A 57186-nucleotide genomic window follows, 5' to 3' on the forward strand; every position below is an offset into this window, starting at 1 on the left:
GTAAGCAAGCGGAAAGTAGACCCTCTTTCGAGCGCCACCCGCCGCGGTGTGCTTCAAGTCATCGCCCACCTGGGCCGCGTTGAATTGACCTGACGAATATGTCAAGGACCGGTTCCACAGGCGATTGTGATGGGCGCAAACATTGCGTAGGTAGTTGAGGTCACGGAGCCAGCGCCCCAACAGTGGACCGCCCTTCACGCCCAAGTCTGCCGCGATCTCGTTCTGATCAGTCTGCCTCATCAGACGGTAAAGAGACGAGAGCCCACCGAAGTCCAGGAATTCAACGGCGGCCCAAACTGGCAGCGGCCCATCATATTTGGCGGTGTGGTGAACCACGTAGTCTTCGTTCTTGGCAGCCGACAACAATGACTTGTATTTTACGGACCACTCAGTGAACGCATCCTCCGCGTCACTACGAGGAGAAGAGGGTGCACTGCACTGCTTCGAGTCGAGGGCCGCTCGGTTCACGTGCCCAAACACATCGCGTAGACCGAGCACGTACGCAAGCCTTGTACGCATGCCGACTTCAACCGTTTCGAGCGCGTCAAGCGTCTTGAGGCGAAGCTTTCGGTCGAAGCGCCACAGTTGCTCAATCTCTGCGAGAGTGGTGCCGCTTCGTATCTCTTCAGAACGGTAGTGAACGGGACTAACCAACTGCCGTTCGGACTCTGGGAGAAGTTCACGGAAGGGGTAGATATACGCAGACAGGCGGTAGTAGCCCACCGACTTGACCAAATCCAGGGCGGCGTCATCACCCTCGCACACGATTCCACGCGTCTGCATCTGCGCGAGCTGCGCCGCATAGGTCAGATGCGGCTTATCGTATGGCGCCATCACCCCACCGATCAAAGGAAAACCGACCCTTGATAGCCCAAGGGGCTAACAGCGGGGTCGGTGTTTATACGCCTAGGCTAGCGCAGAACCGTCATCCAGAAAAATCACAACACGATAACACCACCGTGGGATAACTAGTCGAGCCCCTGGCCTGCGGAAACTGCGTCATTTTTCGTTCACGCACCAGCGCCTTGACGGACCGCAACACCTCCGCAAGGCGGGAAACACACCCGCCGCAAGTCCCCAACCCGTACACACGCGAACGCCCTATGCCTACCGGCCGTTTGACGTGGGAGGAGGGGGTACCACCCCACCCCAGGGGGTTACAACAGGCCGGGGTGTTTGTACGGGGGTCGTTTGCGTGAGCGTCGGGCCCTCCCGTAGGCGGTTTCCGCCTTCGTCTTCTCGCGGTGGCAGTCACGGCATAGTGTTTGCAGGTTGTCGGCGTCGTCCGTGCCGCCCCGGGCGACGTTGCGGATGTGGTCCACTTCGTTGCCGTCCTCCCCGCAGTAGGCGCATGTGTGGTGGTCGCGGCGTCTGATTTGCTCCGCGAGCTGTTTCGGCGCTCCGCGGGTGCCGTCGGTCCAGGTCATGGGTCGCGCTCCTCGGGTCGTGTTGTCGGGGCCTTGGTTCGGGGTGATGCCTGATGCCATTGACCGCGGTTTGTTGGCGGTATTGCGCGAATGGAAACGAAATGGATTCGTGTTCGTTCGTGTGTTGGTTGGAGTGCACCCAACCATGTGTGTTGTGTGTGGGGTGTGCACCACATGCGGTGCGTGTACGTGCCGTGTATGTCCCCGTGCGGGGCCCGCCCAACGCGTTCGCACGTACGACGTTGGGCGGGCCGTTCCACCTACCCGCAGAAAGGGCCAACAAGCGACGGGTAGGAAGATTTGGGTTAGGCCTCCGGGTCCACCACGGGCTCCGGTACCTCGAACTTGGCGATACGGTCCGGGTGCACCACGTTGAACCCGGTACGCCACGTGGCCCGGATGGCAATGGAGTCGCTGCTGAACAGGGCCTGATCGCTCGTGGACACGAGCACGTCACCGACTGCGGACACAACGGCCGTCTTGTCCAGAACCACGCCGGTACCGGCCGTGAGTGCACTCGACACCGAGACGGGCAGCGACAGGAGGCGGCGCTCCGAATCGTCGGTGCCGGCCCCCAGGAGGGACTGGTTCGAGCCGGCGCCGAACTTCATGCGGCGCAGCCGGGCCCACGTCTGCGGGGCAACGATGATGTGCGAGGCGTTTCCACCTGCAGCCTCGATGGCCGCGATTACGTCAATGAGGGCGTCGAGGTTTCCCTCTACGTCGTCCCCCTCCGAAATGTCCGTGCGGTTGAACAATCCGGCGTGCGGGATTGTTGCGGGGGCCGTCGGTGCCACCTGCGCGAGGAACAGGTGGTTTGCGGCCTTCACGATGGCCCTCTGCACTGATGTGCTGATGAGGCCCGACGCGTTCTCCTGGTTCCACTGTTCCCGCGAGGTCTGCACCAGCTGGGCCAGCTTCACCGTGGTAACAACGGTTTCCGCGAGTGTCGGCTCGGCGGCCGTGATTGCCGCACCCTCCGCGACAACGCCCGCGTCGTCGTCGTCAATGTGGATGACACGCAACGACGGTTCGTCACCGAGGACACGTCCGGCCACCGTCGAGTGGGTGAGGATGAGTGCGCCGGGGACGGCATCGACGGGCGCAACCGCGGTTACGTCGGGGTGAAATCCCTTGGCGCTGTTGTTTGTGGTCTGAACCATGTTCAACACCACCCTTTCTAGGTACTTCGGTAGACACGCGAAACGGCCACCGATGAATGGTTTGGAGTGATTCATCGGTGGCCGCTGGCTGAACCGAGGTGCCCCGCAGGGGCGGCGTGGCTGCTTCGGCGGGGTCAACCCATTTCCGAAACGGTCCCCACCAGATTACCGGCGGTGACCGACAGCAACGCCTATCCGAATGCCGCGGACCACGCGTCGGGCGATGCGTCGCCGTTCTCGTGGAGGCCCTGGTGGGGTGTCGGTGTGGGTGATCTGACCAATCCGAGGTGAGTTGCCGCGGCGTTGGAGGCGTCGATGACCTTCGCCGGATCCACCGCGCCCTCGTCGTTGAGAAGATCCGCGAGTTGGGTGCCGGCGGCCCACAGGGCGGAGGGGCGTACACGGCCAGGGCCTTGTGCGACGAGCTCGACCAACGCGGTTTGCGCGGCCGCCGTTGCTTCCTGGGCGGCGGCGAGCTCGGCTTCGGTGTCGCGGAGGCGGATTCGGTACTTAGCCGCCTCGCTGTTCGGGGTTTCGCCCGTAGCGTCGCCGGGGTTCGATTCTGGGGTATCGGTGCCCGAAACCTCCCGTGCGTCCGTCTCCGTGGCGTCTAGGGGGCTGTTTGGGGTGTCATGTTCGGTATTCGGCACTGGTTTCTCCTAATCGAGGGTCAAATGACGTTCAGGTTGGGCAAGTCGACGGGTTCGAGGCCGACGCGTTCGAGTTCGGCGCGGGTGCACGTGAGCCGGTAACTGCCGGTGCCCGTGCGCGCTTCGGTCACACCGACGGGGTTGCCGTGGGCATCCGAGACCGGCTCCGCCGGCCAATCCATGACGAACGTGCGTCGTAGGTTCGCCTCGAGGTAGTCGGCGCGTGTGAGGCCGGGGCCGTCGTCGCGGGTGTCACGGGTCGGCTCGAGGTCCATCGGCCCGGCCAACGCTTTGTGTGAGGGGCAGTAGCCGCCAGCATTCAACGGCAGCAGATACGGGCACGCCCTGAAACGGCAGCGAGCCAATCTTGCATTCGGCATTGTTGTGTTCCCTTTCCCAGGAAATGACGGAGGCCGCCCCGTGCATTTACGGGACGGCCTCACATTGATTCGGGGGTTTTACCGCTCGAATACGAGCCCGGTCTTTCGGTCGCGGATCGTATTCGGCCGGGCCACCGTCCTCGAACCAATCAGGCCGTCCAAATACTGCCCAACCGTCTGACGGGTAATCGGTTTCCCCATCTGGTAAACGGAAACCACCGCTTCCTCGACTGCGGCCGGTTCCGAACCACGGCCATGGATAGCCCACTTCACGATCCCCCGAACCGGCAGGAACGAGAACGCCTTCCCGACCCGCTCGTATGCGGCCGTGGTCGTGGCCTGCTCGATCGTCGCTGGCTTCGGACCCGTCGGCTTGTTCGACGCTCCTTCTTCTCTTCTCTCTTCTGCTCTACTCTGCGACGTGACGTCACGTGACGTGTCACGTGACATATTCGCCTTCTTCTCGCGTTCCTTACGCTTACGCTCCCGGTCCTTTTCCTTGCGTCGTAGCAGTTCATCACCGTTTTGCTGCCACTTGTCCCACCCGGAGATCAGATAGTTGCCGTCCTCCAAGGCCAGCAGCAATTTGCACTGCAAAAGCTCTGTAAATGCCGAGCTCGTGCGCCGTAGGCACACCATTCGTACCGAGTTGGGGCCCAGTACGCCCCGAGTTTCGGCCGCCCCCGAGTAGGCGACGAGGCGCAAAAACATGCATTCGGCGCTTGGTGACAACCCCACCACAGCGGGATCCAGGTAATAGCTAGTTGACAGCCAGACCTTCTCCATTACTCGACCACCCCCAACATTTCTTGCTTATCCAATGTCTTCCCTCTCGTCTGCTTCTTCTCGGATTCGTTCGTGGTTTCGGAATAGTCGCCGTTCATTCGGTAATGCGTCGAGGGCCGCAGATAGCCCTAGAATCAATTCCTGCGTCTCGTCGCGGTCCAGTGCGACCGTGAGGGCCAAACCGCCGAATCGGACCGCCACGGCCCCGTCCAGGGCGGCCACCTTCGGGGCCGCCGGAAACGTGGCCGCGTGCAACACCGTCGCCATAGGTGTTCCCTTCTCTCGGATACGACTAAGGGCCCCGGCGTGTGCCGGGGCCCTCGTGTGGTGGTGGGTCTAGAACAGGTGGCCGGCGGCGCGGTGATGCCTGCACGGGCCGCCGTCCGTGATCTGCTGGCAGGGCCGCCCCGTCTGCGTCTCCCGGCCGCACCGCTCCCGCTCTGGTTCGGGGTGGATTCGGTCCTGGATCCACTGCGGCAACGGACCCAGCCGCTCGTGATCCGGCATGGTGACAGCGGGCCCGGCTTCCCCCACACGAATATCGATCAGCCAGTAGTCGGTACTGCCGTCCGCGTGAACCGCCGTCACTACCTCGTAGTTGCAACCGGCCTCGAGCTGCACGGCCGCCTCCTCATCGAGGACAGGCCCGGCGACTGCCCGCGGGCGTAGATCGTCTGTATCCGTGCTCATCTGCTTCCCTTTCGTCGTGGTGGTGTGCGCGGACTGTTCGAGGCGTTGCGGTGCTGCCAGCACGGGCCTCCGTTCGTGACCTCACGACACACGGACCCGTCTGCGCGTTCCCGGCCGCAGCGGTCCAGGAGCGCGTCCTCCCCCGTCGGATCCGCATATGCGAAACAACGGAACCGCTCGAACATTTCGGCCTCCGACAACTGCTGCAGATGCCAGCGGCGCAACAGTTTTCGCACCTTGCTGGGCGATATGTGGAGGCCGTGCGCGTTCGCAACACGCATGGCTTCCGGTAGTAGCGATTTGGGCATGGGTGTACTCCGCTGTTTCGTGCCCCCTTAGTGGACCGGGGGCAACGTCTGCTGTTGCGATTGGGGTTAGCGGTCGCCCGCTGTCGCCATAGGCCGAAGCATGGCGTCGATTTCGCCGCAGTCCACGCGGATCATGCGCGGCCCGAACCGGTATCCGGTGAGGAGGCCGTCGGAAATCCAGCGGCGCAGGGTGCGGACGCTGACGCCGTACATTTCGGCGGCCTGCGGGATGCTGTGGAGATTTTGCGGTGACTTGGTTGCTGATGCCATTGGAGACCCCTTGTGAACGAAGAAAAGCCGAGCGGCAACAGACCCATATAGGGTTCTGCCTAATAGGCTCGGCTCCCGTTGCGGGGCTCTCACTGCGGACAGTGAACTGGTCTCACCGTGAATCGAGACCCTCGTGACGTGCCGTGCGGCTCGGTCACGCTGGGCGACCGGTCACTAATCCTCGATTAGCTTCCGCCAACTTTACGGTATACGCCCGACAGGGCATGCGAACGTACGAGTTGCTAGGTCACCAGATGCCCTCAACTAGGGCCCGGTTCCGGCCGTGCGTCGAATGCGTGTAGCGAGCGGACATTGCCGAGGATGTGTGGCCCATGAGGGTCATGTGATCAGCGAGCGTTGCCCCGGCCTGTGCGAACAACGTTGCCGCGGTGTGTCGTAGGTCGTGGAACCGCAACCGCGGGTACCCAATCGACTGTGCGGCCCGTTTGTAGTGCGGCCTCACCGTGTTCTCGTGGGGTACGTCCCCCGTCACCGACGGGAACACCAGACCGTCACGCCCCGGCAACGAGTACTCCCGCATGTGTTGTTCAATCGGCCCACGCAACGCGGTCGGTAGTGGCACGGTCCGCAACGCCGCCCGGGATTTCGGGGTTCCGATCACGAACTCACCGGCCCGCCTCGTGGCTGCACGGTTCACGGCCACCGATACGTCATCGTCGGTTAACGTGAAGTCACCCCGGCGTAGGGCGGCCAACTCACCCCACCGAAGTCCCGAGAACCCCGCCACCAACAACAGGACCCGCCACCGCTCCGGGCGAATCGCATCCGCGAGAGAACGAATCTCGTCCGCCGTGAGCGCCACCGGTTCAACCACACGATTCTTCACCGCGGCCCGCTTCACCCTGCAAGGGTTCGCGGGGATCAGTTCGTCATCGAGGGCCTGGTTCAGGATCGTTCGAAGGAGCGAATACGCGTTAGCGTTGCGGGTCGGGAATGCGTCGAGGCCGGCGAACCACGTACGGATCTGCTGCACCGTCAACTCGCCCACCGCGATGTGACCGAGGTCCGGCAGGATGACCCGATCCAAATAGCCGCGGTTCAAATCCCGTGTGCGGGGCTTGTGCCGTCCCCTCGTCTCGGTAAACCACGTCTCGGCATAGTGTTCGAGCGTTAGGGCGGGGCGTTCGTCGGCCTCCGCCCCGGGGGGCGTCCAGGTGTTCAGGTCCACACGTCTACGTTCGGCCGCCAACCATGCAACGGCGTCGTCCTTGGCGTGGAACGTGGATGGTGCGGCGTACCGCAGTCCGTCCGGTCCGACGTAGCTAGCCTGCCACCGTCCCGAGGGCAGTTTGCGGTTCTTCCCCCAGCTACGCCGTGATCGCGCCATACCTGCCCCTCGGGTTCGTGCACTAACTGTGCACTACAAGAGTAATCGCGTGTCCACTTGTGTGCACTTAAGACTGGGGCTAGAGTCGGGATCTACCAGCGCATTGCTTGCATATCGCCTGGTATCTACACAAGTCCATATCGGCAGTAGGGCAGGTTCGAATCCTGCCGAGGGCACCAATCTCCACCCGCGTTTCCTCAGGTAAATGGTCGTTTTGGCGTCGCAGGTTCGATCCCCTTGGGAACCGTGCCTTCGTTCAGCCGCAAATCACTGTCGCGTCTGCCAACTGCTTTCTCGAGGGCTATCCAGGATAAGCTGGTTCACAGGACGCGATGAGTCAGGACTGCTGATGCCGAGAAACAGACGCCCCCGCGATCGGGAGGAGAAGCGCGCCGAGATCGTCGCTGCCGCGCGACGGTTGTTCACCGAACACGGATATGACGCGGTCCCCGTGAGCAGAATCGCCCAGGACGCCGGGGTGGTGTCGAACACGCTGTACTGGTACTTCCGTGACAAGGACGCGGTGTTGACAGAGGTACTGGAGGATGTCCTGGCCGACTCGATGGCCCGGTACGGCGAGGTCCTCGACACCGACATCGTCGATCGACTGGTATGGGTCATTGCGGAGTTGGAACAGGTGAGCCGCTTGGTGACCACCGTTCACGCCCGCGCGAAGGAGTCCGAGACTGTTCGCGACTGGCACGAGCAGTTCCACGCGTTTGCCGAGGGCTTGTTCCGGACAGATCTCGCCATGATCGGGGTTCCCGCGAACGAGTTGGACGCAATGACCTCGATCGGGGTCTTCGTGGTCGAGGGACTTCTGATGCATCCGGCGGTCGACGATGAGCGCAAGCGCGCGGTGATGGGAACGCTGATCCAGAGCGCCCGCGGAATAGCGGTAGCCGTCCACTGACGTCGTCGGCGGACGGCTACGCGAGTTGCGTGTCGTGCGATTCAGGTCGCGTCGTTGGCGAATTGCTTGGTCAGGAAGTCGATCTGGTCGCGGACGGCGTCCTCGAAGTAGGTGCCGAGGTAGATGTCGAAGTGGTCGCAGGGGTACGTCTCCATGCGGACGTGCGCCAGGCCCCGCGCGCGGAGCTTGGTGGTTTTCGCGGGGGCGGCGGCATCGTCGTCGCATACGCACAGCAGCGTCGGAATGCGGGAGTGGGCCATCGCGCGACCGGGTCGGTACAGCGGCAGTCGCAACACCAAGCGGGCGGCCAGTGCATTGGCGGCGTCGAAGTCGTTGTCCGGGCCTCGCAGCACGCCCCACAACGAGTCACGGCCCACCTTGGTGACAGGCTCGCGCGCACCGGCGGCGGTCAGTTCGATGTTCTCCGACAGCCGCGCACGAACCGACGGCAACCGCCGCAGCAGGGCGCTGGTCCGCCGGGAAACCCGGGTGCCACGTGGCAGCAGCGCCGACGAGCCCGCGATGGCATCAGGTGAAGCCACGAAGGCAGGCAACCACGAGGTTCCGGCCATCGGCATGAGGATCGGCCTGATACCGAGCCAGGAGCACGCGGTGTCGAGGATGCCAGCGGCCAGCAGCGCGACAGCGCTCAGCGGCCCGGTCCGCAGTCGCGAGATCAGCGAGGCCGGTCCGTCGGTGAAAGGACACTGCGCGACGATGGCTGCGAGGTGCGGGTCGCGGCTACCGACCTGCAGGACGTGTCCACCACCGAACGAGGTGCCCCACAACGCGATCCGTTCGACATCGACCTCGGTCAGGGTGCGCGCGAAGGCGACGGCGGCGCGCCAGTCGGCGAGTTGGCGACCGATGTCGAGGAGCTGTCGCGGCTGCCCGCCGCTGGCCCCTAGGTGGCGGTAGTCGAAGACCAGCACCGCCCAGCCGTTGGCGGCGAACCGTTCGGCGAATGCCTCGAGGCGCATCTCACGCACCGCTCCCAGCCCGTGGCCCATGATCACCATCGGTCGAGGCTCGGACGCGCCTCGCGTGGTGTACAACCACGCCGCGCACGGGACCCCGTCGGAGAGGAACTCCACATCGCGCCGCTGAATCGCGGCGGCCTCACCTCTATCGACCGGCTCGTTGGTAGCCATAACTTGATTCCTTCCTCAGCGGACGCACTGTTCTTGAACGGCGCCCAAGAAAGCGTGCGCTAAACATAAGCACTTCTTGGATGTCAGTCAAGAAGCTGCCGCCCAGCAGCGGTCTCAGGTGTTCCCCTCGGCGACGTCGGATTCGCGCGAGACCGCAGTGGCGCGGAAATCAGCGAGCGGAAATGTCGCCGTCCGTCGGGCATACTCCGAGACCAGACCCGGCCAGTTGCTGGAGATGCGACCGGAGGCGGATTTGTACCAACTCACACAGCCCGCCCATGCCGAGCCGACGAGACGCCGCTGTATCTCGTCGTCGTAGCGCTGTTCGACCTCCGGGCGGATCTCGACCACCGCACGCGGGTGTCGCGCCAGCACTTCGACGGCTTGCCGGATGTAACGGGCTTGCCGTTCCAACATGTAGATGATCGAGCCGGTGCCGAGGTTGGTGTTGGGGCCGTACATGACGAACATGTTCGGAAACCCTGGAACAGTCATCCCGAGATGAGCGCGGGCGCCTTCAGCCCACGCGGCATCGAGCTTTCGCCCTGCTCGCCCGCTCACCGCCATCGGTCCTAGGAACTCCTGGGTGGCGAATCCGGTGCCGTAGACGATCACATCGACCGTGTGCTCGACACCGTCAGCGGTGCGGATACCGCCCGCGGTGATCTCGATGATGCGTTCGGTGACCACGTCGACATTGGGCTCGGTCAGGGCCGGGTAGTAGTCGTTGGCGAACAGCACTCGCTTACAACCGATCGGGTAGTCGGGCGTCAGCTTCTGCCGTAGCGCCGCCGAGGCCACTTGCCGCCGCAGTTGCCACCTCGCCGCGCCTTCGACCGCAGCGCTGATCCGCCGGTTACCGGTGATACCCAGCGTCCACACTTCGCCCAGGGTCCACCACAAACCACGTTCGAGCTTTTGCAGCACGGGCAGCCGCCGGAAAGCGGAGTGATGGATCGACCGGTACTCGCCGTCCGGCTTGGGCAGGATGTAGGGTGCCGAACGCTGGAACAGGGTCAACTGTGCGACCTGCGGCTGAATTCGCGGAACGAACTGGACAACGCTCGCACCCGCGCCGATGACCGCGACGCGTTGACCCCGCAGGTCCAGTTCATGACTCCACCGCGCCGAATGAAACGCCGCACCCTCGAAACGCTCGCGGCCCTCGATGTCGGGCATCGCCGGACGAGACAGCTGACCGGTCGCCGGCACGAACACCCGAGCTCGCACCGAACGTCCGCCGGCAGTGCTCAGAATCCACAGCCCCTGCGACTCCTCGAAGCGGGCCGCTGTCACTTCCACGTCGTAGCGAATCCGGTGCCGCAGGTCGGGCGTGGACGCGATATCGGTCAGGTAGCTCTCGATCTGAGCCTGACCGGCGTACCGCCTGGTCCAGTCCGGCTTCGGCGAGTACGAGAACGAGTAGTACGGCGAGGGCACATCGCAGGCGGCGCCCGGATAGGTGTTCTCACGCCACACCCCGCCCGCCCGATCGGCCTTCTCGAGGATCACGAAATCGTCGATCCCAGCCCGCAGCAGCTCATTGGCCATCGCCAGCCCGGCGAACCCCGCACCGACGATCACCACCGATACCGTGTCCGCCACGGCTGTTGTCCCATCTCCCATGGCCCTAGACGCTAACCACCGGCCACCGCGCTACGTAGATCCATGCGGCCAGAGAATTGATAATTCTGGCCAATCCCAAGGCGAGTTTGTAAACTCGCTGGTCATGACGGCCTCCATCCCGACTGCACCGGTTTCAGGTCACGACTTCCCTCGCTCGGCGGCCAGCGTCGCCCTGATGGCCCGGTTCGCCCGCGACCGCGGCCTCACACTCGAGCAGGCACTCGACAGCTCCGGGCTCACCGCGGCCCACCTCGCCGACCCCCGCGCGCAGGTTTCCGCCACGCAGGAACTCACCGTCGCCACGAATCTGGCCACCGCTCTCACCGATGCCGATCACCCCGGGCTCGACCTCGGTCGCAGATACCGCACCACCACCTTCGGTATCTTCGGATTCGCCTGCCTGGCCAGTCCCACCCTGGGCGAGGCTCTGTCGTTCTTCCTTCGCTACTTCGACCTGACCTTCGCCTTCTGCGTTCCCCGAGTCGAAGTAACCGAGGCCGAAGTGATCGTGCGACTCGACGACAGCGCCATCGCGGCACCGGCCCGGCAATTCCTCCTCGATCGCGACGCGGCGGCCATCCTCACCGTGATCGAAGACCTCTTCCCCGGCCAGTTCTCACCAGCTCGCGTCGAGATCCGCCGCCCACAACCGGCCTCACCCGCGCCCTTCGAGGAAGTGTTCCACCAGCTACCGATCTTCGACCGGCCCGAGAACCTCGTGGCGGTCGACCCGAACCTGCTTACCCAGCCCCTCCCCCAAGCCGATCCACGCACACTCGCCCAATGCGAAGAGCAGTGCCGACAACTGGTCACCGCGGGCCGACACCGCCACGGCATCGCGGCGCGGGTCAGAGACCTGCTCACCCAAGTCGACCTGGACACAACAGGGCCCGACGAAGTCGCTCGCGCACTCCACATCAGCACCCGAACCATGCGACGACGACTCGGCGAAGCAGGCACCAGCTATCAGATCCTGCGCGATGAGGTCCGCGAAACACTCGCCGAACAGATGCTCAGCACCGGTGCACTCTCGGTACACGACGTGGCCATCCGCCTCGGCTACGCCGAATCCGCCAGCTTCATTCACGCCTTCAAACGCTGGAAAGGACTGACCCCCAGCCAGTTCCAGATCACCTCCAACATTCCCCCGCAGCCACACCACCCCCTCAACGCACGCCTGGCACGAGCCGAGAACTGAACCCAAGTAGCCCCACCGACGGCGGCGGGACCACAGGATGGCCCATTCCCAACTTCGAAGTGGTCTGCCGTGGGCGGGGCACATCGATGACGGGAACGGCAACCGGTCGACCCGGGGCCCGTGCGGGCATCAGATCGAATACGAACCCGCGATGACGAGGCGTTTTCCGGTTGCCATGTTACGAATCCTGCCGAGGGCACCTCCTGGTCACAGACCATCTTCCGCCGTGATTCGGCCGTCGTCTATTGCCTTCAGTAGTAGTCCGTGATCGCGTTCGTTGTGTTCCGAATACGTCTCGGCGAAGGCATGGATCGCCTTGTCGAAGCCCTTGTCGTCGCCGAGGTATCCGGCGATCGCGAATCGATCGCCGCCGCGGGCGTGCGCGTGAGCGAGCACCCGCGCACACAGCCGCCCATACAGGGCCATGAGTTCGGGACTCATGGTGGTGATGTCGGCGGATCCCTTGCCGTCGCGCAGTTGACGGACGTAGAAGTCGCGCTCCACGCCGTCCACCCCGAAGCCCCGCTGCCAGCCGAGAAAGATGTCGCTGGCCGCTTGCATCAGTCGTTGCCCCGACACCACGCGTTCGCCCTGGTTCGCAGACTGCGGCCCCTTCACGTAGGCCTCGAGTACCGACCGTTGCGCTTCCTTTGCCTGGAGGAACAGCGGGTCCTCGCTCGGCCCCCGCAGAAGCACGATCCACGAACGCGTGCCCACGCTGCCGACCCCGACTACCTTGCGGGCGGCCTCGACGAATTGGAACCGGTCGAACAGCACCCGACGGCTGGGCGCCAGCGTGTCCCGGTAGGCGTTGAAGCGTTCGATCAGTTCCCGATTCGCCGCCTCGGCATCGATTCCGGCGAACAGTTCCTCGATCGGGACGACCAGCGGCGGCGTGCTCACGATCCTCGGATGCCCGTCGACCATCGTGGTCAGCTTGGACAACGCCTGATTGCTGTTGCGGTTCCACGATTTGTCGATCGTCTTCTCGACGCGCTTCCTTGTCGACTTGTCCAGAAGATCACGGATCTGGTCCAACTGAGCAGCGGCGTCGACGTGCGCGTACCAGACGTCGAGCTCACTGCATTCGGCCTGGCTGATCATCGTTTCCCGATACTCCGCCACGCAGGCGCGAACGATCTTCTTGCGCTTCTTCCGCCCGAAGTCGTTGCCCTCTGCCGCGATCGCCAGGCTCGCGGCCAAGCGCTTCACGTCCCATTCGAACGGCCCTGGGTACGTTTCGTCGAAATCGTTGACATCGAAGACCAGCTTGCGTTCCGGGCTGGCGTACAGCCCGAAATTGCTCAGATGGGCATCACCGCACAACTGGGTCGTCAACCCGGAATTCGCAGTGCGGGAGAGGTCGTCGGCCATCACCAGCGCGGCACCCCGAAAGAAGGCGAAGCGCGACGCCGCCATCCGGCCGTAGCGGACGGGAACCAGCTCCGGCACCCTGGTCGCGGCCTGCCTCTCCAGTAGCGCGACAGGATCACGGCCATCGGGCGAAGCGCACTCTGCGATCGCATCGAACGACACCTCGCGTCGCGCCTTCTCCCCGTACGCGAACCGCTCTGCGCAGGTGGGTATCTCGTGTGCCACTGTTCTCTCCGTCATGACGGTGTCCTCACCTCATCGGGTGCCATGTCCTCACGCAACCCACGCCAACTCGGATGTCGTAGCCGCCGTGCCGACGACCATTCCATGAACCGCACTTCTCCCACCAGAGTCGGCGCAACCCACACCGCCGCCTTCCGGTCGGCGGCCGGAACCTCGTCGACGAACGGGCTTTCATCCTGGCGCAGCGGCACCAATATCTCGGACAGATCGGCCAGCGCACGCTCGGTGAACCCGGTCCCCACCTTGCCTACGTAGCGGAGTCCGTCACCGTCGGGTACACCCAACAGGAGCGAACCGATGCTCGTGGTTCGCTTGCCCTGCCCCGGCTTCCACCCGCCGATCACCACGTCCTGGGTGCGCCAGTTCTTCACCTTGATCCAGCTGGACCCGCGCTTGCCCGGCAGATACACGGAGTCACGACGTTTCGCGACGACCCCTTCCCAACCGCGGCGGGCACTCTCGTCCAATACCTCGGCCGGTGCGCCGTCGAGCTGTGGTGGGATCTCCAGCTCGGGCACCTTCTCCCCCAACGCTTCCAGCACCAGGCGACGATCGGTGTACTTCTTGCGAAGCAGTGACACTCCATCGAGATACAGAATGTCGAACACGAGAAGGTGCGGTTCGCCGCCCTGCTGCAGGAGCCCGAAGCTGCTGGTGCCCTCGTCGTCGAACGCCACCACTTCACCGTCCAGCACCACTTCGTGGCCGGCCAACGCATCCGACAGCCACGCCAGTGCCGGATATTGCGCGGTCTTGTCGTTCCCTGCCCTACTGGACAACCGCAGATGATCGTCACCGACCTCCGCGAGCACCCGAATGCCGTCCCACTTGCCCTCGAAGGCCCATTCGTCCGCATTCAGCCCTTCGAGTGCTCCTGGCGAGGCCAGCATCGGCGACAAACCCTTCGGAAGCGACGAACCCTTGGGTAGCTCAGTGCCCGTACCGGATTCCGCAGGCGTCTGGTCCTTCATCAGATGCATCAGCCACTGGTCGCCCTTCGTACGAATCAGAGCGAAACGACCATTCACCTGCTCCCCCTGGAGCTGGACGATCACCTCGTCGTCACGCCACTTCTCTGTGACGTACGTGCCCGAATCCCAGATCGTCATGTCTCCGCCGCCGTACTCACCCTTGGGGATCGTCCCGGAGAAGGTGGCGTACTCGAGGGGGTGATCCTCGGTATGAACAGCGAGCCGGTTCTCCCCAGTCGACGTCGGAACGTTCTTCGGCACGGCCCAAGACACCAACACGCCGCCCCGCTCGAGACGCAGGTCGTAGTGCAGACGACGGGCGTGATGTTCCTGGATGACGAAGGTGTCGTCGTTCCCCGTCACCGGAGCCTGCGTGGGCACCGGCTCGGGAGTCTTACTCGCCGAACGCTTTCCCCGGTAGGCATCGAGCGAGTCGCGAACCCGCTCGTCCAGTGGCGGGTCGAGGTCGGCGAGCGGATCACCGTCCTTCTCGATCCGCTCGAGCACGGCGTCGAACGTCAGATGTTCGAGGTTCGGATCGTCCAACTCGTCCCACGTACGCGGAGCCGCGACGAACGGCTTCGGTCGTCCACGAAGCGAGTACGGCGCGATGGTCGTCTTCGACGGATTGTTCTGACTCCAGTCCAGGAACACCTTGCCCGTTCGGACCGCCTTCGCCATGGTCGCGGTCACCAGCTCCGGCATCATCTTCTCGAGACCGGTCGCGACCTGCTTCGCCACGGTGGAGGCACCGGTTCCGTCCAGCGCGCGGTCGAGCGGCACGTACACGTGAATGCCCTTGCTTCCGCTCGTGACCGGAAAGGCCTGCCAGCCCAGATTCCCGACCAGATCTCGCACCGCCCGAGCCACCTCTGCGCACTCGGCCAACCCGATACCCTCACCCGGGTCGAGGTCGAACACGAGGCGCGTCGCCGGCCCACGTTCCGTTCCCTGCCCTTTCACCTGAGGGAACCGCCACTGCGGAACGTGCAACTCGAGCGCCGCCTGCTGACCGGCCCACCCGAGCGCCGCGACCGAGTCCAGCAGCGGGTACGTCACGGTGCGGGACGAATGTGGAAGTGAACGCCGGTCCAGCCAATCCGGCGCAGACGCCGCCAGGTTCTTCTCGAAGAACGACTGCCCCTCGACGCCGTTCGGCCACCTCTTCCTGGTCACCGCCCGGCCGACGATGTGCGGGAGCATCACCGGCGCCACCCGAAGGTAGTAGTCGATGACGTCGGCCTTGGTGGTTCCGGACTCGGGATACAGGGCCTTGTCGAGGTTGCTCAGAGACAGACGGTGCCCGTCCAGGGTGATGTGATCGGCACCCTGAAGCCGGTCGGACATCGCAGCCTCCCGTTGTTCGGTGTTCACACATTGTGCGCCAAAATCCGATCGTCTCCTGGCACTACACCGATATACCGGGCAAGATGTCCGGGTGTCCCGCATCCGGTCGACCCGTCTCGCAGTACTCGCTGCTGCCGGCATGCTGACCCTTGCGTCGTGTTCCTCGGGCAACGATCCGGTGGCAGAACCCGAAGCCGAGGCCACCCCGCTCGAAGCGTTCACGAGTCTGCCGCCGACGGGTGCAGTAGGCGATTGCGGGCCCGACAGCGGCAGCACGATCGCTGACGGAACCCTCACCGTCGGCACCGACAGCCCCGCCTACGCGCCGTGGTTCGTGGACAACGAGCCGTCCAACGGCAAGGGCTACGAAGGTGCGGTTGCCCGTGGAGTCGCCGAGAAACTCGGCTATGCCCCCGAGCAGGTCACTTTCGTCTCGGTGCCGTTCAACGAGGCTCTGGCGCCAGGTGAGAAGCGATTCGACTTCGACATCAACCAGGTCACGATCCTCGACAAGCGCCGTGAAGCCGTCGACCTCAGTTCGCCGTACTACGCAGTCGCACAGTCCGTCATCGCGATGAAGGGCACCCCGGCGGCCGGCGCGCAGTCGCTCGCCGACCTCGCCCCTCTCCGTCTCGGCGCCCAGACGGATTCGACGAGCCTCACCGCCATCGACGAGACCATCAGACCTGCGACGCCGACTGCGTCCTTCCCGACCACCGACGCCGCGAAGGATGCGTTGATCGCGGGCGAAGTGGACGCCATCGTGGTCGATATTCCGACCGGCTTTCAGATCGCCGAATCCCAGATCGAGAACGCGACTCTCGTCGGCCAGTTTCCGCGACCGAATGCGGTCACGGAGTTCTTCGGGCTCGTCCTCGAGAAGGGCAGCCCCCTCACTCCGTGTGTGTCCGCTGCCGTCGATTCGCTCTACGCGGAAGGCGCACTCGATTCATTGGCGGGCGAATGGATCACCGACACGGGCGGGGCCCACGTCCTCGATTAGTTGCCCCGGCTCTGCAACGCATCCGCGAAAACGGTCGAAATGCTCGACGGGTCCCGCGAGAGATGACTCGTGCCGCCGGTCGCCTCCGAGATCTGACGTAGAACGTCCGCATCGGCGTCCTCGCTGATTCCGATGGTCACGATCTTGACCGGATTCGCCGGGTCCTGCTCACTCCTGAGCGTGGACAGCAGTTCCGACAGCCCGATACTTCCCGGGTCCTCATTGGTTCCGTCGGTGAGAATCACGACCGAGTTGACCGCGTTCGGGTCGTACCCCTTCTTCACCTCACGGAACGCCGCGAGCGTCGTGTCGTACAGACCGGTGCCACCACCGATCTCGTCGGGCAGCGACCGGATTCCCGCGAGCAGACGTTCGCGATGAGTCGCGCCGTCGACGATCTCGTCCATGCGCGCCATCGGTACGAGTTCCTTGTAGTCGGGCGAAGTGCTGTCGTCTCCGGTCGAGAACGACCACAGACCGACCTGGGCGGCCTGCGGGAGCAGCTTGCTCCCCGCCTCGCTCGCCCGCACCGTCATACCCATACGGGTCGTGTCCGCGGCGTTGTAGCTCATGGATCCCGACACGTCTTCCACCACCAACATGCGCGAGGGCTTCATCAGCGACTGATACTTGCTACGAATGTCGGCCACTGTGGCCGCGTCGGGTGTACGAAGCGCGACGACGGGGTCCACCCCTCGGCCGTCGCTCAACGATTTCCGGTCCGAACCACGGAAGCCCTGGGCGGACAACGCTTCGGAGCCTGTGCGCGAGGCGAGGGCATCGGCCAGCTTCGTGCCCGCCTCCCGTGCTGCTTCGCGGTCCTCCGAGCCGGTAGCGACCAGCGGATAGTCGAGGAAGATGCTGCCCGTGCCCGGTACCGATGCCGAGAGCCCGTCTTGCTGATTGGCCGCGAACTGCTGCTCGGAGACGATGGCGAGACTACCGTTGGTCCTGGCCGTGTCGAGCCGCGCCGCAGTATCCGAATCGGCGGCGTTCGACGACTGCTGGGCCACCGTCACCAGGGCCGACGAGACTTCCTTGGGGTCACTGGCACTCACCTCGGCCTCCACCGTCGCGGCTGCGACGGGAGCGAGCGCGGCACCGTCGGACTCGGGATCGCCGAGCGTGATGTTCGGCGTCTCCAGCACGTCCAACCACGTGTCGGCCGTGGGCGGCACCTGCGGGCCCACCACCACGATCGGGGTGGAAGCGACCGATTCACGAACGATGTCGGTGTCATCGCCGAGCAGCATGCTCGAATCCGGTATCCACAGATCAGGTGCATCCGGCCCGTTCGGCTTCACGTCACCCGACTTGGTTGCCGCCACTGTGAACGCTGCGCAGCCGAGATCGGATTCGTCGGTGTCGGCGACGACCTTCTCGACGGCCGGCGCAACGGCCGGGTCTGCGGCGACCGTGTATTCGGAAACGTCACCGCAGCCACCGGTCGCCCGGGTGATCGCGAAGACTGCCACGCCGATCAGGAGGATTGCCACGACGGCCAAGGCCCCGTACTTCGCGGCGGGCGGGAACTTGCTCGACGGCTGTGAATGTGACGCCTTGTGTCGGCCGGACATAGGGGCCTCCCGTAGTGCTCGCTCTACGCTGTCCGAGTCAGCCGTAGATTTCGACGAACGTCTTCAGCGACTTTTCGATGTCACCCTTCAATGCCTTGGCAACACTGGATCCGATGGGCCCGAACAGCGGCGCCCCTCCGAGTTCGATGGTGAACGCGACCTCCGAACCGGAACCCCTCGCCTGGACGGCGATGTCGAGGCCCAGCTTGACCCCGCCCTTGCCGTCACCCTTGAGGACCAGGCGCTTCGGGGGGTCGTACTGCTTGATGGTCCATTTCACCCGGTTGCGCATCCCCTTGACGCTGACGACGGACTGCAACGTCGTTCCCGTCGACAATTCTGCGGGGATGTCACCGCGCCATCCGTCGTGAACCACGAACCACTTGTCGAACTCGGACAGGTTCGATGCCTTGTCCCACGTCTGCTGCGGAGACAGCGGCACATCGGATTTCACGGTGAGTTTGGCCACTCGTGCAGACTATCGGTTTGCCGAGAAGAATGTGAACGATGGGTCGGGTGGTGTCAGCGGACCTCGTGGACCAGCGGATACCGCGCGGCAGCATCGTCCAGGAAAGGTACGTTCACGCCCTTCAGGAAGCGATCGAACATGCCGGAGAGCAACCCGTTCGTGGTGTCGACGACCTCGCCACGGGGCGACGTGCCGAAGCTCAGCCCACCGGGGATCTCGAAGAAGGGCAGATCCGGCACGCTCTGTGGGAGAAAGTGCTCACCGTCGGTGAAGCTGCCGTGCCCCGTGTTCGCGACCGCGTAGACCTTGCTCCATCCCCGAGGGGTGACGAAGTACCGGTTCCAGAATCGTTCGCGCCCGTCCTGGCTGTCCGCGTGCAGCGAGCTGATCACGTGCAGCAGCGGACCGTCCACGCCTTCCGTCACTGCGGGACTGGGATCGCTGCCGTAGAACAGGGCGCCATCCAGATTGACCCCGGCGCCCAGCCGAGGATCGACACGCAGCACCTCGGCGGCAGTCGCTCCGCCCATCGAGTGCCCGAACATCCCGATTCGGCCAGAGTCCACCGCGCCCGGGAGGCCTTCGGGGAGCTGCCCCGTCACCGCATCCGAACCTCCTCGGTCCGAAAGGTCTTCGACGACGTCCATCACGAATCGGGCATCCGCGACGCGGGCGTCGATCGCCCCGCGCAAACGGTGTTGAGGAAGCGCGGCACGTTGTAGCCGGGCGAGAACAAGACAACCGGAAGCGACTTGTCACCGGTCGATGCGACGGGTGCGCCGACATGACCGTTGGTACGAAGGTCCGCGAGACCGGGTGCGCCGATGCTGTCGGCCACCGCTTTCGGCAGGTAGGTGGACTGCTCGTGTCCGCTCACATCCGACGCCGGGTACGTGATCGTCACCGGAAGCTCGCGTGGCGTGCCCGCCGACCACGGGTCCGGCCGATCGTGGTCGACGAGGGTCACGTTCGTGACCCCGATCGCGCTCCCCGGCTCCGGAACGACGGATGCGGGTTGCGCAGCCGCCGTTCCCGCCCCTGCGACGGAGAGCCCGACCACACACCACAGCACGACTACCAGATTCTTCAGCATGGTTACCCTCACCTAAGTACAACCTCAGGCAGGAGATTAGCAGGTCACACAGCATTCGGGGCGCACCGGAATGTCCGATGCGCCCCGAATCATCACCTGTCAGTGCGACACGGCCTTCTCCACGGCTAGTGCGACACGGCCTTCTCCACGCCGACACCCGTGAGCGACCGCACCTCCATCTCGGCCTGCTTCGCCGGATCCTCGAGCTTGCGACGACCCACATAGGTGCCGACGATGCCGAGGACGAACGCCAAGGGGATGGACACGATGCCCGGGTTGGACAGCGGGAAGAACGCGAAGTCCACGCCGGGGAACATTGCGGACGCCTTCCCCGACACGGCCGGCGAGAACACGATCAGGACGAGGCAGCTGATCAGGCCGCCGTAGATGCTGAACAGCGCACCCGTCGTGTTGAACCGACGCCAGAACAGCGAGTACAGGAGCGTCGGCAGGTTGGCCGAGGCCGCCACTGCGAACGCCAACGCCACGAGGAAGGCGATGTTCTGCCCCATCGCGAGGATGCCGAGAACGATCGACGCCAACCCGATCACCACGACCGTGATCCGCGAAACGCGAACCTGATCCTCCTCGGATGCCTTGCCGTGCTTGATGACACTGGCGTAGATGTCGTGAGCGAACGACGCCGAAGCAGTGATCGCCAGCCCGGCCACCACCGCGAGGATGGTCGCGAACGCCACCGCCGAGATGATGCCGAGGAAGATGGTTCCGCCGAGTTCGAATGCGAGCAGCGGTGCCGCCGCATTTTCCTTACCCGGCGCTGCGAGGATGACGTCCGGGCCGACCATCTTGGCTGCGCCGTAGCCCAGCACGAGAGTGAACAGGTAGAACGCACCGATCAATGCGATCGCCCAGGTCACCGAGCGACGAGCTTCCTTGGCCGTCGGCACCGTGTAGAAACGCATCAGAACGTGTGGGAGACCGGCGGTTCCGAGCACGAGCGCGATGCCGAGCGAAATGAAGTCCAGCTTGGACATCCCGCTGATCCCGTACTTGGCACCCGGAGCGAGCACGTCGGTACCGGCCACGGCGGGATCGGTCGAACTGCTCACCATTGCCTGCGCGTCCGCGAGAAGCTGCGAGAAGTTGCCGCGGACGGCGAACAAGACGAGGACGAACATGATCGCCGCACCTGTCACCAGCAGAACAGCTTTGACCATCTGCACGTACGTGGTGCCCTTCATGCCGCCGACCAGCACGTACACGATCATCAGGATGCCGACCACCGCGACAACCAGACTCTGCCCGACCTTGCCGTCGATGTTGAGGAGCAGCGAGACGAGGCCACCGGCGCCCGCCATCTGCGCGAGCAGATAGAACAGCGACACGACGAGGGTGGAAAGGGCAGCTGCCATGCGCACCGGCCGCTGCTTCAGGCGGAAGCTGAGTACGTCCGCCATGGTGAATCGCCCTGTGTTGCGGAGCAGTTCGGCCACGAGAAGCAGCGCAACCAGCCACGCGACCAGGAACCCGATCGAGTACAGGAAGCCGTCGTATCCGTAGACCGCGATCGCGCCCGCGATACCGAGAAACGAAGCAGCGGAAAGATAGTCGCCCGCGATGGCGAAACCGTTCTGCGGGCCGGAGAACTGTCCGCCGCCCGTGTAGAAGTCCGAGGCCTTCTTGGTGGTGCGGCTGGCCCGGATCACCAGGGTCATCGTTCCGACCACGAAGACGGCGAAGATTGCAATGTTGAACAGCGGGTTCCCGACGTCGCCGTCGGCCGCGAGGGTGGTGATCACTGTGCGGGTCCTTCCAATTCTTCACGGATCGCGGACGAGCGGGGATCGAGCTCACGGTTCGCAAATCGGACGTAGACCGCGGTGATCACGAACGTGGTGACGAACTGACCGAGGCCGAGCAGCAACCCGAGATTGATGTTCCCGAGAACCTTGGTCGCCATGAAGTCGTGGGCATATGTCGCCAGCAGCACGTACACGCCGTACCAGGCGAGGAAGAACGCGGTCATCGGAAAAACGAATCGGCGCAGCCTGGTTCGCAGCTCCTGGAACTCCGGACTGGCCTGCATGTCTACGAAGGCTCGAGCGTCGGGCGTCAGCGGAGGCTGCGGTGAGCCTCCACCGAGGTCTGTTGTGGTCACTGCAGACTCCTCGCGTATCGGTGGGGTTCCGCAAATGTATTGAGACTCAGGTCACAACAGAAGGGTGTGCCGCCGGTCACACGACGAGGAGTTGAAGTGTGCGGCAAACGGTCGCCCCCGTCGGACGAGCGGTCGAGAGTCCACTCGGCTCACGGCGCCCGGTCCGCGCCCATCCCCAACCGCTCCGGGGCATGCATACGGGTGAAGATGCGGCCCACGTCGATCGGAATCCGGTGGGCGGTGAACTTACTGACGAGGATCATCACCAAGAACGACAACGGCACGCTCACAGCAGCCGGGTAGGCGACCATCGCTGCGGGCCAGCCGCCCCACGCGTCGTCTGTGAAGCCGCCCATCACCGCGACCGTGGCCGCCACACCCGACACCGATCCGCCCGTCACGAATCCTGCTGCCGCGCCGGGCGCGGTGAGACCGCGCCACCAGATACCGAGGACCAGCAGCGGACACAGCGTGGACGCGGCGACAGCGAACACCAATCCGACGGTGCGGGACAGGTCCAACGAGACCAGGGAAACGGACAACGCGACCGGGACCACGCCGCCCAGTACGGCAGCCACTCGAAAGTCCCGCACGCGGCCGCGCAGCACGTCGGTGCTCAGCACTCCGGCGATGCTGACCAGCAGCCCGGAGGAGGTCGACAGGAACGCCGCGATCGCACCGGACGCCACTACCGCCGCGAGGATCTGCCCACCCCAACCGGTGAACACGGATCCGGGTAGCAGCAGAACCGCTGCGTCCGAGTTTCCGGTGATGAGCAGTTGCGGGACGTACAGCCGCGCGAACACACCGAGCAACGTCGGGAAGAGATAGAAGACCGACAGCAGACCCACGACGGCCAGGGAGGTCAACCGCGCCGTCCGCCCGTCGGGGTTGGTGTAGAACCGCACGAGTACGTGCGGCAGCCCCATGGTCCCGAGGAACGTCGCGAGGATCAGCGAATACACCTGATACATCGGGTGCTCGCCACCGAAACCCCAACCGGGTGCGATCCAGTCCGAATTGTCGGCCGGAGCACCGGCCACCACCGGCACCGGTGCACCCGGTTCGAGAATCAGTGTGGTCCCCTCCGACAGTTCGTGCTGCCCCGGCGCCAGCCGATCCCCTTCCACCGTCACCGGTTCCGACACCTGGACGATGACGTCCGTGTTGATGTCCACCGTCGTGCGCTCCGACACCGTGGGCGGTGTTGGCGTCGCAACGGTGTCGTCCTCCCCCACGAAGTGCATCGTCAACGCAACAGCGGGAATCGCGACGGCCGTGAGCTTGAGCCAGTACTGGAAGGCCTGCACGAAGGTGATCGAACGCATCCCGCCACCGACGACGTTGGCCACCACGATCCCGCCGACCGCCGCCGCGCCGACCCAACTCGGTACCCCGAGGAGGATGTTCAGGGTGAGACCCGCCCCTTGGAACTGCGGAATCAGATAGAGAACGCAGACGACGGCGACCACGATCATCGACAGCTTGCGTAAGCGGGCCGACCCGAGGCGAAACTCCGCGAAGTCCGGAACCGTGTACGCACCGGACCTGCGTAGCGGGGCCGCAACGAACAGCAGCAGTCCCAGATAGCCCGCCGTGAACCCGATCGGATACCACAGCGCGTCGGCACCGTACTTGGCTATGAGCCCGGCCACGCCGAGGAACGATGCGGCAGAAAGGTACTCGCCCGATATCGCAGCGGCGTTCCAACGTGGCCCGACACTGCGGGAGGCGACCAGGAAGTCCGAAGTCGTGCGCGCGAGGCGAACCCCGTACGCGCCGATCGCCACGGTTGCCACAGAGGCCGCCAACAGCGCGACAACCGTGAGAACGGGAAGTCCCTCTTCGCCCATCTGTCGTCCTCAGTCGTCGACCAGGTCGACGAACTCCTGCTCGTTGCGTTCCGACCGGCGCACGTAGACCCAGCCGACCCCGAGGATCAGCGGATAGACGAGCGCACCGAGTACCAGCCACGGCAGACGAATTCCCCACACCGACACGGACGACAGACCTGGGATCAGGTACAGCGCCAACGGGATCGCGCACAACAGGCCCGCCGCAATCACCGCCATCCGCAGTGCCAGACCGAGCTGCGCACGGATCAGACCCCGAATCATCACGTCACCCACGCGAGTCTGTTCCTGCACCTCGACCCGCGTGCGTACTCGTCGTGCCCCGCGTCGCTGCGCGAGGACCACGCGTTCCCTCTCCGGCGGAACCGGCTGTGTCATCGGGTCCACGATTGCTTGGGTGTGCGGACCAGACGGTCCTTCAGCGCGCGGGCATGGCGACGGCTGACCGGCAACTCCGTGGGCGGCCGCTCGCCGTGCCCACGCAAACACACCATCAGGCCGGTGCCCACCGTCTTGATTCCGGTGACCAGCGGTAGCGACACGAGATACGAGCGGTGCACCCGCAGAAATCCGGCGTCGGCCCACCGACTCTCCAGCACCGACACCGGGATCCGAACCAGGTGAGAGCCGGTCGCCGTGTGAAGTCGTGCGTAGTCGCCGTCCGCCTCCACCCACTCGACCGACGACCGCGGCACCAGGGTTGTGACGCCGCCGAGTTCTACCGGGATCACGTCGTCCTGGGCCGATTCGGCTACGCCCGCATCGCCCGGGCCACGCTGTGGATCGCGAACCCGGTCGCGGACCCGCCGGACCGCCTCGGCCAGCCGGTCGTCGCGCAGGGGCTTGAGCAGGTAGTCGACGGCCCCGAGGTCGAACGCAGTCACCGCCCGGTCGTCGTGGGCCGTCACGAACACCACGGCTGGTGGGGCTGCGAAGTTCGCGAGAATCCCGGCCAGCTCCAACCCGTCGAGACCCGGCATGTTGATGTCGAGAAACACTGCGTCGACGCCACCGCCTCGCAACTGCCGCAGCGCGGTGGTCGCATCGGGTGCAGCGTGAACGACGTCGATGTCGTCCTGGGCATTCAGCAGGAAGACCAGCTCGTCGAGAGCGGGTTTCTCGTCGTCGACGGCAAGCACCGTCAGACGCCCGTTCGGCGCCTGCTGCGTTTCGTTCACTGTTCGACCTCGCTCACAACGCACCCATGGTGCCATGCTCGACCGGCAGCCGTGACGCGGCTCACGGGCCGGGGCGTACGCCCGGTCGAAACTTCGGGATGCGCATGCTGACCTTCGTCCCCGCGCCCTCGGCCGTTTCCACCACGAGACCGTAGTCGTTCCCGAAAGCAGCTCGAAGCCGGTCGTCGACGTTGGAAAGGCCGACGTGCGCGGACTCGGTCCGGCCGCCCCGACTGTCGGCCTCCGCGTCGAGGGCACCTGACCGCAGAAGCGCCGGGTCCATGCCCACCCCGTCGTCCTCGACACTGATGACGCAGTCCGTTCCCTCGTCCTCCGCGACGATCGTGATGGTGCCGCCTTTCGGATTCGCGGAGACACCGTGCCGCACCGCGTTCTCGACGAGCGGCTGAAGGGCCAGGAACGGCAGCACCACATTGAGAACCTCGGGCGCAACCTGCAGGGTCACTTGCAGCGCGTTTCCGAATCGGGCCCGTTCGAGGGTGAGGTAGCGATCGATGTTTCGAAGTTCCTCGGCCAACTGGGTGAACTCGCTGGTCGTCCGGAACGAGTATCGGGTGAAGTCGGCAAACTCGAGCACCAACTCGCGAGCCTGTTCCGGGTCCGTGCGCACGAACGAGGCGATGGTGTTCAGTGCGTTGTAGATGAAATGCGGGCTGATCTGTGCGCGCAGTGCGCGCACCTCGGCACGATCGAGGCGGGCCCGCGAAGCGTCCAGATCGGCGAGCTCGATCTGGCTGCACGCATAGCTCGCAACCTCCGTGACCACGCCCAACATTCCCGGCGCAGGGGCATCCGACGACACGACTCCCAATACGCCGACGACGCCCGTGTCCTCGATCAGCAGCGGCTGAACGATGAGCGACAGCGGAGCCGAGTCACGATCACCGTCGTAGGTGACGAGTGTTCGCCTGCCCTCACGAACCGCTCGGACCGCCTCGACGCCGAACGTCTGCGACATCGATTCGTTCGGACCGTTCCACGCCAACACCGTTCCCTCTGCATCGGCGATACCCAGCGCCTTCGCCGCGGTCAACTCGCGCAGGTGCGGCGCGGCCTCGGCTGCCGACGTCGCGTCGAGACCCCTACGCAGGGAACGCGCCGCGGAGGATGCAGTCTGCAGCGTGCTGTGCACGGCCCGCTCGTGCGGGGTGGTGAACTCGCGCCGGGTTCGTAGCCACACCAGCGCGGCCACCGCAGTGGGTACGACGAGCAGAATCAGCAGCAGTACCAGGACCGTACCGGTCACTCCGGAGCGTCCATTCGCGCAATCAGCTTCGGCGGCGCCACGGTGCGAAAAGCATCATCCAGGATGTCGGCGATATCGTCCCAGTACCGGTCCGATCGGTCACCGTCCTGATCGACATCGAGATACACCCCGATCCATCCCCTACCACCGACATACGGCGGGACGAAGAACCTCTCGGGATCACGGGCCACCCAGTCGGACTGAGCCCCGGCCGGAGCCGCCGCCCAGAAAGCCAGCCGATCGTCGTGGTGGTGTTCGGCGTACGTGGCGAACTGTGGCGCCTTCCGTACGAACCACGCGGGTCCGCCGTGACTGACGCGCTCGGTGGCCTCGGGCATGGAAAGACACAGTGTTCGTAGACGTTCGAGCGGTGAGCCGGTCACGAGCCGCCGCCCGCCGGGCACGTGTTGGGCGCGGGCACCCCGTCGAAGCGATCGGCAACCCACTCCACCGCACCCGGGATCGCCCGGGCGTCGGCATGCCCTTCGCCCGTTCTGGCTCGGAAGTCGATCACGTCGCCACCGGCACAAGCCTTCTCGACAGCGCGCTCCGTCCAGGGCGGGAGGATCAGATTGTCGGTCTCCCCGACCACCACGAGCAGCGGACCCGCGGCCGGCTCCTTCGGCAACGCATCGTCCTGCAACCACGACCGCATCTGGAACCCATCCGCCGGACTCCGGGGCGTGGTGTCGTCCGGACGCAACTGTGTTGCCACGTTCCATTTCTCCGTCAACAGTGCACCGACACAGGACATCACGGTGTCCGGATTGTCGATGAGCGCACCGCGCATGTATGCACTCTTGTCCATGTCGGGATGCTGCACCCGCAGGCCCTCGAGGAGGTACGGCAGAAACATCTTCTGCGGCAACGTCAGTTCTTCGTTCTCACCGACGATGCCCGACAGGTCCGCGGCAGGCGAGAGATTCGCAGACCCCACGAACTCCAAGCCGTCGCCGTAGTCGTCGGCGTGCTCCGCGGCCGACCACGATGCCTGCCCACCTTGCGAAATCCCCAACGCGGCCCAACGTGAAGACGTTCCGGGAACGAAGTTTCGAGCGGCCCGAACCGCATCGATCAGGTTGTACGCCGATGTCTCCGGCTCGAGGTACGGGTGATCTCCTGGCGTTCCGAGCCCCTCGTAGTCGGACACCACCACGACGTAACCATGATCGAGGAGTTGACCGACCACTCCTGTCGACCCCAACAAGGTCGGCGATGCCGACGGCGCGCACTCGTCGGTGACGCCCGTGGTGCCGTGCCCGACCGTGACCACCGGACGACCACCGCCGGGAGCCGGCCCTGCAGGCGCAAACACCGTCCCACCCACCTCGGTACCGGAACCTTTGATCCCGGACGTCGACCGGTAGGTGATTCTCGTGGCTACCGCGCCCTTTTCGGTGATCGCACCCGCTATCTCGGGGAACGGCGCGTGATGCACGACTGCGCCGCGCTCGTCACCGGTCGGGGCGGGTGGCAGCGTGGGCTGTGGCACGGACGTTGCCGCAGGCTGTTCCGGCGACGACTCCACGTCGGACGAGCACCCGACAGCGGCCGACACCACGAAACCCACGACGGCCAAAACCGCACCCGCGCGTACCGGAAGATGCCCGGTACGCCACGCACTGTCGGAACCCACCGCTACGTCCTTTCGACTGCCGATCACAGTGGGCCGCGGCGAATACGTTCTTCCGCCGCAGCCTCCTCGATATCGAGGCTTTCCAACACGCTACGCAAAACCTCGTCGTCCAGGTCACCGACGTCACGAGCCGCGATCAGGGCGTCCCGTTGTGCGCCGAGGGCCGCGCGCCTGATTCCGTCCACCTCTCGCACCGCATTGCGGCGGTCTTCGAACGAGGAGCCATCGTCGACCTCGCTGTCCTCGACTTCCTGGGCACGATAGCGGGCCTCCATGGATCTGCGCACGCGTTCGACGAAGGCGCGCAGCTTGGCTGCGTCGAGATCGCCTTCTGCCCCACGGGCCTCCGTATCCCGAAGCCGACGATCCAGGTACTCGGACAGCGCCTTGTCGCCGGCCACCTGAGCGATTCTCCGCGCGGTGGCGAACTCGATCTCCAGCTGCGCCTCGTCGTCCGGGTCGGATATCTTCAGCCGCCGGATCAGGAAGGGCATGGTCGAACCCTGCAGCAGCAACGTCCCCACGGCGACGACGAAGGCCACCACCTGAATGACGTCTCGACCTGCGAAGGGGGCGCCTTCCGCAGTCACGTAGGGCACACCGCCCGCGGCGGCAAGAGTCACGACGCCGCGCATTCCCGCCCAGGAGACGACCGTGCTTTCCTGCCAATTCAGTTGGCTGCGTGGCGTCTTGGCACGCACCACGATCATTCCGGCACGACGACGCGCCCAGTTCAGCATCACCCACACCGGCCGTACTGCGATCACGAGGGCCAGAACGGCCACGGCGTAGACGAAAGCATGCCCCACCGTCCGATCAGGACCGCTGACATCGTCGAGTACGAAACTCAACTGCAGACCCATGTACGCGAAGACGAACATCTCGAGGATCTTCTCGGTGCTCGCCCACACCGCCCGTTCCTGAAGGCGAGTCTCCACCGACACGTCGGTCGCCTTGTGGCCGAGAAGGAACCCGGCGGCTACGACTGCCAGCACTCCCGACGCGTGAATCTGTTCGGCCGCCAGATAGGCGGCGAAGGGCAGCGTGAATCCGAGAACCGTTTCGAGCACCGAATCGTTCAGCCGGGCGCGCATCCAGCGGACCACCACGGCGAGTAGAAGCCCGATTCCGACACCGCCCACCACCTCGTACAGGAAGAACAGGATCGGTGAGTGGATCGTCAGGGTGGTACCCGCGGCTGCGGATACCGCAACGGAGAACAGTGTCAGCGCAGTCGCGTCGTTCACCAGGCCTTCACCGGTGAGAATCGACGTCACCCGGCGAGGAAGCCCCAGCTTCTGACCGATACTCACGGCACTGACTGCGTCGGTGGGCGCGACGACCGCGCCTAGTACGAGAGCCGCGGCGAAGGTGAACTCCGGGATCATCCACTGGACGAGAGCGGCCACCGCGAGCGCCACGACCAGCACCATCAGCACACCGAGCCGGAGGATCGGAACGAGATGGCGTCTGAACGTCGCGACCGAGAATCGGCTGGCCGCCGAGTACAGAAGGGGCGGGAGCACCACTCCGAGAATGATCTCCGGGTGCAGTTCGAGCCGAGGCATTCCCGGGATGAAGGACGCAAGACCACCGATCGCGACCAAGACCAGGGCCGGCTGCAGATTCTTGCGGCTCGCGAGCCCCGAGACGGCCACCGCGGCAATGACCACGAGCAGTATCAGGATGCCGTTCACTGTTCGATTGTGCCCCGCAACGACCGATGTCACACAGGTTCAGCGGAACTGAACCTGTGTGACATCGGTCAGGGTTGAGAAGGGGTGATCAGCCCTGCTGCGGGGGCTGCTCGCCGCCCGGCTGGTCCTGCGGCTTGGTGTAGTTCTTGGCGGCGTCCGCTGCCTTGCCGACCTGGCCCTCGTACTTGCCGCCGGTCTTCTCGTTGACCGTCTGAGCAGCCTTGTCGACGGCGCCGTGCACCTTGTCCGAGTTCTGGGTAGCGGCCTCCTTGCCCTTGCCGACCAGACCCTTCAACGTGTCGATGAAGCTCATCGCAAATCTCCCTCTTCAGTGCGTAGACACAACGTCTCGTGGGGTGGTCACCCCACGCTTGCCCCAGTCTCACATGTTTCGAAAGGTCGGCGCCACCGATCCGATCATCCAGAGCGCATCCACGCCCCTGTTTTCAGTGCACGCCCGGCAGGTCGTCGGACGAGGCGAAGAGGCGCCGGTGTTCACCGTGCAACCTGCCGCTGACCCACCAGGCGATTTCCACCAGCACCACCCCGATCAGTCCGCAGACCAGCGCCGACGTCGTGGCACCCACGTTCGTCGGGTCGAGTTCGAAGAAGTCTCGCGTGAACGGCACCGCGAACAGGACGAGGTAGCCGGTGACGGAGCCACCCAGCAGTAGCAATTTCCACCAGGTGTACGGGCGCGCCACCACGGCCAGAACCCACAGGGCGATCATGATCAGCGTGATCAGAGCCGTCGTTCCGGCCTGCGTCTTCTGCACCGCCGTCTGATCCGGCCCTGCGTACGCCAGCAGATACGACACGAAGGTCATCACACCGACGATCACGCCGGAGGGAATCGCCAAACGCATGACTCGCGGCACGAATCCGGTACGAGCACGTTCGTTGTTGGGCGCCAGCGACAGCACGAACGCAGGGATGCCGATCGTGAACCAGGCGGCGATCGTCACGTGTCGAGGGAGGAACGGATACGGAACCGGCTCGAATCCGAACAGCTGAGACAGCACCCCCGAGAACCCGACGAGAAACGCCAACAGCACCGAATACACAGTCTTGGTGAGGAACAGGTTGGAGACTCGCTCGATGTTGCCGATCACTCTTCGCCCCTCCCCCACGACGTAGGGCAGAGTCGCGAACTTGTCGTCCAGCAGAACGATCTGCGCGACGGCGCGAGTGGCGGGGCTTCCCGACCCCATCGAGACACCGATGTCCGCGTCCTTCAGAGCCAGTACGTCGTTGACACCGTCTCCGGTCATCGCCACGGTATGGCCGCGCGATTGCAGTGCGCCGACCATCGCACGCTTCTGATCCGGACGCACTCGCCCGAACGTGGTGGCGGACTCGACCGTGTCCGCCAACTCCTCACGATCCTCCGGAAGGTTCCTGGCGTCCACGGGGTCGTTGCCGCCGGGCAGTCCGAGCGAGCCCGCCACGGCGCCGACGGACACCGCGTTGTCCCCCGAGATCACCTTCACGGTCACCTTCTGCTCGGCGAAGTATTCGAGAGTGCCACGTGCGTCGGGGCGCACTCGCTGCTCGAGAATCAGCAAGGCCCGAGGTGTCACCACACCCGGAGCCGATCCGGAATCCACCGACACGTCGCACGACGCCAACAGCAGCACACGCAATCCGGTGGCGCCCGCTTCCTCTGCGTGACGTGCCATCTCACTGTTCGGGTCGAGCAGGACGTCCGGTGCGCCGAGCACCCAGTGACCGTGCTCGCCGTAGGACTGGCCGCTCCACTTCTTCGCCGACGAGAAGGGCGCCGTGGCGGTAGCCGACCCCCAGTCGGGTACGTCCGGCAGCGCCTCCTTGACGGCGAGCACACTCGCGTTCGGGCGCGGGTCCGCGGCCGCCATCGCGGCAAGTGCGGATTCGACGTCTGTGCGGTCTTCTTCGCGGCGGCAGCGGATCTCGGCGAGCCGCATTCCGTTCTCCGTGAGAGTGCCCGTCTTGTCCGCACACACCACGTCGACTCGGGCAAGACCTTCGATGGCCGGCAACTCCTGCACCAGACACTGACGTTGGCCCAACCGAATCACCCCGACCGCGAACGCGATCGACGTCATCAGCACCAGGCCCTCCGGCACCATCGGCACGAGCGCAGCCACCATGCCGTTGAGGGCGGGCCGAATGGACTCGCCACTCGAGAACAGCTGGTTGTAGATGATGAGAAGCCCGGCCGGAATCATCAGATAGGTGATGAACTTCAGGATCTTGTCGATGCCGCTACGTAGTTCCGAGTGAACGAGAGTGAACTTGCTGGCCTCCTCCGCGAGCTTCGCCGCGTAGGCCTCGCCACCCACCTTCGTCGCCCGGTAGGCGCCACTCCCCGACGAGACGAAGCTGCCGGACAACACCTGGTCGGCGACGCCCTTGCTCACGGGATCGGCTTCACCGGTGAGGAGGGATTCGTCCACGTCCAGGGCGGCACCCGCCACCACCGTCCCGTCGACGACGATCTGGTCGCCGGCCCCGAGTTCGATGATGTCGTCGAGGACCACCTCGCTCGGAGCGAGCGCGGTCGCGGCGCCGTCGCGGCGGACGGACGGCTTGCTCTGACTGACGATGGCCAGCTTGTCGAGAGTCCTCTTGGCGCGAATCTCCTGAATGATGCCGATGCCGCTGTTCGCGACGATCAACAATCCGAACATGCCGTCGATGACCGAGCCCGTAGCCAACACGATGATCAGCAGCACACCGAGAATCGCATTGATACGTGTGAACACGTTGGCCCGCACGATGTCTCGAACAGACCTGCTCGCGCGATCCGGGACGTCGTTGGTCTGCCCGGCAGCCACCCGCTCGGCCACCTGTGCGGTCGTCAGGCCGGTGTCCACGTCCACCGAGTCGATCTCCGCCTCGTCGACCCGGCTACCGTCAACGCCCACCTCGTCGTACGCCATGAGGAAAAGGCTACGCAAGAATGGCGGTCAGGCCAGCCGAACCCACCACGGTGACGGATGCGCAGGGTTGAGGCCGTCGATTCGCTGCCCGGGCCTCGGAACCGCCACCGTCGTGTCGGCTTCTTCTGCCGCGACCAGCAGTCGCTCGATCGGCTCTGACCACGGATGGAACGCCAGATTGAACGTGGCCCAGTGAATCGGTACGAGAACGCCCAGCGTTCCGTTTCCGAGTTCGAGATCGGCGTGCGTCTGCACCGCTTCCTCGGGATTCATGTGGATGTCCGACCAACGCTCGTCGTACGCGCCGACGGGCAGCAGGGTCATGTCGAACGGGCCGTGACGGCGCCCCAGGTCCGCAAATTTCGGCGTGTATCCACTGTCGCCGCCGAAGAACACCCGCCGAACCGGCCCGGCGAGAACCCACGACGCCCACTGTGTGGTGTTGCGGGACAGCCCGCGGCCGGAGAAATGTCGGGCCTCCGTGCAGGTGAGGGTCAATCCACCGAGCGTGGTCGACTCCTCCCAGTCGAGTTCGACGATCCGGTCCTCGGGGATGCCCCAGCGCCGAAGGTGGGCACCGATACCGAGGGGAACGACGAATGGCGCCTTCTGCGTGCGCTCCAGTCCGTGAACCGTTGCCTTGTCCAGGTGGTCGTAGTGATCATGTGAGATCACGATCGCGTCGACCGGTGGCAAGTCGGCAAGGTCGGTCGGTGTCGGATGCAGGCGCGCGGGCCCGACCACTGCCGAGGGCGACACCCGCCGACTCCACACCGGGTCTGCCAGCACCCGATAGCCGTCGACCTCCACGAGCACGCTCGCGTGTCCGTACCACGTCACAGCGACTTCTGCCGCGATTTCCGGTGCCACCGACGGCACCAGAGGAACCCTGCCCGACGGGCGTCCGGCGGAGCGGCGTGTGAGCGCGTCCCGCAGGAGACCTCCACTCGGGGTCGGCGCGTCCGACGACGGATCGGTGTTGTGGAACTTCTTGTCGCGGTAGCGCGGAGACCCACCCGCGTACGGACTCACCTGGGCCCGGGGCGCGCCGATCTGGCCGGGGATTCCCCACGATGCCCAGGTCAACCAGCCGACGACGCCAGTCACGGCAGCTGCCGTCAGAACACTCTTCAACTTCACAGCTTCACCCTCACCCGGCCTGTATTTGCTTCACGTCGAACGGCACTACTCGTTCACGGTCACTGCAGATCACTGTAGTGAACGGCGGTCACCGACCGCGGAACACCGGTGGCCGCTTCTCCTGGCGCGCCGCGCGCGCCTCCTTGGCATCGTCGCTCTTCCACGCGGCGTGCAGGGCTGCGACCTGCTCCGCGGGAGGTTCGTCCTGCGTGCCGTCGTCGTTGAGCGCCAACTTGAGGTGCTGAAGCGACAGCGGTGCGAGTCCGGCGATGCGCTGGGCCCACTCCTGCGCCGCCGCCAGATCGCCGAGCTTGTTCGCCAGGCCACGCGCGAAGGCTTCCTCGGGGAGCATCTCCTCGGCGCCGAGCAGCATGGTGCGGGCCGGCCCACCGCCGACGAACAGTGCGAGCCGGTGCGCAGTCCAGCGATCCACCGAGATACCGAGCTTGGCTGCGGGAATGGCGAACTTCGCCTCCGGCGCCACGACCCGCAGGTCTGCTGCCAACGCGAGCTGACTTCCGGCGCCGATCGCGGGGCCGTTCACGGCCGCGATGACGGGAACGGGTACCGAGTCGATGGTGTGCAGCATGTCGAGCAGGGTGTCGGTGAATCCGTCCGCGTAGACGTCACCCGACAGATCGGCGCCGGCGCAGAACGCAGAACCCTGGCCGGTCAACACGATCGCCCTGGTGCCGTCGTTCGCCGCGGCAGTGACAGCCTCACGCAAAGCCATGCACATGTCGGTGTTCAGTGCATTCCGTCGGTCGGAACGCTGCAGTTCGAGGGTGCACACGTCACCGTCACGGCTGGTGCCGATCATGTCCGCTCGCCTTCTGGTCGGGTGAAAGATGTTCCCGGGTGGGACATCATGCATGTGGAGGTTATGACACATATGAGTACCGACGTAGACATTGTCGTAATCGGCGCAGGTCAGGCCGGTCTGTCGACCGCCTACCATCTTCGTCGTTTCATGACGGGCCACGAGAACGACTTCGTCGTGCTCGATCACGCTCCCGCGCCGGGTGGCGCTTGGCAGTTTCGCTGGCCCTCACTGACCCTCAGCACCGTCAACCGTGTCCACGATCTCCCCGGCCTGAGCATGGCCGACACGGTAGGAGTCGACGAGTCCGAGGTGCACGCGCCGGGGACAGTGCGTGCCGCGGCGGCGGTTCCGCACTATTACGCCACCTACGAGAAGCAGTTCGACCTGCCGATCCGGCGTCCCGTCCACACCCGAGTCGTCTGCGATCGCGGTGAACGTCTACGTGTCGAAACCGATCACGGCGAGTACATGGCGCGCGGGCTGGTCAACGCCACCGGCACGTGGGAGCGGCCGTTCATCCCCTTCGTTCGAGGGGCGGAGTCGTTCACCGGCCGGCAACTGCACACCAAGGACTACCGCACCGCCCACGAGTTCGAGGGCCTGCACGTACTCGTCGTCGGCGGCGGGATCTCGGCGGTCCAACTCCTCGACGAGATATCGAAAGTCACCCGCACCACCTGGGTGACGCGCCGTGAACCCGTGTTCCAGGACGAGCCGTTCAGTGCGCAACGCGGACACGACGCCGTCGCACTCGTCGAGGACCGCGTGCGGCAAGGACTTCCGCCCGGAAGCGTCGTATCCGTGACCGGACTTGCACTGACGCCGGCGATCCGCGCCGCCCGTGAACGCGGGGCGATGGACCGTCTGCCCATGTTCGAGGGGATCGCCCCGAAGGGCGTTCGCTGGGCCGACGGCTCCACCCTGGACGTCGATGTGATCCTGTGGTGCACCGGTTTCCGTAGCTCACTGGACCATCTCGCGCCGCTACGCCTACGCGGTCCCGGCGGCGGCATCACGATGACCGGGCGGCTCGCCACCCAGGTGGCCTCCGACCCACGGATCCACCTCGTGGGTTACGGCCCCTCCGCGTCGACCATCGGGGCCAATCGCGCGGGCCGCGCCGCAGCGCACGAACTACTCGACCACCTCGGGATCGACCGGCGGACTACCTCTGGAACAGACCCTCGATGAACGCCACCTGGTCGGCCTCCGAGTCGTAGAGACTCGGGACGTGCCGGCCCGGGTACATCCGGAAATCCGGAGTCGAACCTGCCGCCCGCATATCCTCGACCAGCTTGATCGTCATCGGGAACGGAACAACCTGATCGGCGACGCCCTGTGCGATGAAGAGTGGCCGATCGAAGCCGGACACCGGAACGGCGAGATACTCGCGGGCCGCCGCCAGCAGTTCCGGGTTGTCGAGGGATCGGGACAGCATCTGCGCGACGGACACTCCGAAGGTGCGCTTCTTGAACTCGGCGTACGGAATCTCCGGGGCGGCGTCCACCAGTGAGCGCCCCAGCGGAGTCAGATAGCTGTCGATGTCGAGTTCGGGGTAGACGTCTCGCATCCCGGCGATCACGAAGGTCATGAAATTGGTGAGACCGGAGAGCCCCGGCGGCGGAAAGAACGGGCCCGCGAACGGTGCCACGGTTTCGATGTTGGACGGGACGCCGGTCGCCGCTGCTCCGAGAAAGTCGAGTTCGGGCGCATATTCGGTAGCCATGTTCGCGGTGAACACCGCTGCCTGCCCGCCCTGGGACAAACCGACGACAGCCCATCGAGAGGACAGCGTCGGTTCGACCTCGCGAGCAGCACGAACGGAGTCGATCACGGCGTGAGCTGCCGTTCGTCCGTCCAGATAGGGCGGCACGCCCGGGGTTCCGAGGCCCACGTAATCGGTCGCGGCGACCGCGAAGCCACGCCCGAGCCAGTTGGCCACATACTGCCGAGTGCGCAGGTCTTCGCCCATCACCGAAGGTGCGTCGAAGTCCGAATCGCCCACCGTGCCGTGGGCCCAGGCAATCACGGGCCAGCCACCTTCCGGGGGCTGTCCCGAAGGGACGTACACCGCACCCGTGGACGGTGTGGTCCCGCGCCGATCCGTGGTCAGGTAGGTGATGCGGCGAGCTTCACCGGTACCGTCCAACCACAACTCGCGTGGCAACTCCGAGACTTCGACGACCGAACCGACGGATTGGATGGAATTCGGGGTGGCGACGGCCGGCGATCCCGAGACGAGCACCCCCGCGGATATCACCGCCGCCACGATCGCACTGAGACGTCGCATGGATTCAACAGTAGCCGCGCGGCACCACGGACGTAATCTGTATCGACCGGAACAGCGGGGAGGAAACAATGCGCGACGAATCGACGATTCTCGCTCCAGGAACCACGTGTTGGCGGACGGAACCGTCCGACCGACTCGCAGTGGTGGTAGATGCCGACGACTACTTTCGTCATGCGAAGGCCGCCATGCTGCGCGCTCGCCGGCGGATCATGCTGATCGGCTGGGATTTCGATACGCGTATCTCCCTCGAGCCGCGTGGCAAGACCATGGAAGGCCCCGATCGACTGGGCAAGTTCCTGGAATGGCTGACCAAGACCAGGCCGGACCTCGAGATCTACCTCTTGAAGTGGAACGTCGGCGCGTTCACAGCCGTCGGCCGCGGCATGACGCCCGTGTTCGTCTCGAACTGGATCACCAACGATCGGCTGCACTTCCAGCTGGACGGCGCGCACCCGGTCGGCGCAGCCCACCATCAGAAGATCGTGGTGATCGACGACGCGCTGGCCTTCTGCGGCGGGATCGACATGACGGTCGACCGGTGGGACACACCCGATCACGCAGACGACAACACGCACCGCACGGAGCCGGGTGGTGAGAAGTACAGCCCGTGGCACGACGTCACCACGGCGGTCGACGGCAGGGCCGCTGCGGCTGTGGGTGAACTTGCCCGGTATCGATGGCGCGTTGCGACCGGACGCGACCTGGAACCGATCCCCGAACAGGTCGGACCGGATCTGTGGCCGGTGAATCTGGTGCCCACGCTGTCCGGGGTGGATGTCGGTATCGCCCGGACGATTCCGGAATACGAAGACCGCGACGGCGTGTACGAGATCGAGTCTCTGTATCTCGCCGCCATCGCGTCGGCCCGACGGACGTTGTACATCGAGAGCCAATACCTCGCGTCGCGAAAACTGGCGGAGACGATGGCAGCACGGCTACGCGAGCCGGCGCCGCCCGAGATCGTGCTGGTGATTCCTCGAAATGCCGACGGCTGGCTCGAACAGATGGCGATGGACGGCGCTCGCCGCAAGCTGTTGCACCTCCTGTGGAAGGCGGACGTTCACCACCGACTGGGGGTCTACTATCCCGTCACAGCCGGTGGTGAACCCATCTATGTGCACGCCAAGGTGATGGTCGTCGACGACCGCCTGCTGCGCGTCGGGTCCTCCAACCTGAACAACAGGTCCATGGGTTTCGACACCGAATGCGACCTCGCAGTGGAAGTCACCTCGACCACGCCGAACGCAGACCAGGTGGGCGAACGCATCGTCGGCGTGCGCAACGGTCTCGTCTCCGAGCATTTGGCCGCCCACCAGGAAGAATTCGAATCCGTTCTTGCAGAATCCGATTCACTGCTGTCGACGATCGAACGACTACGCGGAACCGGCAAGACACTCGAACCGTTCGAGCCGGGCACCGTCGAGGACGAGGACAGTCCACTCGCCGAGAACGAACTGATGGATCCGGAGCGCACTCCGCCCACATTCGTCGAGCGTCTGCCCTTCTTCGATCGCCTGCGCTCCAGCGGACTCGGCAGTCTCTGGCCGTTCCGCTAGCCGAAAGATCAGGGTCAGCCGAAGGTGTCCGGGTCACCACCGATTCGGCCGGCGATGTCACTGTCGTCGAGCGCGCCGATCGCGTTGATCTGGTCCGGTTCGAGCTCGAAGTCGAAGACGTCGAAGTTCGAGGCGATCCGTTCCGGCGTCACCGATTTCGGGATGACCACATTTCCGATCTGCAGGTGCCACCTGATGATCACCTGCGCCGGGGTCTTGCCGACAGCCTTGGCGATATCGCCGATGACCTCGTTGCCCAGTGACGAGCCCTGGCCGAGCGGCGCCCACGCCTCGGTCGCGATGCCCTGGCCGATGTGGAACGCACGCAGATCCGACTGGCTGAAGCCGGGGTGCAACTCGACCTGATTCACGGCCGGTACCTCGCCGGTCTCGTCGATGAGCGTCTCGAGATTGGCCTGCGTGAAATTGGAGACGCCGATCGAGCGGGCCTTCCCGTCCTTCTTGATCTGCTGAAACGCCTTGAAGGTGTCGACGAAAAGCCCCTTGCCGGCGACGGGCCAGTGGATCAGGTACAGATCGACGTAGTCGAGGCCGAGCCGCACGAGGCTCGCATCGAACGCATTCAACGTGGAGTCGTAGCCCTGATCGTCGTTCCAGAGCTTCGTGGTGACGAACAGTTCGTCCCGCGGAATGCCGGAGTCGGCGATCGCGCGACCGACACCGGCCTCGTTCTCGTACACCTTCGCGGTGTCGATGCTCCGGTAGCCGGCCTTCAGCGCCTGCGTGACAGCGTCGTAGGTGTCCTCGTCGGGAACCTGGAAGACGCCGAAACCCAGCGCGGGAATCGAGTTGCCGTCGTTGAGAGTAATGGTCGGAACTGTGCTTGTAGCGCTGTTGAACGTCATATTCGGCCACAACAGCCCGAGCGGAGGCACTGTTCCTGCCGTCTCACACTCTGAAACCGCCGGTTCGTCACGTGGAATCGTTGTGTCGTGGACGAACTGCCGGGTATCCAATCGTAGAACCGCGGGAAGGGGCGAGAAGTGGGGCTCGGATACGAACTTGCATACCGTCTTCGCATAACGCCCTGGGAGGAAGCCGGTCAGGTCTTCGGTGGTCAGATAGAACGCCTGCTCGGGCCCGGCGTCGCCCCGCCGGGCAAGGCCCTCGACGTCGGCTGTGGCTCGGGGGATCACGCCATCGAGCTGGCGCTACGCGGATGGGACGTCACCGGCATCGACATGGTGCAGTTGGCCCTCGACCGAGCACGCAGAAAAGCGCGCGACGCAGGGGTGGACATTCGGTTCGTGCACTCCGACGCCACCGACCTGCATCACACCGTCGGCCACGGATTCGAACTCGTTCTGGACGTCGGGTGCTTTCACGGACTCGGAGACGACGCACGAATCGCGTATTCGGAGGGTATGTCCGAAGTCACGACACGAGGAGCGACCTTGTTGATGTTCGCTTTCGGGCACGGACACCGCGGGCCACTGCCCCGCGGCGTCCGCAAGAGAGATATCGACCGTGCCTTTCCCGACTGGGATCTGGTCGCCGACCTCGATGCGGACACCGCGGGAATGCCGGGACCACTACGGAGTGTGGACCCGCGCTGGTTCCGTCTGGTCCGCCGGTGATCGTGGTGCAGGCGCCTTCGCTCCGAACCACGTGACCTTGCGCCACGCCGCTTCCAGAGGGCCCTGGCCGTATGCACCGAGCCACACCCTGCTCACGACCACCTGCGCCGCGAGAATCGCGATGCACAGAAGCACCATGCGCACCCATGAGCCGGTGTCGCCGGACGAGAGCCCCAGCATCTCGAACACCGACCCGCCCGGCACGGGCAGTTCCCGAACGGCAATCAGCAGGACGGTGGCGCTCACGTAGTTGGTCAGTGCGGCCCGGCCGAGTGGCGAGAAGATCGCGGTCAGGGCGTCAGCCAACGGCGTGTGCAGGAGAAGACCGACTGCACCGACGTAGAACATCGCTTGCGCAGCCCCCGCCAGTGCCGAAACAGTGTCGAATCCGGCCTGCGCAGCCTTCTCCGTTTGCAGCACCATGAGTGGCACGGCAATCGCAGCGGAGACGGTGGTCATCGTTCCCAAGGTCCACGGTGACGCGGCCAACCTGCGTGGGACGTCCGCTTCTGCCAGTCCGAACCCGAACAAGAACAGACCGGGGATCAGCGCGAGCCCACCACCGACGAACAATCCGGCACCCACCATCACCGCACCGCACGCGATGGTGACCCTGTTCCACACGACGCTGTCGCGAATCCAGGTGGCGGGGAGCAGAACGACGAGCGCGGCGATTGCGTACGGCAGCAATGCTTCTCCGGGCTGCAGCAGTTGGTGCAGAGCACCCAGAGCACCCAACGAGAGGACACGGCGAAGCATCACCATTCGGGGTTTCGCTGCGCGAGCGCGTGCCGAATGCCACAGGAGACCGAAACCGATCCCGAAGAGCAACGAGAAGATCGGAAAGAATCGCTGCTGAACCAGCAGATCCAGGCCGAACCTGACCGGGTTGGGTTCGCCGCCGTCGAAGGCGCCCGTCATCCGCAGGATCGCCGGCGCATTCACGAACAGAATGCCGGACAGCGCTACGCCCCGGACCACGTCGAGTGCGGTGATACGGCCTTGCGCCGCAGTGAATCTACTCATACTCCGAAGGTTAGAAGCGACCGAGTGGGCGGAGCACCCACCGCACGGCCGATCTCACACCGAACGCCTCGGCCATTCGGCCGATATCGGCCGAATCAGTCCATCAAACCCGACTGCCAGGCTCGCGCAGCGATCTCCACCCTGTTCCGCACCGAGAGCCGGTGCTGAATGCTCGCCAGGTGTGACTTCACGGTACCCAACGAGATGAACAACTCCTCGCCGATTTCCGTGTTCGTCCGACCCTCGGCGACGAGCCGTGTCACTTCGCGCTCACGGTCGGTCAGTTCGGTGATGCCGGGAACGGCCGTCTCGCGATTCGCTGCTCTGCGCGTCCGTTCGAGGAGCGAGACGGTCAACTTCGGACTGATCAACGCATCGCCCGAGGCCGCTGCCCGCACCGCCGCGATGAGGAGGTCCGGTCCCGAGTCCTTGAGGATGAATCCGGACGCACCGTTGGCCAGCGCGGTGTCCACGTACTCGTCGTGATCGAAAGTGGTGACGATGACCACCCTCGTCTCGTGTGCGACCGCCTTGGCTACCGAGAGGCCGTCGAGTCTCGGCATCCGAATGTCGAGCAGCGCCACATCCGGACGCAACCGCCGCACCGCATCCACTGCCTCCACTCCGTCCGAGCATTGACCGACGACGTCGATGCCGTCGGTACCGCCCAGGATCATCGCGAAGCCCATCCGGACCATTTCCTGATCGTCCGCCAACACGACTCGGATCGTCATGACCTGCTTCCCCCCTCTTTCGGCAGGGTCGCGACAACGGTCCATCGACCGTCGGCGCCTCTACCTGCCATCACAGTGCCGCCCACAAGATGCGCACGCTCCTCGATGCCCAGCAGACCGTGTCCCCCACCCGAACCGACACCGACTCCGCCCGTCCCGTCGTCACTCACTCGTAGAATCACGTTGCCACCGGTGTCCTCGACCGACACCTCGACGATCCGGGCGTCGTGGCCGTGCCTGCGCACGTTGGTCAGCGCCTCACCGAGAATGCGATGCGCGACGATCGCGGTGTGCGGTGGCAACGACATATCGTCGATCTCCACCCACATCTTCGCAGGGAGCGTCTTTCCGAACTCGTCCACGAGAACACGCAGTGATGCAACGTCACTTCCCTGCGGAGACAACGGTTCCGGGGTCTCCCGGGCGTCGGGTGAACGCAGCGCCGTCACCATCGACCTGATCTCGTCCAACGCGCGCAACCCGGATGCCTCGATACGGCCGAGTGCGTCCCGGATGGTCGGTTCCTTCGTTCCGCGTGAAGCCGCCTGAGCCAGCACGACGATTCCCGTCACCTCGTGAGCGATCACGTCGTGAAGTTCCCTTGCCATGTTGCCGCGTTCGCGAGCCGCGACGGCCCTCCGCTCCTCGAGCACGCGAAGCGCCTGCACCCGAATCAAGAATCCGATCCCGAGCGCGGTGACCGTCGCCGTGGCCGACGCGAGCACGAAGACGACCGCGTCCAGGCTTCCGATCGTTGCGGGCACTGCGACGGCGGCGACCGCAACGACAGCCGTCAGCACGTAGCTCTGCGGTCCGGTGGATCGGGCAGCGCAGACGCCGGCCAGAACGATCAACGCCCAGCATTCCGCCAAAGAGAAACTGCCGATTCCCGACGACACCACCAGGGCGCTCGCCGCGACACACGACCCCACCGCCACCAGAACATCGGTGTTCGGTCCCCGCCGAGACACACGGTGTGCGACCCACATCGTCACCAGGGAAGCAGCACAGGTAGCCGCCAACACGTCGAATCGCCCCATCGACAGCGCATCGACGAGCAACGACAGCACCCATGGCACGACAGCCGCACCGGTCACCAGACGCCTCACACCTGACAGGGTAAAGGCGAGTTCGCGAACGAGGGGATAATCGCCCCATGACTGCAACACTGCGCATCAGCGGGCTGTCGGCCTCGCGTGGTGAACGCACCCTGTTCTCCGACCTGAATCTGACCGTGACCTCGGGAGATGTGATCGGACTCGTCGGTGCGAACGGGGCCGGAAAATCCACCCTTCTGACCTCCCTTGCCGGGGTCGGCGACGCCGACGTGGAGGGCTCGATGGTCCTCACACCCACCGACGCCGCCATCGGGTATCTCGCGCAAGAACCCGACCGCGCGGAGGGGGAGACGGTCCTCGGGTTCCTGGGGCGTCGCACCGGTGTCGACATCGCCGAAGCCGAGATGAACGCGGCAGCGGAAACCCTTGCCGATTCGGACGAGGATCGCTACTCCCCCGCCCTCGACCGGTGGTTGGCCCTCGGCGGGGCCGACCTCCCCGAACGTGCCGAGAAGGTCGTCGCCGACCTCGGTCTCGGGGTGCCGCTGGGCGCACTCATGACATCCCTGTCCGGAGGCCAGGCAGCGCGGGCCGGCCTCGCATCCCTGGTCCTGTCCCGGTACGACATCTTGTTGCTCGACGAACCGACCAACGATCTCGATCTCGTCGGTCTCGAGCAGCTCGAACAGTTCGTCGCCGACACCCGCGCCGCCCTCGTGGTGGTCAGTCACGATCGAGAGTTCCTGGCACGCACCGTGACCGGCATCGTGGAACTCGATCCGGCGCAGCGACAGATCTCCGTGTACGACGGTGGCTACGAGTCCTATCTCGCCGAACGGGCGATCGCCCGTAGGCACGCACGGGAGGCATACGAAGAGTTCGCCGACACTCGCTCCGAACTCGAGGGCCGCGCCCGTATGCAGCGAAACTGGATGGAGCACGGGGTCCGTAACGCGCGCCGCAAGAGCAAGGACAACGACAAGATCGGGAAGGCGATGCGGACCGAATCCACGGAAAAGCAGGCAGCCAAAGCCCGTCAGACCCAACGCCGAATCGAGCGCCTCGAAGTCGTGGAGGAGCCGCGCAAGGAGTGGGAATTGCGAATGGAGATCGCAGCGGCCCCGCGCAGCGGCAACGTGGTCGCCACCCTGAACGGCGCGGTGCTGCGACGCGAAAGCTTCACGTTCGGGCCGGTGACCACACAGGTCGACTGGGGTGACCGGATACTCGTGACGGGCGCAAACGGCTCCGGAAAGACGACCCTGCTGGCCCTGCTCGCCGGGAAGGTGACCCCGGCCGTCGGCACGGCGTCATTGGGTTCGGGTGTGCTCCTCGGCGAGGTCGATCAGGCACGCTCGCAATTCGAAGCCGACACGACTGTGGCCGATTCGTTCGGCGCTCTGGTGCCGGACTGGCCCGATGCGGACGTGCGCACCCTCCTCGCGAAGTTCGGGCTCGTCGGCCAGCACGTACTCCGTTCCGCGTCGTCCCTCTCCCCCGGTGAACGCACCCGCGTGGCGCTGGCATCACTCCAGGCCCGTGGGGTGAATCTTCTCGTCCTCGACGAACCGACGAACCATCTCGACCTCCCTGCGATCGAACAGCTCGAGCAGGCCGTCGAGAACTTCGAGGGCACGGTGCTTCTCGTCACCCACGATCGCCGCATGCTGTCCACAACGCGCAGCAACCGACGGTGGCGGATGGACGACGGCCACCTCGTCGAGGACTGACCCCGGAAAATCCTTTGCCCGGCGTACGAAGCGCGCAGTAGCGTCGCTTCGCACTACCGCGATTCCACCTGAATCGCGATCCGAAAAGAAAGGCGCGAGCCGATGGACCCCCTGACCGAACGCGACATCAGGGCGTCGTTCGTGAACTGCTCGAAAGGCGACGCCAAACGTCTGCCGACCCCCGCGAATCTGGACGAGAGGCCGTGGCCGGATCTGGACTTCCTCGGCTGGACCGACCCGTCGTTCCCGGGGCGCGGCTACATCGTCGTACCCGGCGAGGACCGACTCGTCGGTATCGCTCTGCGGCACGAAACGGGTGGCTACCGGAAAAGTCAGATGTGCACCATCTGCCTGACAACGCACCCGAGCGGGGGCGTCTCACTGATGGTCGCCCGAAAGACCGGGGAATCCGGTCGACGTGGAAATACCGTGGGCACCTACATGTGTGAGGATCTCGCCTGTTCGCTGTACGCGCGCCGCAAGAAGACGCCCGCGTTGGGCCGCCAGTTCCGGGACGACACCCCACTCGACGAACGAGTGGAGAAGGTGCGATCCAATATGGGCACGTTCATAGCGCGTCTCTACAGCTGAATCGCACAGTCGATCCCCGAGTTCGTTTCGGTGACAACCGAACTCGGGGATCCTCCTGTACGACCAGGTCAGTTGGCTCGCGTCACTCCGAGGCTCGGACGCCATTCGAGGGCGCCCTGCTGGAAATTCTGACCCCAGCCGCCGGGAATCTGGTACTCGTTACCGACCGGGAATCCGAACTCTCCCCCTTCGGCACCGCCGGCGACCCACGCCTGGCGGATCTCACCCCACACCGTGAAGGCACTCGTACCCGTGGTGGGATGCCAGTAGATATCGGAGTTGCCCTGGAAGTGGTTCAGTCGCCCCTTCCCGTCCGATGCATCGATCTCGTCGGTGATCGGATAACCGTGGTTTCCGCCCTCCCAGCCGGTTCTCGCCCACTCGGCCCCGATCGCTCCGCCGATCTGGTGCGCATCGGTTGCCGGTGACCAGTAGATCGACGAATCACTCGTGAAGGACGTGCGCTTACCCACGCCGTCCGGATTGGTGAGCTCGTTGGATGTCGGCAGTCCGAGAGCGCCTGTCGGGCCGCCCAATTCGTTGTACTTGTTCAAGATCGATCCGCACACCATGTACCAGCTCCCACGTGCAGGATTCCAGTAATCCGCGCACCCCGGCAACGCCATGGCCTGCGCATTGTTCTCGCTCTGCTTACGCGGCTGTTGCACGTTCGCGTTGGGGCCGTCCGAGTCAGGCCTCGGCGGCATGGATTCACTGGGGGCCGCCGCGGGCCCATCACTTCCCGAGTCCGACGGCTGTGCCAACGCGACTCCCCCACCGATCGCAACCATCGACACAGCGGCCAGGCCGACAGTAGCCGTTCTCAGATTTTTCGATGCCATCATGAGCTTCCCTTTCGTGGTAGCCGAAGATGCAACCCCCGCATCGCACACTCCACTGGCAGCAGCGGACTTTCATCGAAAGTCGTTGGCGCTACATAACTATTGGGTCGTTCAGGTCCTCGGTGTGGATATCGCACCCCTCCGCGAAGTGTTACGCATCACTCACGATTGACCGATTCGACCGAATTGTCGACAACGGCAGCTCTGACCGTCGCCCCGATGGAACTACTTGACATTCTGTTGGGTTTTCACAACACTTTGTTATATGAGCCCGGTCAAACGTGGGGATACGCTTCCCATCTTCAATCGCATCGGCGTCCTGCGCGCCGAACGTGGGATGAGCCGGGCCCAACTCGCGAATCTCGTGGCCATCAACCCTCAGACCGTGGGCGCACTCGAACGTGGCGACCACTACCCCAGCCTCGATCTGGCGTTCCGCATCTGTCAGGTTTTCGAGCTTCCCGTCGAAGCAGTTTTCTCCCGAGCCGAATTCGGGCCGCTCTCGACCGAGATCTACCGCACACACCGGAGAGACGAAGGAGCCGGAGCCGATGCCTGACAATTCCGTCGTGGAGCGCTACCAGGCGTACCGCGCCAGGCGGTTCCTGCACCGTGAGAGCCAGTACCGACAGTGGCTACCGACCTGGCGCACACAACGCCGTCGCCGAATCCTGGTAGTCGGCGTGTGCATCACGTTCGTGTTCATGCTCGCGGTCGGCGTGGTGTGCCACTTCGACATGGTCGTCGGCCCCCTGTTGTGGCTGCCGGCCGCGTTCGTCTTCCTTCCACTTTGGACGACTCTTCAGGTCGTCTCCGGCCGACCGGGCGACGCCCCGCGCGACGTGCTCGACGAGTGGGAGCTCCAACGGCGCGACAGCGCACGATCCATCGGCCTGACAGTTACCCAGACTCTCACTCTGATCCCGGTCTTCTACCTGGTCATCGTCGGCTCGATCGGTGCCGAGAGCGCCAATTACCCCTATGCCGGAGGCCTTCTCGTCCTCACCGCACTCCTCATCGGCGGGTGCACCCCGACGATGATTCTCGGATGGACCGGCCCCGATCCCGATCCAGACGACCATCCTGACTCAGACGATGACGCGGCCTGACACCACCACCGACAGGAGCACCATGTCCGACAACCTCAGCATCGACGCGATATCGAAACGCTACGGCGAGGTCGTAGCGCTCGATCAACTCAGCTTCGACGTCCGGCCAGGCGAGATCTTCGGATTCGTCGGCAGCAACGGCGCAGGTAAGACCACCACCATGCGCATCGCGCTCGGCGTTCTGTCCGCAGACTCCGGCGAGGTCCGGCTCGGCGGCAAGCCCGTCGATCTGAATGTGCGTCGCACGATCGGATACATGCCCGAAGAGCGTGGTCTGTATCCCAAGATGAAGGTGAGTGCTCAGCTCGCGTATCTGGCTCGGCTGCACGGACTGTCGAAGACCGAAGCCAAGAACGCAGTCGAGCGCTGGACCGACAGACTGGATATTGCGCACCGGGTCGGCGACACCGTCGACGCGTTGTCGCTGGGAAACCAGCAGCGCGTACAGCTCGCTGCCGCACTCGTTCACGACCCCGCCGTTCTGGTTCTGGACGAACCTTTCTCGGGTCTCGATCCGGTCGCAGTGGACGTGATGAGCGAGGTGCTGGTCGAGAAGGCTCGAACCGGCGTACCTGTCATCTTCTCGAGCCATCAACTCGATCTCGTTCAGCGACTGTGCGATCGAGTAGGCATCATCGCTGCAGGCCGGATGCGGGCCGTCGGTACCGTTGACGAGCTGCGCAGCAACGGAGCGGCCGAGCTGCACGTCCACGCTCCGGAGGCGCCTGTCGGCTGGGCCCATCACCTGTCCGGCGTGACCACCGTGAGTCACCTCGAAGGCCGCACCGTGATGCAGATCGAACCGGGTACCGACGACCAGGAAGTCCTCCAGGCCGCCCTGAAAACCGGTCCTGTCCACGAGTTCTCACTGAGCCGGCCCTCCCTGACCGACATGTTCCGAGAGGTTGTGTCCGCATGAGCGCCCCCATGAGCCCCGTCAACGCTGTCGCCTTGGTCGCGAAACGCGAGTTCCTCACACAGGTGACGAAGAAGAGCTTCGTCATCAGCAACGTCGTCATTCTGATCGCGATCATCGGCGGAATCGTGGCCTACTCCCTGTTCTCCGGAGGAGACGAGGACAAGTCCACCGTCGGCCTCGCAGGTTCGCAATCGCTTTCCTCCACACTGGTTTCCGTCGGCGACGCGGTCGGCAATCCGGTCGATGTGACCGAGGTGACCGACGAGACGGACGGCCGGAGCCAGGTCGAGAACGGAGACCTCGACGTACTACTCGTTGCGGGTGACGGCGGTGGGTACACGGCCGTCACGGAATCCGACCTCGGGTCCGGCTTGAGCACGGTGCTCGACGCTGCCGTCGCGCAGCAGGCACAGAACGCGGCCCTCGCCGAGCAGGGCGTGGACTCCGCTGCCCTCGCCGAGTCGACGAGCAACGCGGTCGTGACCGTCGAAGCACTCGATCCTCCGGACCCCGAGGCGGGTCAGCGGATCGCGTTGTCCGTCGCCGTCGTCTTCCTCCTGTACATGCAGATCATGATGTTCGGCATGTACGTGGCGATGGGGGTCGTCGAAGAGAAGTCGAGCCGTGTCGTCGAGCTGCTGCTGTCGACCCTCAAGCCCCTTCAGCTGCTGTGGGGCAAGGTCGTGGGGATCGGCGCGGTCGGTCTCATGCAGTTGGCACTCTACAGCGTCGCGGGTGTGGGAGCAGCCCTCGCCACCGGCGTTCTCACGTTGACGGGCACGGCATTCGGGGTTCTGTTCGGCACACTCGGCTGGTTCGTTCTCGGCTTCGCGTTCTTCGCGGTGCTCTATGCCGCGGCCGGCTCCATGGTCTCGAGGCAGGAAGATGTCAACTCCACGTCGGCGCCGCTCATGGTGCTCATCATGATCATGTTCTTCAGCGCTTTCTCCGCCGTGGGGAACCCGGACGGAACGCTCAGCAACGTGCTGAGCTGGATCCCACCGTTCTCGGCGATCCTCATGCCGTTGCGGATCGCCGCGGGTGTCGCGTCCCCCGTCCAGATCGTGGGCACCATCGTCCTGATGCTGGCCGTCACCGCGGCACTGAGCGTGCTCGCCGCCAAGATCTACCAGCGCTCGATTCTGCGAATCGGCAAGGTCGTGTCCTGGAAGGAAGCTCTCGGTCGCTCCTGATCTCGGCTACCGGGACCGATAGCCTCACGGTATGACGGAGAAGATCTCGGCGAAGGACATGCTCGATCTCGTGCTCGACGCCGGAAGCTATCGGTCCTGGGACACCGCACCCGTCGACACCCGACCGGACGAGAAGTACCGAGCCGACCTCGAGAAGGCCGCTCGAAAGTCGGGTGTCGACGAATCGGTGATCACGGGTACCGGGACCGTACGCGGACGCCCGGTGGCCGTGATCGCCTGCGAATTCGCCTTCCTCGCAGGATCGATCGGTGTCGCCGCTGCCGAGCGCATCGCGTCCGCCATCGAGCGAGCAACCGCCGAGGGCCTTCCCGTCCTGGCCTCTCCCACATCCGGCGGCACCAGAATGCAGGAGGGCACGGTCGCCTTCGTGCAGATGGTCAAGATCGCCGCCGCCGTCGCTGCGCACAAGGCAGCGAATCTGCCGTATCTCGTCTACCTGCGTCACCCCACCACCGGTGGGGTCTTCGCGTCCTGGGGCTCTCTCGCACACATCACGCTGGCACAGCCCGGCGCACTGATCGGCTTCCTCGGCCCCCGCGTGTACGAGGCGCTGTACGGCGAGAAGTTCCCCGACGGTGTGCAGGTCGCCGAGAATCTCTACCGCAACGGAGTGATCGACGGCGTGGTCGAACCGCACCGGCTTCGCCTCCTGGTCCACCGCGCCTTCCGGGTTCTCATGGACTCCCCCGACGATCTTCCGATCGCGGAGGACCCGGAGGACCCGGAGGACACCATTCCCGAGGTACCGGCGTGGCAGTCGGTACTGATCACTCGCCGAGTCGACCGACCCGGAATTCGTCAACTACTCCGGCACGCGGCAACCGAACAGGTGCCACTGAGCGGGACCGGTCAAGGCGAGACCGACAAGACGATTCTGTTGTCCCTCGCGCGTTTCCGTGGTTCACCGTGCATCCTTCTGGGTCAGGATCGCAGCGGACAGTCGGCCCGGGTCACAATGGGCCCCGCTGCGTTGCGCGAGGCCCGTCGCGGCATGCGCCTCGCAGAGGAACTACAAGTCCCGCTGGTACTGGTGATCGACACTCTGGGTGCGTCGTTGTCCCCGGAAGCGGAAGAGCGTGGGTTGGCGCCGGAGATCGCTCGCTGCATCGCAGACCTCGTGACGCTCCGAACGCCGACCGTCTCGATACTGTTGGGGCAGGGCTCGGGCGGCGGCGCACTCGCCCTGTTGCCGGCCGACCGCGTTCTCGTCGCCCAGCACGGATGGCTGTCGCCACTACCGCCGGAGGGAGCGAGTGCCATCGTGCACCGCGACACCGCGCACGCACCCGAAATGGCGGCAGCGCAGGGCGTGCGCGCCCTCGACCTCCTGCGTGACGGCGTCGTGGATGCGGTCGTTCCCGAACGCCCTGACGCCGCGGACGAGCCGGTCGAGTTCTCGAAGCGGGTCGGACGTGCGATCGCCCGCGAACTACGCACTCTCACCGACCTGAGCGAGGACCGACGATTCGCCGCGCGTACCGCGCGCTATCGCAATCTGGGGCTTCGCGCGCGCTCTTGATCCAGAGCTGTACGCCAGCGTATACATCGGGCTACACTCACTGTTGTACGCATCCGTACAACAGTGAATCGAGGAGCGATCATGCGCCTGCCCGACGAAGCCCACACGAGCATTCCCTGGCGAATCCACAGCATCGTTCCCGACTTTCGGCTCTATGACGTCTGGGCACTTCCCACCCCCGGAGGCCCCGACGATTTTCCGCGCTTGAAGAGGCAATTCCTCGGCGGTGACCCCGCGAGCAACCCGTCGCTCGTCGCGCGCACACTCTTCGCGATCCGGTGGCGCCTCGGTGAGTGGTTCGGCTGGGACGACGAGGCCGCCGCCGTCGGTGGACGCGTGTCCTCACTCCGTGAACGCCTGCCCGACGATCTGGGTGACGCCCCGGTTACCGATCCCACCGACATGTCGTTCACCACCGTCTTCGAGACGGAGAACGAGTGGGCCGCCGAGATGTCGAACCGCACGATGCACGGAGTCATGCACGTCGGGTGGGTCCCGGACGAAGACGCGCCAGGAGGGTTCCGCGGTCAGATGGCCGTACTCGTCAAGCCCAATGGTGCCTGGGGCCGGGCCTACATGGCGGCGATCGGACCGTTCCGACACCTCCTGGTCTACCCACCCTTGATGCGCGGAATCGCCGACGACTGGGCGAGCGGAGACGCACCGGCCGTGTCGTCCACCGTGGGGCTCGCCCACATTCCGGACGTGGTGCGTACCCGACTGCGTACCACCCTCGTCGACTACGTGGACACGACCACTCTCGCCGCCCGTTCGGATCGATCGGCGGAGTGGTGGGCGCGCACCATGTTCGAGGAACTCATCAGCACGGCGAATCGCGAACTGGTCTTTCGCGGGATTCTCGGGCTGCGCCCCGAAGCGGGTATCGCCGGGTGGCGCGTCGTCGAGAACACAGCAGAGTCGGTAGCCCTCACCAGGTCCGGCAGGTTGATGGACGCCGAAATGCATCTGATCAACACTGACGATGCCGTACATCTGGCCCTTGCGGTCCGCGCACGGAACCGGCCCGGCGCCGCCATCTGGCGTCGGGTGGCACGGGTACATCGGAAGTTCGGCGTCGACCTTCTCCAGCAGGCGTGGCGCCGGGAACACTCCGGGTGCGCGGCCACGTCCAGCTCGCACCGAATGTGATGGGCCGTACCAGGCACTCGGGCTGATTTGTCCGACTCTCCGACTAGACTTGCCCGACAGCAGTCGGTGGTCCGGGAGGAGACACTCGAATGACAGATCAGGGGTTCCGTCCCATGCCACAACCCATTCGTGGGCCGGCGGTCGATCCTGCACGCGCGCAGCGAATAGCCGACGTGGAGCGCGACTGGGTGGACGGCTGGGACATCACGCTCCGCTCGCCGGACGACGACACGCTTGCTCGCGAGCGCCTCGCGGCCCAGCTCGTGGCGGTGCGCGACTGGGCTCAGCCACACACTCCTCCCGTCGCGTTCGCGCCGCAGCAGTGGGTTCACAACAACCGTGGCCTGATATGGCTGCTCTCCGGCGCCGGATTCATCGCATTGCTGATCCAACCCGCGGTCGGCGCGGTCGTGATCCTTCTGGCCGCCGGGGCACTCGCCTTGTCCTACCGGTCCGCCAAGTCGAAGTGGGACCGACGTATCGCAACCGAGAAAGAGAACAACGGCCGGCGGGGCCCGCTCGACCTGAGCATCGACCAGCGCACCACGCCTCGAGGAGCCCGGCTCAAGTTCACGTACGACGAGCTGAACCTCATTCTGCGAGCCAACTCCCTCGTCTCGGACATCCGCGCCAATCGCTCGTGGCAGAGCGAGTTTCTCGACACCCACCGCGTTCGGCTCAACCTCGACGAGGAGCTTCGGCAGGTCGTCAACGAGGTCACCAAACTCCATGCGCTTCGCCTCAAGGCCGGCGCCGAGCCGCCCCCGCATTCGCCGGCATGGAACACCTATCGGCATCACCAGATGCTGTTCGAGCAGTCCGAGTCCGCGCTGCGCACGAGGGTGATCGTGCTGAGCCTCTACCTGGACGATCTGCGCAAGTTCGACGGCTATCTCGAACAGCTCGATCAGGTCAATCTCCTGCAGGAGGTCGATCTCGAGATCTCGGGGCTCTACATGGGTATCGAGCACTCGACCATGAGCGCGCAGCAGACCGCATCCATGTCCGACGAGCTCGCCATGGCGCGCGAGGCAGTCAACGCGATCATCGGCTCGTTGTCGTCGAGCCAGAACTACCTGCAGAGCTTCCCGCAGTAGCTACTGCAGATCAGCTTCCAGAGCCGGCAACGATGGGCGCGGTCACGGCTCCCGCGATCACCGCGGAATTCACGGCTTCGACGGCCTTGCGCACCGCCCTGCCTGCCCATTCACCCTCGGCGATCTCCTTCGCCCGCGCCTTCACTGCACGCCTGTTGGCGGCGGGGAACAGTTTCGGTGCAGCGTCCACGGCCGAGATCAACGACACGAGCGCAGCAGTGCGCGCCGTCGGCATGACCCCGTCCACCACAGCGGCCTCGATCTCGCCCGACAACTGACGAACTCGCCTGTCGTCGACCAGCGGCCAGGACACTGCCGAGAAGATCCCGAGAACCCGCCGGCGCTCTTCACGTACCCAGCCGTCCTCGACGCTGCGCGCCGTCACCGCATCACGAATGCCCTTGCCGATCTTCTCGATGGCCCGCTCCGGCTTCATCGGCCGGCCGCCACCCACGATCTCCACGCCGCGTCGCAGAATCCGATCGTCGGGCCGTACATCCTGGCGAAGAACCAACCGACCCTTCCGCACGCTCTCGCCTGGGTCTGCCGGCGTCGCCACACCCGCGAGCGCGAGTTCGAGGAGAACCGCACCCGCGAGAACGCGGGGCAACTTGGTGCCGTCCACGATCGGCTTACCGGTTCGGTGGTCGAGCAACAGCAGGAATAGGTCCTCTGCGAGCAACGGCATTGCGCCACCGTACGACGCTTCCACCGGAGCCGCAGCGTTCTTTATCGTCCTGCAACCGCTTCGAGTTGTGGCGTGATCTTGCTCAGGCCGTATTCGAGCGAGAGGCTGGACGGCGTGTTGAAGGCAACGACCGTCGGGAAGTCGACCACGGCCAGCCCGCCGCTCTGGGCGGCCGGAAGATCGGAGAACCCGGGCAACGCGTCGAGGTCCTCCCGAGTGCCTCCGTTCGGCAGCAGAACGACGAGATCCGCCGTCAACGCATCGACACGCTCGGGACTGAGCGTCACACGCCCCATACTGACGCCCGCTTCTTCTACGAGGCTCGGCGGAAGCGTCATGCCCAGATGCTGAAAAGTTTGCGCGGCACCGTCGTTCGGGTCGGCGACGACGATGAACTGACGGGTCGAGAACATGAACTGCGCGAGCACCGCCGTCTTGCCGGACAACCCCGGAAGCCGCTGAGCGAGGGTATCGATCTCACCGTTTCGCTCGTCGATGATCCGGGTGGCGCGATCCTCTTCGTGCAGGATTCGCCCCAGCGCGGCGATCTGCGCCTCCCACGGATCCACACCACCGTCGGTGAGGGACGGGACGGTCGGCGCGACCCCGGACAACTGCTCGTACGAGCCCTTGTTCAGCGTGGCCGACGACGTCAGGATCAGATCCGGGGCGTGGGACGCAATCTCCTCGACAGGAGGGAGGGCACCCAACATCGCTGCCGACCGGTCGAGCTCCGCGGCCTCCGGATCGACGTCCTGCTGCCACGGGTACAGCCCGCGATCATCACCCTGGCCCGCCGCGGACAGGTACGCGACGGGCTGGACTCCGAACTCGAGCAGCGCGTCCACCCACTGGCTGCCGCCGGCCACGATTCGCTCCGGCACTCCCGAGATCGTCACGGCGCCGAACGAATGCTCGACGACGACGGGCTCGCCGGAATACGCCTCCTCACCGGAGTCCCCCGAAGAGCACGCAGTCACGACCAATGCGCCGAGTACGGCGACCCCAACCCACTTCGTTCCGCGCATCGCAACAACCCTCACTCATGAATTATGTAAGGCTATCCTTATAGCACATGCGGAGACGGGCACATCGAACGAAACCTATAGAGTGGCGCTCGTCACAGGATCCGACGAGAGGTCACCAGGTGAGCACACCGCGCGGCGCGTACCAGCAGATATACCGGGACAGCATCGACAACCCCGAGGCGTTCTGGCTCGACGCCGCAGGCGCCGTCGACTGGGCGCAGTCACCCACTCGCGCGTTGGACGATTCCGACCGACCCCACTACCGCTGGTTTCCCGACGGTTCGATGAACACCTGCTTCAACGCCCTCGACCGTCACGTGCGCGGCGGTCGCGGCGCGCACGTCGCTCTGATCCACGACTCGGCAATGACCGGCGAGGTGCGCGAGTACACCTACGGGCAACTACTCGACGAGGTGTCCCGGTTCGCAGGCGTCCTCAGCGAGCAGGGAGTCGTCGCCGGAGATCGCGTAGTCGTCTACATGCCGATGATTCCCGAGGCCGCGATCGCGATGCTGGCATGTGCACGGATCGGTGCAGTCCACTCGGTCGTCTTCGGTGGTTTCGCCGCCAAGGAGCTCGCCGCCCGGATCGACGATGCGGGGCCCGTCGTTCTCGTGACTTCCTCCGGCGGCCTGGAGCCGGGGCGCACCGTCGAATACCTACCGATCGTGCGCACCGCCCTCGAGATGTCGAGTACCCCACCGCACACCGTCATCGTGAAGTCCCGCAAGGAAGTTCCGGGAACGGCCGCCGACTACCGAACCGACGGTGGCGCCGCGTGGTTCGACTGGGACGAACTTGCCGCAGACGCATCGCCGGTCGACCCGGTCACCGTCGCGGCGACAGATCCGCTCTACATCCTCTACACGTCCGGCACCACCGGAAAGCCGAAGGGCGTGGTCCGCGACAACGGCGGACACGCGGTGGCGCTCACGTGGTCGATGAAGAACATCTACGACATCGGGCCGGACGACGTGTGGTGGACGGCCTCGGACGTCGGCTGGGTCGTCGGTCACTCGTACATCGTGTACGGACCGCTGTTCGTCGGGGCGACGACGGTAATGTACGAAGGCAAGCCGGTGGGCACCCCGGACGCCGGGGCGTTCTGGCGAGTGATCGCCCGGCACCGCGTGGCCGCACTCTTCACCGCCCCCACCGCGATTCGCGCCATTCGCAAGGTCGACCCGGGCGCAAAGAAGCTCGCCGAGCACGACATCTCATCTCTTCGCACCCTCTTCGCGGCCGGAGAACGACTCGACCCCGACACCTACGAGTGGGCGAGCAGAATGTTGTCCGTACCGGTCGTCGACCACTGGTGGCAGACCGAGACGGGCTGGGCCATCTGCGCCAATCTTCGTGGGCTCGAACCGATGCCGGTCAAGGCCGGCTCCCCCACCGTTCCAGTGCCCGGATATCGGGTGGAGGTGGTCGACCAGTCCGGCAACCCGGTCGCCGCAGACACCGAGGGAAACATCGTGATCCGGCTGCCGTTGCCTCCCGGCACACTGACCGGCCTGTGGCGCGACGAGAGCAGATTCTTCGCCTCGTACCTTGCGACCTTCGACGGCTACTACCTCACCGGCGACTCCGGCTACCTGGACGAGGACGGCTACCTGTTCGTCCTCGGACGCAGTGACGACGTCATCAACGTTGCCGGCCATCGCCTTTCGACCGGCAGCATCGAAGCGGTCGTGGCTTCGCATCCAGCGGTGGCCGAGTGTGCAGTCGTCGGAATCCACGACGAAGTGAAGGGACAGCGGCCGAGCGGGTACGTCGTTCTCGAATCGGGTGTGAGCATCACACCCGACGTGCTACGCGAGGAGTTGGTCGCGATGGTCCGCGACCAGATCGGTGCGGTCGCGACGTTCCGGGACGTCACCGTCGTGGACGCACTACCCAAGACACGATCGGGCAAGATTCTGCGAAAGACCATGCGCCAGATAGTCGACCACGAGGAGTACACGGTTCCCTCCACGATCGAGGACGCATCGGTGCTCGATAGTCTCAGGTCACAGCTCGGCCGCTCGTAACAGCCACCGCGGAGCTCAGGAGTCGTTCTCGGCGAGTGCGCGGTCGACCAGGCGACCGATCGATCCGCGTTCGAGAGGTTCGAGGTCGAAGAGGATGCGGTAGATGATCGGCGCCACGACATGATCGATCACCGATTCCGTCAGTGGCTGCGACTCGACACCGCCGCGTCCGAGGATCGCTTCGATCTGCAACCGACAGAACAAGGCACACGTGACCTTCTTGCCACCTTTGTCCGTCTCGTCGCCATGGCCACTCGTCACGATGTCCTGCAACGAGGCGCGGCCGACCGGTGCGGACATTTCCTCGAGGTAGTCCTGCGCCCATACGACCAGGTCGCCTCGCAGTGTTCCGGTGTCCGCCGGCGGCGCGTCCGGCCGCAGACGTTC

55 protein-coding genes (2 of these 55 cut by a window edge) are annotated in these 57186 nt (G+C 65.0%); 16 read left to right on the plus strand and 39 right to left on the minus strand.

The genetic code is table 11. The features are described from left to right. The 9 genes from ACZI8R_RS13510 to ACZI8R_RS13550 form a co-directional block, all read right to left on the minus strand. Positions 1 to 834 carry the 5' portion of an Abi family protein gene (locus tag ACZI8R_RS13510; RefSeq protein WP_463380138.1) on the minus strand. Its footprint begins 162 nt before the window's first position, so the window shows 834 of its 996 coding nt (coding positions 1-834); the start codon lies at positions 832 to 834; its stop codon lies off the left edge, out of view. Positions 835 to 1157: 323 nt separating this feature from the next. Beyond that, a complete protein-coding gene (locus ACZI8R_RS13515) occupies positions 1158 to 1427 on the minus strand; it encodes an HNH endonuclease (protein ID WP_463380139.1) in 270 nt (89 codons plus the stop codon). 305 nt (positions 1428 to 1732) lie between these two features. After that, positions 1733 to 2590, minus strand: a complete 858-nt coding sequence (locus tag ACZI8R_RS13520; RefSeq protein WP_463380140.1) for a phage major capsid protein — start codon at positions 2588 to 2590, stop codon at positions 1733 to 1735. Between the two features lie 191 nt (positions 2591 to 2781). Beyond that, positions 2782 to 3240 (minus strand): hypothetical protein, encoded by a 459-nt coding sequence (locus ACZI8R_RS13525; protein WP_463380141.1) that lies wholly within the window; start codon positions 3238 to 3240, stop codon positions 2782 to 2784. Positions 3241 to 3260: 20 nt separating this feature from the next. Then, positions 3261 to 3620, minus strand: a complete 360-nt coding sequence (locus ACZI8R_RS13530; protein WP_463380142.1) for a hypothetical protein — start codon at positions 3618 to 3620, stop codon at positions 3261 to 3263. 78 nt (positions 3621 to 3698) lie between these two features. Next, positions 3699 to 4406: a hypothetical protein gene (locus tag ACZI8R_RS13535; protein ID WP_463380143.1), complete on the minus strand. Its 708-nt coding sequence runs from the start codon at positions 4404 to 4406 to the stop codon at positions 3699 to 3701. Between the two features lie 336 nt (positions 4407 to 4742). Continuing rightward, complete coding sequence (locus ACZI8R_RS13540; RefSeq protein WP_463380144.1) at positions 4743 to 5096, minus strand: hypothetical protein; 354 nt, start codon at positions 5094 to 5096, stop codon at positions 4743 to 4745. Positions 5097 to 5470: 374 nt separating this feature from the next. Further along, on the minus strand, positions 5471 to 5674 hold the full coding sequence (locus ACZI8R_RS13545; protein ID WP_463380145.1) for a helix-turn-helix domain-containing protein: 204 nt from the start codon (positions 5672 to 5674) through the stop codon (positions 5471 to 5473). 247 nt (positions 5675 to 5921) lie between these two features. Continuing rightward, positions 5922 to 7022, minus strand: a complete 1101-nt coding sequence (locus ACZI8R_RS13550; RefSeq protein ID WP_463380147.1) for a tyrosine-type recombinase/integrase — start codon at positions 7020 to 7022, stop codon at positions 5922 to 5924. A 349-nt stretch (positions 7023 to 7371) separates the two neighbouring features. Between ACZI8R_RS13550 and ACZI8R_RS13555 the strand changes: the two genes are divergently transcribed. Next, a complete protein-coding gene (locus tag ACZI8R_RS13555; protein ID WP_463380148.1) occupies positions 7372 to 7935 on the plus strand; it encodes a TetR/AcrR family transcriptional regulator in 564 nt (187 codons plus the stop codon). Between the two features lie 41 nt (positions 7936 to 7976). Here ACZI8R_RS13555 and ACZI8R_RS13560 read toward each other — a convergent pair whose 3' ends face one another. Together ACZI8R_RS13560 and ACZI8R_RS13565 are read right to left on the minus strand one after the other, a co-directional pair. Next, positions 7977 to 9086 carry an alpha/beta hydrolase gene (locus ACZI8R_RS13560; RefSeq protein ID WP_463380149.1) on the minus strand — a complete coding sequence of 370 codons (1110 nt, stop codon included), beginning with the start codon at positions 9084 to 9086 and terminating at the stop codon, positions 7977 to 7979. Positions 9087 to 9200: 114 nt separating this feature from the next. Further along, complete coding sequence (locus ACZI8R_RS13565) at positions 9201 to 10712, minus strand: flavin-containing monooxygenase (RefSeq protein WP_463380150.1); 1512 nt, start codon at positions 10710 to 10712, stop codon at positions 9201 to 9203. A 103-nt stretch (positions 10713 to 10815) separates the two neighbouring features. Between ACZI8R_RS13565 and ACZI8R_RS13570 the strand changes: the two genes are divergently transcribed. After that, complete coding sequence (locus ACZI8R_RS13570; protein ID WP_463380151.1) at positions 10816 to 11910, plus strand: AraC family transcriptional regulator; 1095 nt, start codon at positions 10816 to 10818, stop codon at positions 11908 to 11910. A 207-nt stretch (positions 11911 to 12117) separates the two neighbouring features. Here the strand turns inward: ACZI8R_RS13570 and ACZI8R_RS13575 are convergent, their stop codons facing one another. After that, entirely contained in the window at positions 12118 to 13524 is a 1407-nt protein-coding gene (locus ACZI8R_RS13575; RefSeq protein WP_463380152.1) for a DUF2252 domain-containing protein, read from the minus strand. Next, positions 13521 to 15845 carry an ATP-dependent DNA ligase gene (locus ACZI8R_RS13580; protein WP_463380153.1) on the minus strand — a complete coding sequence of 775 codons (2325 nt, stop codon included), beginning with the start codon at positions 15843 to 15845 and terminating at the stop codon, positions 13521 to 13523. Before ACZI8R_RS13580 ends, ACZI8R_RS13575 begins: the two co-directional genes overlap by 4 nt. Before the next feature lie 139 nt (positions 15846 to 15984). Here ACZI8R_RS13580 and ACZI8R_RS13585 point away from each other — a divergent pair, with 139 nt between their 5' ends. Then, a complete protein-coding gene (locus ACZI8R_RS13585) occupies positions 15985 to 16848 on the plus strand; it encodes an ABC transporter substrate-binding protein (protein ID WP_463380236.1) in 864 nt (287 codons plus the stop codon). On the opposite strand, the gene ACZI8R_RS13590 is transcribed toward ACZI8R_RS13585, so the two are convergent. The 17 genes from ACZI8R_RS13590 to ACZI8R_RS13670 form a co-directional block, all read right to left on the minus strand. Beyond that, positions 16845 to 18425, minus strand: a complete 1581-nt coding sequence (locus tag ACZI8R_RS13590; RefSeq protein ID WP_463380154.1) for a substrate-binding domain-containing protein — start codon at positions 18423 to 18425, stop codon at positions 16845 to 16847. The genes ACZI8R_RS13585 and ACZI8R_RS13590 overlap by 4 nt on opposite strands. Positions 18426 to 18462: 37 nt before the next feature. After that, entirely contained in the window at positions 18463 to 18894 is a 432-nt protein-coding gene (locus ACZI8R_RS13595) for a type II toxin-antitoxin system Rv0910 family toxin (RefSeq protein WP_463380155.1), read from the minus strand. Between the two features lie 53 nt (positions 18895 to 18947). Next, positions 18948 to 19541 carry an alpha/beta hydrolase gene (locus tag ACZI8R_RS13600; protein WP_463380237.1) on the minus strand — a complete coding sequence of 198 codons (594 nt, stop codon included), beginning with the start codon at positions 19539 to 19541 and terminating at the stop codon, positions 18948 to 18950. Continuing rightward, positions 19541 to 19987 (minus strand): hypothetical protein, encoded by a 447-nt coding sequence (locus ACZI8R_RS13605; protein WP_463380156.1) that lies wholly within the window; start codon positions 19985 to 19987, stop codon positions 19541 to 19543. Before ACZI8R_RS13605 ends, ACZI8R_RS13600 begins: the two co-directional genes overlap by 1 nt. 125 nt (positions 19988 to 20112) lie before the next feature. Next, positions 20113 to 21747: a solute symporter family protein gene (locus ACZI8R_RS13610; RefSeq protein WP_463380157.1), complete on the minus strand. Its 1635-nt coding sequence runs from the start codon at positions 21745 to 21747 to the stop codon at positions 20113 to 20115. Beyond that, on the minus strand, positions 21744 to 22106 hold the full coding sequence (locus ACZI8R_RS13615; protein WP_463380158.1) for a DUF485 domain-containing protein: 363 nt from the start codon (positions 22104 to 22106) through the stop codon (positions 21744 to 21746). The genes ACZI8R_RS13610 and ACZI8R_RS13615 overlap by 4 nt, the downstream gene beginning before the upstream one ends. 149 nt (positions 22107 to 22255) lie before the next feature. Beyond that, positions 22256 to 23959 carry a sodium/solute symporter gene (locus ACZI8R_RS13620; protein ID WP_463380159.1) on the minus strand — a complete coding sequence of 568 codons (1704 nt, stop codon included), beginning with the start codon at positions 23957 to 23959 and terminating at the stop codon, positions 22256 to 22258. Between the two features lie 9 nt (positions 23960 to 23968). Next, a complete protein-coding gene (locus tag ACZI8R_RS13625) occupies positions 23969 to 24337 on the minus strand; it encodes a DUF485 domain-containing protein (RefSeq protein WP_463380160.1) in 369 nt (122 codons plus the stop codon). Further along, complete coding sequence (locus ACZI8R_RS13630) at positions 24334 to 25137, minus strand: LytR/AlgR family response regulator transcription factor (protein WP_463380161.1); 804 nt, start codon at positions 25135 to 25137, stop codon at positions 24334 to 24336. The genes ACZI8R_RS13625 and ACZI8R_RS13630 overlap by 4 nt, the downstream gene beginning before the upstream one ends. 61 nt (positions 25138 to 25198) lie before the next feature. Next, positions 25199 to 26404: a sensor histidine kinase gene (locus tag ACZI8R_RS13635; protein WP_463380162.1), complete on the minus strand. Its 1206-nt coding sequence runs from the start codon at positions 26402 to 26404 to the stop codon at positions 25199 to 25201. Continuing rightward, entirely contained in the window at positions 26401 to 26742 is a 342-nt protein-coding gene (locus ACZI8R_RS13640; RefSeq protein WP_463380163.1) for an MmcQ/YjbR family DNA-binding protein, read from the minus strand. The genes ACZI8R_RS13635 and ACZI8R_RS13640 overlap by 4 nt, the downstream gene beginning before the upstream one ends. Positions 26743 to 26783: 41 nt before the next feature. Then, positions 26784 to 28040 (minus strand): lipase family protein, encoded by a 1257-nt coding sequence (locus ACZI8R_RS13645; protein WP_463380164.1) that lies wholly within the window; start codon positions 28038 to 28040, stop codon positions 26784 to 26786. Between the two features lie 23 nt (positions 28041 to 28063). After that, positions 28064 to 29737, minus strand: a complete 1674-nt coding sequence (locus ACZI8R_RS13650) for a Na+/H+ antiporter (protein WP_463380165.1) — start codon at positions 29735 to 29737, stop codon at positions 28064 to 28066. 88 nt (positions 29738 to 29825) lie between these two features. Then, positions 29826 to 30050 carry an antitoxin gene (locus ACZI8R_RS13655; RefSeq protein WP_463380166.1) on the minus strand — a complete coding sequence of 75 codons (225 nt, stop codon included), beginning with the start codon at positions 30048 to 30050 and terminating at the stop codon, positions 29826 to 29828. 133 nt (positions 30051 to 30183) lie between these two features. Further along, the gene (locus ACZI8R_RS13660) at positions 30184 to 32658 is read right to left on the minus strand and encodes an HAD-IC family P-type ATPase (RefSeq protein ID WP_463380167.1); all 2475 of its coding nucleotides are present in this window, start codon (positions 32656 to 32658) and stop codon (positions 30184 to 30186) included. 27 nt (positions 32659 to 32685) lie between these two features. Further along, positions 32686 to 33798, minus strand: a complete 1113-nt coding sequence (locus tag ACZI8R_RS13665) for an MBL fold metallo-hydrolase (protein WP_463380168.1) — start codon at positions 33796 to 33798, stop codon at positions 32686 to 32688. 88 nt (positions 33799 to 33886) lie between these two features. After that, complete coding sequence (locus ACZI8R_RS13670) at positions 33887 to 34618, minus strand: enoyl-CoA hydratase (RefSeq protein ID WP_463380169.1); 732 nt, start codon at positions 34616 to 34618, stop codon at positions 33887 to 33889. 72 nt (positions 34619 to 34690) lie between these two features. Between ACZI8R_RS13670 and ACZI8R_RS13675 the strand changes: the two genes are divergently transcribed. Further along, a complete protein-coding gene (locus ACZI8R_RS13675; protein ID WP_463380171.1) occupies positions 34691 to 35812 on the plus strand; it encodes an NAD(P)-binding domain-containing protein in 1122 nt (373 codons plus the stop codon). On the opposite strand, the gene ACZI8R_RS13680 is transcribed toward ACZI8R_RS13675, so the two are convergent. After that, positions 35787 to 36911, minus strand: coding sequence for a lipase family protein (locus ACZI8R_RS13680; RefSeq protein ID WP_463380172.1), 1125 nt, complete (start codon positions 36909 to 36911; stop codon positions 35787 to 35789). The genes ACZI8R_RS13675 and ACZI8R_RS13680 overlap by 26 nt on opposite strands. A 68-nt stretch (positions 36912 to 36979) precedes the next feature. Between ACZI8R_RS13680 and ACZI8R_RS13685 the strand changes: the two genes are divergently transcribed. Continuing rightward, on the plus strand, positions 36980 to 38467 hold the full coding sequence (locus ACZI8R_RS13685; RefSeq protein ID WP_463380173.1) for a phospholipase D-like domain-containing protein: 1488 nt from the start codon (positions 36980 to 36982) through the stop codon (positions 38465 to 38467). A 14-nt stretch (positions 38468 to 38481) separates the two neighbouring features. On the opposite strand, the gene ACZI8R_RS13690 is transcribed toward ACZI8R_RS13685, so the two are convergent. Continuing rightward, positions 38482 to 39333 (minus strand): aldo/keto reductase, encoded by an 852-nt coding sequence (locus ACZI8R_RS13690; protein WP_463380174.1) that lies wholly within the window; start codon positions 39331 to 39333, stop codon positions 38482 to 38484. A gap of 138 nt (positions 39334 to 39471) precedes the next feature. On the opposite strand from ACZI8R_RS13690, the gene ACZI8R_RS13695 reads away from it, so the two are divergent. Beyond that, a complete protein-coding gene (locus tag ACZI8R_RS13695; RefSeq protein WP_463380175.1) occupies positions 39472 to 40065 on the plus strand; it encodes a class I SAM-dependent methyltransferase in 594 nt (197 codons plus the stop codon). Here the strand turns inward: ACZI8R_RS13695 and ACZI8R_RS13700 are convergent. From ACZI8R_RS13700 to ACZI8R_RS13710, 3 genes are all read right to left on the minus strand, one after another. After that, positions 40021 to 41091 carry a DUF418 domain-containing protein gene (locus ACZI8R_RS13700; RefSeq protein WP_463380176.1) on the minus strand — a complete coding sequence of 357 codons (1071 nt, stop codon included), beginning with the start codon at positions 41089 to 41091 and terminating at the stop codon, positions 40021 to 40023. The two genes, ACZI8R_RS13695 and ACZI8R_RS13700, sit on opposite strands and share 45 nt — an antisense overlap. A 95-nt stretch (positions 41092 to 41186) precedes the next feature. Continuing rightward, complete coding sequence (locus ACZI8R_RS13705) at positions 41187 to 41825, minus strand: response regulator (RefSeq protein ID WP_463380177.1); 639 nt, start codon at positions 41823 to 41825, stop codon at positions 41187 to 41189. Further along, a complete protein-coding gene (locus ACZI8R_RS13710; protein ID WP_463380178.1) occupies positions 41822 to 42934 on the minus strand; it encodes a sensor histidine kinase in 1113 nt (370 codons plus the stop codon). The genes ACZI8R_RS13705 and ACZI8R_RS13710 overlap by 4 nt, the downstream gene beginning before the upstream one ends. 47 nt (positions 42935 to 42981) lie before the next feature. Here ACZI8R_RS13710 and ACZI8R_RS13715 point away from each other — a divergent pair, with 47 nt between their 5' ends. Both ACZI8R_RS13715 and ACZI8R_RS13720 read left to right on the plus strand, forming a co-directional pair. Beyond that, complete coding sequence (locus ACZI8R_RS13715) at positions 42982 to 44613, plus strand: ABC-F family ATP-binding cassette domain-containing protein (protein ID WP_463380179.1); 1632 nt, start codon at positions 42982 to 42984, stop codon at positions 44611 to 44613. 102 nt (positions 44614 to 44715) lie between these two features. Then, a complete protein-coding gene (locus ACZI8R_RS13720; RefSeq protein WP_463380180.1) occupies positions 44716 to 45204 on the plus strand; it encodes an FBP domain-containing protein in 489 nt (162 codons plus the stop codon). A 68-nt stretch (positions 45205 to 45272) separates the two neighbouring features. On the opposite strand, the gene ACZI8R_RS13725 is transcribed toward ACZI8R_RS13720, so the two are convergent. Next, positions 45273 to 46049 carry an LGFP repeat-containing protein gene (locus ACZI8R_RS13725; RefSeq protein WP_463380181.1) on the minus strand — a complete coding sequence of 259 codons (777 nt, stop codon included), beginning with the start codon at positions 46047 to 46049 and terminating at the stop codon, positions 45273 to 45275. Between the two features lie 262 nt (positions 46050 to 46311). Here ACZI8R_RS13725 and ACZI8R_RS13730 point away from each other — a divergent pair, with 262 nt between their 5' ends. From ACZI8R_RS13730 to ACZI8R_RS13760, 7 genes are all read left to right on the plus strand, one after another. Beyond that, on the plus strand, positions 46312 to 46605 hold the full coding sequence (locus ACZI8R_RS13730; RefSeq protein ID WP_463380182.1) for a helix-turn-helix transcriptional regulator: 294 nt from the start codon (positions 46312 to 46314) through the stop codon (positions 46603 to 46605). Beyond that, a complete protein-coding gene (locus ACZI8R_RS13735; RefSeq protein ID WP_463380183.1) occupies positions 46598 to 47155 on the plus strand; it encodes a hypothetical protein in 558 nt (185 codons plus the stop codon). The genes ACZI8R_RS13730 and ACZI8R_RS13735 overlap by 8 nt, the downstream gene beginning before the upstream one ends. A gap of 22 nt (positions 47156 to 47177) precedes the next feature. Beyond that, positions 47178 to 48074, plus strand: coding sequence for an ABC transporter ATP-binding protein (locus ACZI8R_RS13740; RefSeq protein ID WP_463380184.1), 897 nt, complete (start codon positions 47178 to 47180; stop codon positions 48072 to 48074). Continuing rightward, positions 48071 to 49267 carry an ABC transporter permease gene (locus ACZI8R_RS13745; RefSeq protein WP_463380185.1) on the plus strand — a complete coding sequence of 399 codons (1197 nt, stop codon included), beginning with the start codon at positions 48071 to 48073 and terminating at the stop codon, positions 49265 to 49267. The genes ACZI8R_RS13740 and ACZI8R_RS13745 overlap by 4 nt, the downstream gene beginning before the upstream one ends. 31 nt (positions 49268 to 49298) lie before the next feature. After that, positions 49299 to 50807 (plus strand): carboxyl transferase domain-containing protein, encoded by a 1509-nt coding sequence (locus ACZI8R_RS13750; protein WP_463380186.1) that lies wholly within the window; start codon positions 49299 to 49301, stop codon positions 50805 to 50807. 81 nt (positions 50808 to 50888) lie between these two features. Beyond that, on the plus strand, positions 50889 to 51956 hold the full coding sequence (locus tag ACZI8R_RS13755; RefSeq protein WP_463380187.1) for a DUF2867 domain-containing protein: 1068 nt from the start codon (positions 50889 to 50891) through the stop codon (positions 51954 to 51956). A gap of 89 nt (positions 51957 to 52045) precedes the next feature. Continuing rightward, positions 52046 to 53053: a hypothetical protein gene (locus ACZI8R_RS13760; protein WP_463380188.1), complete on the plus strand. Its 1008-nt coding sequence runs from the start codon at positions 52046 to 52048 to the stop codon at positions 53051 to 53053. Between the two features lie 10 nt (positions 53054 to 53063). On the opposite strand, the gene ACZI8R_RS13765 is transcribed toward ACZI8R_RS13760, so the two are convergent. Together ACZI8R_RS13765 and ACZI8R_RS13770 are read right to left on the minus strand one after the other, a co-directional pair. Next, positions 53064 to 53741: a GOLPH3/VPS74 family protein gene (locus tag ACZI8R_RS13765; protein ID WP_463380189.1), complete on the minus strand. Its 678-nt coding sequence runs from the start codon at positions 53739 to 53741 to the stop codon at positions 53064 to 53066. A gap of 41 nt (positions 53742 to 53782) precedes the next feature. Then, complete coding sequence (locus ACZI8R_RS13770; protein ID WP_463380190.1) at positions 53783 to 54769, minus strand: ABC transporter substrate-binding protein; 987 nt, start codon at positions 54767 to 54769, stop codon at positions 53783 to 53785. A gap of 47 nt (positions 54770 to 54816) precedes the next feature. On the opposite strand from ACZI8R_RS13770, the gene ACZI8R_RS13775 reads away from it, so the two are divergent. Then, positions 54817 to 56799, plus strand: a complete 1983-nt coding sequence (locus ACZI8R_RS13775; RefSeq protein WP_463380191.1) for a propionyl-CoA synthetase — start codon at positions 54817 to 54819, stop codon at positions 56797 to 56799. Positions 56800 to 56814: 15 nt separating this feature from the next. Here the strand turns inward: ACZI8R_RS13775 and ACZI8R_RS13780 are convergent, their stop codons facing one another. After that, on the minus strand, positions 56815 to 57186 hold the 3' portion of the coding sequence (locus ACZI8R_RS13780) for a TetR/AcrR family transcriptional regulator (RefSeq protein ID WP_463380192.1). Its footprint extends 204 nt past the window's final position; 372 of the gene's 576 nt are visible here — the last part of the coding sequence; its start codon lies off the right edge, out of view; the stop codon is at positions 56815 to 56817.

This window comes from Rhodococcus huquni (assembly GCF_055231055.1).

Coding starts and splice junctions, on each gene's coding strand:
- ACZI8R_RS13740 (WP_463380184.1), top strand. CDS start 47,178: ATGTCCGACAACCTCAGCATCGACGCGATATCGAAACGCTACGGCGAG.
- ACZI8R_RS13675 (WP_463380171.1), top strand. CDS start 34,691: ATGAGTACCGACGTAGACATTGTCGTAATCGGCGCAGGTCAGGCCGGT.
- ACZI8R_RS13550 (WP_463380147.1), bottom strand. CDS start 7,022: ATGGCGCGATCACGGCGTAGCTGGGGGAAGAACCGCAAACTGCCCTCG.
- ACZI8R_RS13705 (WP_463380177.1), bottom strand. CDS start 41,825: ATGACGATCCGAGTCGTGTTGGCGGACGATCAGGAAATGGTCCGGATG.
- ACZI8R_RS13640 (WP_463380163.1), bottom strand. CDS start 26,742: ATGCCCGAGGCCACCGAGCGCGTCAGTCACGGCGGACCCGCGTGGTTC.
- ACZI8R_RS13605 (WP_463380156.1), bottom strand. CDS start 19,987: ATGCTGAAGAATCTGGTAGTCGTGCTGTGGTGTGTGGTCGGGCTCTCC.
- ACZI8R_RS13660 (WP_463380167.1), bottom strand. CDS start 32,658: ATGGCGTACGACGAGGTGGGCGTTGACGGTAGCCGGGTCGACGAGGCG.
- ACZI8R_RS13775 (WP_463380191.1), top strand. CDS start 54,817: ATGCGGAGACGGGCACATCGAACGAAACCTATAGAGTGGCGCTCGTCA.
- ACZI8R_RS13700 (WP_463380176.1), bottom strand. CDS start 41,091: ATGAGTAGATTCACTGCGGCGCAAGGCCGTATCACCGCACTCGACGTG.
- ACZI8R_RS13715 (WP_463380179.1), top strand. CDS start 42,982: ATGACTGCAACACTGCGCATCAGCGGGCTGTCGGCCTCGCGTGGTGAA.
- ACZI8R_RS13765 (WP_463380189.1), bottom strand. CDS start 53,741: ATGCCGTTGCTCGCAGAGGACCTATTCCTGCTGTTGCTCGACCACCGA.
- ACZI8R_RS13545 (WP_463380145.1), bottom strand. CDS start 5,674: ATGGCATCAGCAACCAAGTCACCGCAAAATCTCCACAGCATCCCGCAG.
- ACZI8R_RS13750 (WP_463380186.1), top strand. CDS start 49,299: ATGACGGAGAAGATCTCGGCGAAGGACATGCTCGATCTCGTGCTCGAC.
- ACZI8R_RS13655 (WP_463380166.1), bottom strand. CDS start 30,050: ATGAGCTTCATCGACACGTTGAAGGGTCTGGTCGGCAAGGGCAAGGAG.
- ACZI8R_RS13745 (WP_463380185.1), top strand. CDS start 48,071: ATGAGCGCCCCCATGAGCCCCGTCAACGCTGTCGCCTTGGTCGCGAAA.
- ACZI8R_RS13535 (WP_463380143.1), bottom strand. CDS start 4,406: ATGGAGAAGGTCTGGCTGTCAACTAGCTATTACCTGGATCCCGCTGTG.
- ACZI8R_RS13570 (WP_463380151.1), top strand. CDS start 10,816: ATGACGGCCTCCATCCCGACTGCACCGGTTTCAGGTCACGACTTCCCT.
- ACZI8R_RS13730 (WP_463380182.1), top strand. CDS start 46,312: ATGAGCCCGGTCAAACGTGGGGATACGCTTCCCATCTTCAATCGCATC.
- ACZI8R_RS13625 (WP_463380160.1), bottom strand. CDS start 24,337: ATGACACAGCCGGTTCCGCCGGAGAGGGAACGCGTGGTCCTCGCGCAG.
- ACZI8R_RS13540 (WP_463380144.1), bottom strand. CDS start 5,096: ATGAGCACGGATACAGACGATCTACGCCCGCGGGCAGTCGCCGGGCCT.
- ACZI8R_RS13760 (WP_463380188.1), top strand. CDS start 52,046: ATGACAGATCAGGGGTTCCGTCCCATGCCACAACCCATTCGTGGGCCG.
- ACZI8R_RS13690 (WP_463380174.1), bottom strand. CDS start 39,333: ATGACGTTCAACAGCGCTACAAGCACAGTTCCGACCATTACTCTCAAC.
- ACZI8R_RS13725 (WP_463380181.1), bottom strand. CDS start 46,049: ATGATGGCATCGAAAAATCTGAGAACGGCTACTGTCGGCCTGGCCGCT.
- ACZI8R_RS13580 (WP_463380153.1), bottom strand. CDS start 15,845: ATGTCCGACCGGCTTCAGGGTGCCGATCACATCACCCTGGACGGGCAC.
- ACZI8R_RS13590 (WP_463380154.1), bottom strand. CDS start 18,425: ATGTCCGGCCGACACAAGGCGTCACATTCACAGCCGTCGAGCAAGTTC.
- ACZI8R_RS13670 (WP_463380169.1), bottom strand. CDS start 34,618: ATGATCGGCACCAGCCGTGACGGTGACGTGTGCACCCTCGAACTGCAG.
- ACZI8R_RS13520 (WP_463380140.1), bottom strand. CDS start 2,590: ATGGTTCAGACCACAAACAACAGCGCCAAGGGATTTCACCCCGACGTA.
- ACZI8R_RS13575 (WP_463380152.1), bottom strand. CDS start 13,524: ATGACGGAGAGAACAGTGGCACACGAGATACCCACCTGCGCAGAGCGG.
- ACZI8R_RS13755 (WP_463380187.1), top strand. CDS start 50,889: ATGCGCCTGCCCGACGAAGCCCACACGAGCATTCCCTGGCGAATCCAC.
- ACZI8R_RS13515 (WP_463380139.1), bottom strand. CDS start 1,427: ATGACCTGGACCGACGGCACCCGCGGAGCGCCGAAACAGCTCGCGGAG.
- ACZI8R_RS13560 (WP_463380149.1), bottom strand. CDS start 9,086: ATGGCTACCAACGAGCCGGTCGATAGAGGTGAGGCCGCCGCGATTCAG.
- ACZI8R_RS13770 (WP_463380190.1), bottom strand. CDS start 54,769: ATGCGCGGAACGAAGTGGGTTGGGGTCGCCGTACTCGGCGCATTGGTC.
- ACZI8R_RS13585 (WP_463380236.1), top strand. CDS start 15,985: ATGCTGACCCTTGCGTCGTGTTCCTCGGGCAACGATCCGGTGGCAGAA.
- ACZI8R_RS13565 (WP_463380150.1), bottom strand. CDS start 10,712: ATGGGAGATGGGACAACAGCCGTGGCGGACACGGTATCGGTGGTGATC.
- ACZI8R_RS13720 (WP_463380180.1), top strand. CDS start 44,716: ATGGACCCCCTGACCGAACGCGACATCAGGGCGTCGTTCGTGAACTGC.
- ACZI8R_RS13685 (WP_463380173.1), top strand. CDS start 36,980: ATGCGCGACGAATCGACGATTCTCGCTCCAGGAACCACGTGTTGGCGG.
- ACZI8R_RS13735 (WP_463380183.1), top strand. CDS start 46,598: ATGCCTGACAATTCCGTCGTGGAGCGCTACCAGGCGTACCGCGCCAGG.
- ACZI8R_RS13680 (WP_463380172.1), bottom strand. CDS start 36,911: ATGCGACGTCTCAGTGCGATCGTGGCGGCGGTGATATCCGCGGGGGTG.
- ACZI8R_RS13600 (WP_463380237.1), bottom strand. CDS start 19,541: ATGGACGTCGTCGAAGACCTTTCGGACCGAGGAGGTTCGGATGCGGTG.
- ACZI8R_RS13555 (WP_463380148.1), top strand. CDS start 7,372: ATGCCGAGAAACAGACGCCCCCGCGATCGGGAGGAGAAGCGCGCCGAG.
- ACZI8R_RS13620 (WP_463380159.1), bottom strand. CDS start 23,959: ATGGGCGAAGAGGGACTTCCCGTTCTCACGGTTGTCGCGCTGTTGGCG.
- ACZI8R_RS13530 (WP_463380142.1), bottom strand. CDS start 3,620: ATGCCGAATGCAAGATTGGCTCGCTGCCGTTTCAGGGCGTGCCCGTAT.